The following is a 56,515-nucleotide window of genomic DNA, read 5'->3' as shown; positions in this document are numbered from 1 at the left end:
CGAGCTGCTGCCTGATCGGGAGGGAGGCACAGATGAACACACTTCCGAAGCTGGGCCGCCGGCTGGCGGCCGGCGTGCTGGCGCAGATCGCCCTTGGCCTCGGCAGCCTCAGCGCCGAACCCGTCGCGGTGGTGCGGTGGGATCGCCTGGCCTGGGACGGCTCCGCTGCCGAGCGTGCGGCATTCGACGCAGCCGAGACGTGGCGGCGTGCCGCCATCGCTGGCGTCGAGACCGACGCCGACGGGAACTTACTGGTGACGGTGCCGCGATGGCTCGATGCGCGTGTGCCTGCGACGCTGAACCGCGTCGTCATGGTGAATGGGCAGCCCTTGCTTCAGCCCTTTCCGCCACAGCCCGAAGCGCATGATCCGGCGCGTACGGATGCGCTCCGCAGCATCCTCGGGGTGCGGCGTGACACGGCCGGCCGGCTCTGGGCGCTCGATCTTGGCTGGGTCGCCGGCGAAACCGGGCCGACGCCCGATGGCGCCCAGAAGTTGGTAGAGCTCGATCCGCGCAGCGGCAGGATCATGCGCCGGATCGTCTTCGCTCGCGGCGTGGCGGGCGATGGCTCCTTCCTGAACGACATCGCCGTGGATGCGCGGCGGGAGGTTGCCTTCGTCAGCGACAGCGGCGTGCGCGGGGCGCCCGACAACCCGACCGGGATCATCGTCGTCGACCTCGCGACGGGCGCCTCCCGTCGGGTCCTGGACCGGCATCCCTCGACGGCGAACGACCGCACGCGGCCGCTCGTCGCCTCGGGCGAAGCCGTCTTCCCGGGCAATCCGCTGCAGGTCGGCATCAACGGCATCGCGCTCTCGCCCGATGGCGAGACGCTCTACTGGGGACTGACCACGGGGGACGGCGTGTTCGCCGCGCCGACGGCCCTGATCCGCGATGCCGGCGTTCCGGCCGAGCGTCTCGCCGCCGCTGTGCGCCGTGTCGCGACGCCGGGTGGCATCGACGGGCTTGCTGTCGATGATCGCGGTCGGCTCCTCATCGCCGGCCTGACGGCGGGCGCCGTGCTGCGGGTCGATCCGGCAAGTGGGGCTACCGAACGTCTGCTCGACGGCGCGTCCATCGTTTGGCCGGACAGCCTCGCGCGCACGGCGTCGGGTGAGCTCCTGGTGACGGTGAACCATCTGAACCGCGTCTTCGGCGGCACGGCCAGCTTCGCGCCGGGCAGTGGCACCTTCGCCATCTACCGGCTGCCTGGCATCGCGGCTGGGCGGTAATGCAAGGGCCAGCCCCGGCATGATCGCCGGGGCTGGCCGTTCAGACAGTCTGGTGCGGCATCCGACGCACCTGCAGCTTCGACCTTACCCGTCGTCGCCGCTGGAGCCGAGATCCGTTTGGCCTTCGGCAGAGGGCAGCTCGATCGAGACCTCGCGCAGCAGCGTCGGCCCCTTCGACAGGCGGCGGCCGAGCGCTTCGAGAAAGCGCTCGTATCGCTCGCGACCCTTGGCCTGCGCAGCGGCATAGTGCGCCTCGGACGGCGCCGGCACGGCCACCAGCCAATGCCGGATGAACAGGGCGAGCGTCTCGAGGCTGATGCCGGTGTCGCGATTGAGGCGTTCGATCTGACGGCTCATCCTGTCGAGACGCTTCGCCATCACCGCCTCCATCCGGTCCGGACCATCGGGCGACAGGAAGGACGCGATCGAGGCTTGGGCGACCACGGAGAGCGATCGGCGGCGTTCGTTCGCATAGGCTTCGAGCTGCTTCGCGAGCTTCGGGTCCAGATAGACGGAGAGCCTCACCTTTTTCACGACGGGGCCTTAGAGCGCGATGCCGTCATCAGGGTCCAGTGCGGCCTGGCGTGCAATGCGGCGGGTGTTGGCAGCAAGGGTACGGGTGCGCGCGGCATCGTCGTCCTGCTCGTCCTCCGCGAAGACGAACTCCTTCTCGGGCGGCGGCCCGGGCTCCGGCGCGATCTGCTCGTGCTGGGGCAGCGTGGGTTCCCGGCGGATGCCACCGTCGGCATCGTCCGTCGGAGCGGCGGCTGCCCTCCCGTCGTTGCGGGCAACGGGTTTGACGGAGGTCCAATCATCCAGAACGCCCGCCTGCGACCCAGCCGTCGGGGGGTCAGGCGGCGTCACCACACGTTCACGAAGCTGCCGGTCCTCGTAGTAGCGTGCCTTCCGCGCGCGAATCGGCGGGCAGCCCGACACCAGGACGATCTCGTCCGTCGGCGGGAGCTGCATCACCTCGCCGGGCGTCAGCAGCGGCCGTGCCGTCTCCTGGCGGCTGACCATGAGGTGGCCGAGCCATGGCGACAGGCGGTGACCCGCATAGTTCCGGCTGTCGCGGATCTCGGTCGCCGTGCCGAGCGCGTCGGAGACGCGCTTGGCCGTGCGTTCGTCATTCGTCGCAAAGGCAACGCGGACATGACAATTGTCGAGGATCGCGTTGTTCGGCCCGTAGGCGCGCTCGATCTGGTTCAACGACTGCGCGATCAGGAAGGACCGGATGCCGTAGCCCGCCATAAAGGCGAGCTGGCTCTCGAAGAAGTCGAGGCGTCCGAGGGCAGGAAACTCGTCGAGCATCAGCAGGAGGCGGTGGCGGCGTCGCTCGTTCTCGAGCGCTTCCGTCAGCCGGCGGCCGATCTGGTTCAGCACGAGCCGCACCAGCGGCTTCGTCCGCACGATGTCCGAGGGTGGGACGACGAGGTAGAGTGTGAACGGCTCGCGGGCCTCGACCAGGTCGGCGATCCGCCAATCGCATCGGCGGGTGACCTGCGCGACGACCGGATCGCGGTAAAGGCCGAGGAAGCTCATCGCGGTCGAGAGCACGCCGGATCGTTCGTTGTCCGACTTGTTGAGCAGCTCGCGCGCGGCGGAGGCCACGACGGGGTGGGGCCGGTCGCCCAGATGCGGCGTCGTCATCATCGCGGCCAGTGTGCGCTCGATCGGGCGGCGGGGATCGGAGAGGAAGCCCGCGACGCCGGCGAGTGTCTTGTCGTCCTCGGCGTAGAGCACGTGCAGGATGGCGCCGACCAGGAGGGAGTGGCTGGTCTTCTCCCAATGATTCCGCCGTTCCAGGGCGCCCTCGGGGTCGACCAGGATATCGGCGATGTTCTGGACGTCGCGGACCTCGCTGTCGCCGCGGCGGACCTCGAGCAGCGGGTTGTAGGCCGCGCTCGCCGGGTTGGTGGGGTCGAACAGCAGCACGCGACCGAAGCGCGCCCGCCAGCCGGCGGTGAGCTGCCAGTTCTCACCCTTGATGTCGTGGACGATGGCCGAGCCCGGCCAGGTCAGTAGCGTCGGCACCACGAGGCCCACGCCCTTGCCCGAGCGCGTCGGTGCGAAGCACAGCACGTGCTCCGGCCCGTCATGGCGGAGATAGCACTGCGCGAACCAGCCGAGTACGACGCCGTCCGGGGCGAGCAGCCCGGCCTCGCGGACTTCCCTCTCCGTCGCCCAGCGCGCCGAGCCGTAGGTGGTCACGTCCCGCGCTTCGCGGGCGCGCCAGACGGACATGCCGATGGCAACGCCGATCGCCGCGAAGCCACCGGCCGCGGAGATGATGGCGCCCTCGTAGAAAACCCGCGGCGCGTAGGCGTCGTACCAGTACCACCACAGGAAGAAGGCGGGCGGCGGGTAGACCGGCACGCCCGCCCAGACATCCATCGGCTGCCCGAGCTGCGCCTGGTAGCCGAGGCGCCAGGCGACCCACTGCGTCGCGCCCCAGACCGCGGCGAGCACGATCAGCATGACGACCAGCACCTGGCCCCAGAGGATCTTCGTCGCGGTCATGGCGGCGCATGCTGAACGCCATCCAGGCAGCAAGCCGCAACAGCGATCTCGGGGGCGGCGTAGGATGGAGGGGTCCGGCGCGCAAAGCGGCGGGGTGGCCACGCCGGCTTCACGTCAGCGCCTTTGTTGACGTCGTACCGTTGGCACCGGCGCAGCTGCCGGCTGCCACACCAGATCCGCGCGCTGCGCGAAAGCATCGGCCAGCGCCTGCACGAACAGCGAGAGCCGTCGCGGCACGAAGCGGCGCGAGGGATAGACGGCGTAGATGCCGCGTGAGCGCACGGCGTGCTCGGTCAACGCCAGCACCAGCCGTCCGGTGGTGACCAGCGGCAGCACGACGTTGCTGCCGACCTGGCCGAGCCCGATGCCGGCCGCCGCGGCCAGCGCCACGCCCTCGGGGTCGTTCACCGCCAGCGCCGGCGCGATCTCGATGCGCTGCACGCCGCCGCCGGGCGCGGCGAACTCCCACCCCAGCACCTGCTGCGAGGGATTGCTGCGCATGCCGATCAGGCGGTGCGTGGCGATCTCCGGCAGCGTGCGTGGCAGCCCGTGCGCCTCGGCATAGGCGGGTGAGGCGCAGACCAGCGGCGTCACCGGCAGGATGAGGCGGGAGATGTACTCGTTCTCCGGCAGGATCCCGCCGCGGATCGCGAGATCGAAACCCTCGGCGACCAAGTCCACGAACTGGTCGGACAGCGACAGCTCCACCTCGATGCCCGGATGCGCCTGCATGAAGCCGGCGATCACCGGCAGCAGCTGCGCCCGCCCGAAGGCGGTGGTGGAGGTGACGCGGAGCCGCCCAGTGAGCCGCTCGCGTTCCTCCCGCACGGCCGTTTCCGCCTCGACCAGCGCCTCCAGCGCCGGGGCGCATCGGGCGAGGTAGCGGGCACCTTCGGTCGTCAGCCGCACCTGGCGCGTGGTGCGCGTCAGTAGCCGCACGCCGAGCTGCTCCTCCAGGTTACGGATGTTCTGGCTGACCGAGCCGGGGGTCAGCCCCAGCGCTTTCGCGGCACCAGTGAAGGACAGGCGGCGGGCGGTCTCGACGAAGGTCGTGACCAGGCGGAGGTCGGTCGGCATGGGTGTATTGTTTAGTGTTGACGATAAGTGGTGTCGATAAGACGGCCATTCCGAATGACCGGCGAAAGGATCAGGTTCCGCGGCGTCAACAGACCACGGAGATCCTGCCATGAACCCCGCCCTGCCAATCCACGGCATCCCGAAGATCCCCCGCCGCTACGCCCCCGTGCTGTTCGCCTTCCTGATGTCGGTGAGCCTGTCCGGCGTGCTCTCGGCCGCGATCACCGCGGTCAACACCGGCTTCGACGCCGGCTTCGTCGGCCGCTGGCTGCGTGCCTACGCGCTGGCCTGGTCCTTCGCCTTCCCCGCCGTGACCCTGGTGGCACCCCGCGTGCGCGCCCTGGTCGAGCGCATCACCGTCTGAGCCCTGGCAAGGAGCCCCGGATCATGACATCGACCTTCGCGATCGGCGGCGACCTCGTCGTCCCCCGCCTCGGCTTCGGCGCCATGCGCCTGACGGGCCAGCCCGGCAATTTCGGCCCCTATGCCGACTGGGAGGGCGGCAAGGCCCTGCTGCGCCGCGCCGTCGAGCTCGGTGTGCGCTTCTTCGACACCGCCCGCGCCTATGGCCCCGGGCACAACGAGGCGCTGATCGCCGACGCGCTGCACCCCTACGCCGACGGGATCGTCGTCGCCACCAAGGGCGGCATCGACAAGCTCTCGCCGACGCAGCTGGTGCGCGACGCCTCGCCCGCGACGCTGACCCGCCAGGTGGACGAAGCGCTGGCGCGGCTGCGCGTGGAGCGCATCGACCTGTTCCAGCTGCACTGGATCGACCCCGCCGTGCCGATCGAGGAGAGCGTGGGCGCGCTGGAGGCAGCGCGGCTTGCCGGCAAGATCCGCCACATCGGCCTGTCCAACGTGGATCGCACGGCGCTGGACCGCGCGCTGGCGGTGGCGCCCATCGCGAGCGTGCAGAACCGGCTCAACACCGAGGAGCGCGAGAGCGAGGCGCTGGTGGACTACACCGCGTCGAAGGGCATCGCCTTCATCCCCTACGGTCCGCTGGGCGCGCACCCGATGCAGCAGGGCGCGCGGCTCGATCCGGCGGCGGCACTGCGCTGGCTGCTCGCCCGCTCGCCCAACATCGTCATCATCCCCGGCACCACCCGCGTCGCGCACCTGGAAGCGAACATGCGCGCGCTGGAAGCCCACTGACCAACCCGAAAACCTCGAACGGAGACCATTCCCATGGACCGCAGGACCCTCATGGCCGCCGCCACTTCCTTCGTCGCCCTGACCGTTGCCGACACTGCCACGGCCGCGCCTGAGCCGGCGGCGGCGCTACGCTTCGACCACGTCTCGCTGAACGTCCGCGACTTCGATGCCGCGCTCGCCTGGTACCAGGAGAAGCTCGCCTTTCGCGTCGAGGTCGCCTGGCGCGTCAGCGCCCTGAACGGCAAGCGCCTCGCCTATCTCCGGCTGAACGACACCGTGCTGGAGCTGGTCGAGGCCGACGCGGGCGGCATCGGCCTGCCGGAGGCGATGAGCTTCCCCGAGCACTTCGCCCGCACCGGCTACGGCCACCTTTGCTTCCGCACCGACGACGCGGACGCGGTGCTGGCCGGCCTCGCCGCGGAAGGCGTACCCACCTTCGTGCGCGCCGAGACCTACGATCTCGACGGCACGCCCTTCCGCCGCCGGGTGGGTTTCGTGAAGGACCTGGAAGGGAATGTGCTGGAGTTCGGCGAGCCGCTCACGCGCGCTTGAATGGCTCATGGGTGACACGCCTCGTCCCTACATGGCGAGGCCCCGCTTGCGGTCTGGACTTCGGTCCAGCCCGCCATCGGGCGCGATGCTGCCCGCGACGGCCAGTCCGCGCTGCCGCTCCAGCGACGGCTTCCAGGGCACCAGCTGGAAGCCAAGCCCGTCGTCGATCATCGCGAAGCGGCCGGAGGCCAAGTCGAGCCGCCGGCTGAATACTCCGGCGATGGGCTCTCCTTCGCGCGCGGGCCGCCAGACCTTCCCCGTCTCGGCCGTCACCCGCGCCGCGACGGTTTCCACCTCACGCCGGCGCAGCGTGTCCAGGAGGTCGCGCGCGAAGATCACGCGCTGTCCCTGTCGGCGGGCGAAGCCCTCCGAGACGAGGTGGTCGGTCCGTGCGGCCATCGCGGTGCGGGCTTCCCCACCAAAGCCATCTCCGCCGAGGGTGCTGGGCGCCCGGTCGACCAGCCGGCGGTCGAGCCAGGTCGCTCCGTCCGCGGTGACCTGCGCCTCGATCGGCAGGTCGGACCGCACCGCCAGCGCGGACCGCTCCCGTCCCTTGGCGTCGGTGTAGTACCGGAGTTCGACAATGGCGCCGGGTGCCGCGTCGCTGGTGGCCTCGAGGTCACGGAAGCGGAGATGATGCGCGCGGCCGTCGATCCCATCAACGATCGCGAAGGCGCTACCCGCGAGCTCGTCGTCCAGGCCCCGCGCGACGAACCGCCCGATGACGGCGCTGCGCTCGCCATCTAGGACATAGCGTTCCGCGCCGCAATCCCAGCCTTTGCCAGTCAGCTCCCGGTGCATGCGCTTGATGATGTCGCCGCGCTCGGCGAGGGCGCGAAGCCGTGGCTCGAAATCTTCGGCCAAGCGCCACTGCGCCGGGCCACGCGGTTCAGCGAGGCCGAGCCGCTCCAGGGTCCGAAGCCGCCCGATCCGCAGGGCTGCGTCACCTCGATCCGCGGCCTCAGCCGCGGGGCGCATGTCGACGATCCCGCCGGTGGCGCGGCGCACGAGGTCACGGTCGAGGCCGGTCCAGCGCTCGGCCTGTGTTTCGCGCTCGACGGCACGGCGGATGTCCTGCTCCGTCCGCGGCCCAAGTTCCAGGGTCGCGCGTTCCGCCGCGCGGGCGCGCAGGCCGTCGCTGATGTAGTCGCGCGACATGACCAGGTTCTCGCCATCGTCGGCCCGGCCGCGGACGAGGACGTGGATGTGCGGATGCTCGGTGTTCCAGTGATCGACGGCGACCCAGTCGAGACGCGTGAAGAGGTCGCGCTCAGCGGTCGCCATGAGGTCGCGCGTGTAGGCGCGCAGGTCGGCGAGCTCTGCGGCGTCCTCCGGCGAGACGATGAAGCGGAAGTGGTGGCGGTCGCCCTCGCAGCGCTCGGCGAAGGCGCGGGGGTCGGCGCCGCCGGCCGCGTCGAACATCTTCCCAGGAGCGCCGTCGCGGGTAACACCGTCCCGCCGCAGGTAGGACAGGTGCGCCGCCAGCGGCGCGGCGCGGGCGCCGTGGCGGACGACGCGCGCCTTGATCGCAACGACGCGGCTGTCGGGTCGCAGCCGCGAACGTGCCTGCACGGCGGCGGCGCGGCCGCGGCCGAAGGTGCTGCGGCTCGAGGGACGCCTGCGGCCGCCGCGCTGGAAGCCGCCGGCCTTCTCGGTGGCGGCCAGCGCCTGGGCGAGGAAGGTGCGCGCTCGGCGTGGCGCCTTGACGTCGCGGATGCGGCCAGGTCGGACATGCAGGTCATCGTCGCGGGTCATGGGCTGCCTGCCCGCACCTCGCGCGATGCGGTGCTGGTGGAGTGGGTTGCTGCGTCGCGCAGGCTGCGCGCGTGGGACGCACCTCGCGCGAGGATGTTGATGTGCCTGCCTGCTCCGCCCCGACCGAGCCCGCGCACATCGCGGCCTTTATCTTGCGATCTGCGGTCGGGGTTCCTGGGACCTCCGCCTCCATCGCTTTGGTGGTTGGTCCCGGGGTAGCCGGCAGCACGACAGAAGCACCTGAGCATGCGCGCACGTGCGACATAGGTGAGACTGCAGGGCCGCGCGATGCCCTGCGTCCCAACGCCATCGCTCATGGTGCACCGCCCGAGCTGCGACGGATGGCGAAGATGGAGCCGCGATGGCCCGGTGGACCGTCGGCCTCGTGCGGCTCCGCTGCTCGGGATCGGCCGACGAATGGCTGCTCGGCTGGTGTACCGGCTGCGGTTGTCGCACCAGCAACCGGCACGAAGATTGACCGTGTCGGTACCGCATCGTCACCGCCCAGCCGCACGACGATGCCGTCAGCGTTGCGCGCAGCACGCACCGCAAGCTGGCCAGGTGCAGAGGTGCCGGCGTCACCGGTGAGCAGTGGTGCGAGGGCTGCGACGTAGGCTCGCGTCTCCGCAGGCAGCGGCTGGCCTGTGGCAAGATGCGCCTCCACCCGACGTGGCCCCGCGTTGTAGGCCGCCAGCATCAGCGGCACCAATCCGAAGCGGTCCAGCATCTCGCGCAGATACGCCGTGCCCGCCAGGATGTTGTCCTGCGGCGCGAAGGGATCGGCGCCGAGGCCGTGCTGCGCGCGCAGGCCTGCCCAGGTCGCCGGCATCACCTGCATCAGCCCCATGGCCCCGCGGTGCGACACGGCGTGCCGATCGCCGGCACTCTCCGCGCGCATCACCGCCCTGATCCAGGCTTCCGGAATGCCGAAGCGCTGCGAGGCAGCCGCGATCTCGGCAGCATGGATCGTCTGCGCTGCCACCCCAGACACCGGCAGGCTGACCAGCAGCAGCACGGCGGCGATGCAGGGCCACGACCGTGACGGGAGGGCGGAAGCGAGCGGTGCAGTGCGCCCTGCCAGAGCGCCGCGCGTCGCCAATGGGCGCTCATGGAAAGGGGGTTTCTTGCTCATGGCCCGCGCCCCGTGATCCAGACAGGACGCAGCCGGGCGGCGATGGTCGTGCGTGGCAAAGGCCCGAAGCAGCGACCGTCGAGGCTGTCCGGCTCGGCCGGGTTGAGGAGGAACACCTCGCCGGATTCGAGCCTGTGGCAGCCGTGCCAGGTCGGCAGCGGGCGGCCTAGGCGGTCAGTCATGCGGCGGTGTGCCACCGTCTCGCCGTCGACCATGATCGCGGTGCCCTCTGCGCACACCACCTGCGGCGGCAGGGCGGCGACGTGCTTCAGTAGCGGCACGCCGCGCGCGACATAGCCTCGCTCGGCGAGGAACGCCGCCAGCGTCTCGGGCGGGCGGACGAGCACCAGATCGCCGTGCGCGATGCGGTCGGCCGGCACCGCAACATATAGGCCGAGCGACACGCTCGCCGATGCGTTCCAGATGATGCGCGGCTGCCAACCCACAACCGTCGGGACGGCGATCAGCCCAAGCCCGGCGAGCATCGCGACGACGGGCGCCGCGCGCCGTCTCCACCGCGCCGTCATCCGTCGACCCTCCGCCGCAGCAGCGAAGCGCGGTGGCGCTCACGCGTGTAGGCGCGCGGCTGCTCGCCGGCCGCGAGGCGGTTCATCACGTGCCGCCAGTGGTCCGGGCAGGCCTCCTCCGGCGCGACACCCGTCTGCTCGACCGCGTCGATCGCGCGCAGCACCTCGTTGACCTTCGGCCAGCCGGAGATGCGCAGCAGGATTTCCGCGCCCGGCGCCACGAAGCCGATCGTGCTGTAGGCCTCGCCGGGTCCGACCGCGCGCAGGACATCGATACGGCTGACCACGGTGCCGTAGCCGTTGGACGCCCACCTCACGAAGGCGAAGACCTCGCCCGCGGCGAAGGCGACGACGCGGCGGCGGCGGTCGAGGATCGTCTCCTCGGCGATCCGCCCGAAGCGGATCCAGCGCTCGACGCGGCCCTCGAGCCACAGCAGCTCGACGCGGGTCAGCGTCGTCATGGCGCCGCCCCCCGCTCCCCGTCCCGGTCGTGTTTTCCACCGACCGGACTGGGCCTACCTCCATTAGAATTAGACTCAATTAGAGTCTTTACGGGCCAGAATTCCGCTTGCGCTGCAACGGCTTGCGGGTGGTTCGTGCGCCTGATCTGCCGTGTCGGTTGCGCCTGATCTGCCGAATCTCCTGCGCCTGATCTGCCGTGCGGTTCCACAGGCCTGCACAAGTTATCCACAGAGATTGGAGGGTGACCGATCGGGACGATCCGCAGCAGTTCGGTGCCTCCGGCGTCGCGGCGGATGGCGAGCCGATAGCCGGGCAGGCTCTGGCGCACGGCAATCTGGCGGAGGTCGAGCGCGAAGTCGGCGAAGCGCGCCAGGCTGCCGGACTTGGCGTGCAGGTGCCGGAACTCGAACGCCCAGCCGGACGGCTGGTGGCCGGCGTGCTTGCGCGCGACGCGGTAGAGCCAGCGCTCGATGCCGCCAGTAAGGCGGAAATAGGCCGGGTCTATGGTCAGCAGGAGTTGGCGGTCGAGGACGCCGCGGTAGAACCAGTCCGGCAGCACGAACTCCATGCCGTCGGCGCGGCCAGAGGCGGTGACCCGCTCCTCCCACTCGTTGATCCAGGAGAATTGCTGGCGCCGCCAGTGCGCCCCGTGGCGGATGCTGGTGCGCACCACCGTCGACTGGAGCCTGGCGAGCGCCGCCTTGAGCAGGAGGTACTGCTGCTGGCCGGTGCCGCGCCCGATGGCGGTCAGCAGCTGGTGCGGCGCGAAGCGCATGAAGCGCGAGGGTGCGAGGCCTCGGTCTGCGGCCTCGACGATCTGTGAGCCGGCCCAGATCAGTACGTCGGCGTCCCAGATGGTCGCCATGCCGTGCTCGGGAACGGCATGGACCTGCACCTCGACATCGCCAGCGCGGTAGAGGATCGGCGCGACGCGACGACCTTTTGCCAGCGAGAAGAACGGCCGCTCCATGAGGTCGCGCTGGTCGCGGCGCGGCGGTCCCTCGTCCGGAATGGCGTCGAAAGGGCTCAGCCTGAGCCGCTCGCTGGGGGCTCGCTCGCCGTGCATCGTCGGGTCAGCGGCGTGCTGCGCCGGCGTAGGCCGGCGAGACGGCGACATGGCGCTTGGCGGGCAGCACGGTCTCGCCCGTGTCATCGCTGGTCGAGGCCTTGGTGCCGCGGTTCACCCAGGCCTGGAGATCGGTGACGGCGTAGACAACCCGACCGCCGAGCTTCGAGTAGCGCGGCCCCGTGCCGTAGGTGCGGTGCTTCTCGAGGGTGCGGCCGGACAGGCCGAGGAAGCGCGCGGCCTCGGGCGTGCGCAGATAGCGCGGCGGCAGGCCGGCATTGGGGTCGGGCATAGGGAACCTCCGGTGATGCTGTCGGATGCCGCGCATGGGGCGCGGCGGTCAGGTCGGAGGCTGGCGAAGCAGGGTCGCGGCGGGGGAGTCCGAAGACTGCGCAGCGGAAAGCGGCCCCCCCCTCGATCAGAGGCGAACGCTGGGACCGGCTGTCAGCAGTTTCCGGTATCCGCCGTCACGGATCGCGTGGGCGGTGGCGAGGAGGCGCAGCGTGCGGCTGCGCAGATCGTGGGTTTTCCAGGCAGGGCCGTCGGGGACGTGATCGGCGCCGAACAGGCCGCGCGCCAGGTCGCGGAGGGCTGCGTCGTCGGCGTGTCCATCCAGCGCGCGAAGCCGGAGGATCAACTGCCGCCGCTGGTCACGCGTGATGCCGCGCTCTCGTCCGGGACGACCATGCAACGCGTGCCAGAGGCGCAGCGCGGCAGCCATCCTCCTGGGCGTCAGGTCATCGAGCGGGATGAGGACGCCGAGCGGCGCGGCGGGCGGCGGATCGCCGAGCAGCCATACCGGCAGCAATGGGGTCCCGACGACGCCGTGCAGGCCGTCACTCGCCTGGCGCGGCGAGTTCATAGGCGGCAGGGCAGCCCGAAAGGGTGGCGAGAAGGACGGCGGCAAGGCCGAGAGCGCCACGGTGGCGGTGCAGAGCGCCGGCATCCAGACGACGCCCGCGGTGCGCGCGTTGAGCGCCGGGTCGGCGGGGAAATCGCAACCCCCAGCGCTCGGCGACGGCGTCGGCCATGTCGTCGGGCCGCGTGTCGTCGAGCTGTTCCCAGTCCCGCACATAGCGCGGGTTGCGCCGGAGGAACTCCCAGGCGAGATCGCGCGCCGAGGCGTTCTCCAGCTCTGCGTAGGCGGCCGCCGACCGCCAGTCTCGCGACGGCATGGCAAGGCTCCAGCTCAGGGCGGAGCGCACGCTCCGCGCGCAGCATGCCGAGAGATGCGACTATCCGGTGTGTTGTGGAGGCGCGCGCCGGGCAACGCGTGTTGCCAAGGGCGCAACGCCGGTCAGTTGGTCGAGCCCTGCCGCAGCAGGTCGCGGTAGCCGGCCTCGGTGATCCAGCGGGCGCGGGCGAGATGGCTGCCGTGGATTCGCCGCGCCTGGTCGGGGTCATGATCAGGGTCGAGGCCGAGGACGATGCGCGCGACATCCCGCCAGTCGGCGTCCTGGGCGGCGGCATCAAGCAGGCGGAGGTAGAGAATCTTGTGGGCCAGGTCATAGGCCGTGACGCGCGGCTCATCGGGTGGGGTCTCGAGGATCCTCGCGGCGGTCATACGGGCACCCCCTCTGCCGGCGTCTCATCGCGCTGTCGCCGCAGAGTCACCCATCCGAGCCGCGAGCGCCAGACGGGGCGTTACATGGGAGCGCGGGCGCGCAATTTACACACTATGGAAGATAAACTCAAAGTATGTAACGCCCCGACCGTGCCGGCATGGATATGCGCCGGCTGGTGGGGAGGAACGTGCGTCGGATCAGGCTGGAGAAGGGCCTGACGCAGGAGGCGTTCGCCGAGCGGTCCGGGTTCAGCCAGCAGTACCTCAGCAGCCTGGAACGCGGCACGCGCAATCCGACCGTGGTGACGCTGTTCGAACTCGCGTCCGCGCTCGGCGTCAGCCACGTCGCGCTGGTTGAGCCCGATGGCGAGGATGAGCCGGCAAAGCCGATGCGGCGCGGGGGAGTGCGGAAAGGCCCCATTCCGCGCGGCTCCGATGGTCGGTAACGGCCGCTCTATTCACTTATCGAACTCCGGAACAACCTTCGCGAGCTCGCCTCGGAGTTGCGCGCGCGCTTCAGGTGGCAGCCCGGCAGCCTCGACTGACACCCTGAAGACGAGCGTCGTACCATAGGCCGCCACCACCGCCTGGACGTCGGCAAGCGCATCAGCCAGCGCGGCAATTCCAGCGCTATCGATGCGGGCTACACCGATTGCCGGCTCAAAACCGGTTGGTCGAGCCTCGGCGAAACCGGGCACACCCTCGTTTGGTGCGTTCGATCCAGGATTGTCCCTCGCTTCACCGACCACGGGCAGACGCACTTCGACGAGCGCGGCAGCTTGGGCCTCGCACGGCCACGCAACAGCGCCGCCCGGCACGAGTTCCAGGTAGCGCGCATTGAGCGCGTCATTGACAGCTTTCGACACGACCGACCAAGGCAGCACTGCTCCCGCCGGCGCAAAACTCGCCGATGCTGCGTTGTGAAGTCCAAGGACGGTAGCCTTGTCTCCGCTCCACGCATCGGGCAGTGCTTCGGGGGTCAGCGCCGTCAGCGGGATTGGCGATGGTGGAACGCGGAGAACAGCAGTCTTTCCGACAGCGCCAGCAGGCGGTTCCTCGCCGCAGAACGACATCGGGCCATTGGTCACCCACAGATAGCCCGCCTGAACAGCAGGAGCGACGGCCCCGAGAACCTTGGCTTCGGTGCATTTTGGTATCGCTACGATCTCGTCGTACTCGACGCCGCCAACCGTCTGTTTCACCGACAGCGAGTGGCCGCCACCGAAATACGCCAACAGGTCCGCCACCTTCACGCCCGCAGAAAAATCGAGAGCCGGGAGCACGCCAGGGCGCAGCAGCCTTGCAGGAAGCTCAGCGAGCTCGGCGTGGACTGCCTGAACCGCCTCGAGACCTGCTTCGGCAAGGACAGCGTCCTCCGGGCGTTCACGCCACCAGGTGCGCACACTGCCATCTGGCCGTGGCAGGCGGAGCACGAAGCGGCCCTGCTCGGCACCATTCGCCACCGTGTCGAGCAATTCCTTCCGGCGTAGCATCTTCGGCAACTTAGACCGTTCGAAAAACGCGCCAACCAGCGTCTTCACGCGCTGCGACGGCTCCTCTTCACGCCAGAGGTCGTAGGTGCTGCCCGGCAGGATGAGATCCGGATCGAGCGCTGTCTCCTGGATGCGTGCGTCCTTGTCCTCCTTGATCGACTGGAACAGCGTCTTGTTCTCGTCGAGGGTGACCTTGAACGCCTTTACCGTGTCGTCCGCGGCAGTGGCGACACCGATGCACCATGCCTGCCGCACGCCGCGCCGCATCTCGTCCTCTGACGTCTTCAGGCCGGCCTGAAGCTTGGCCGAACGCAACGCGTCCGCCGGCTGCCCCGCGAGCAATTTCCTGACCTCTAGCCAAGCCAAATGGTCGCGGACCCGGTCACGAGCAGCAGTGAGGCCGATGGCCGAAGGAACAGCGAGCACCAGCGCGTTCCGCGAAACGCGAGGCTTATCGGCGCCCGTCGTCTGGTCGATGAAGCGCACGGCCTCCGCCGACGGCTTGCCGGATTCGCAAGCTGCACTCGGGCCAAGCACCGCGAAGTGGAATTCGCCATCGTCGGTTACGTCGCCGGGCCCAGCCGGCAGCATGTGCGACTTCGTGCCGGGCCCCGCGCCCGCCTTCAGCTTCGCGTCGGCACGTACAAGCTCAAGCAGCTTCTCCTCGACGGCGGGATCGGAGACGCGGAACTGCCGTGCGTCATCGTGCATCTGCTTCAGGTTGGGCTGATCGCCCATTCGCCAGGTGCGCGGAAGCTCGCGCGTGCCGTCTGGTCGTTCGGCGCCGCTGGCGAGGTCCTCCTCGTCCAGATACCAGGAGCGTCCGGCCCATTCCCCAAGCGCCTTGCCGAGCGTGATCGCATCCGGCTTTCCGGCACCCACCATCGCTCTCAGGTCGGACAGCGCCGCCCGCTTCCCGGGCGGCTGGGAGTGCAGGAAGGTTGCCAACACCGAAGCTTCGAGCTCCCGATTGGCGAGGTTGCCGTGCGCGTCCTGCACAGCGCGCGCGAAGTCCAACTCCTTCTCGATGATGCTGGTCCAAGTCTGTGGCTCGCCTTCGGTCTGGCTCGTCCGTGCCACGCCGGCGAGCTCGCGCAAGGCCGTGCCCAACGCGGCCTGCCCAGGTGGCGGCAACAGCACCGAGACCCCGGCGATCGGCGAAGTGTCCCAAGTTTCCGCTTCCTTCAGGGCAACCGCGAAGGTGCGCAGCACGCCGCGCGTGCGCTGGAACAGGGGCAGACCGCTCGTCCACTTGCTGTAGAACACGTCCATCAGGGCGGGGTCGAAGGGAAACGCCTCCAGGTACGCCTTCTCCTTCTCGGCGCGCAGCGCAGGCGTCTTGGCGAAGTCCGGATCCAATGCGGCCAGCGCCCGCACCGCCGCGACGACGTTCGCGCGGAACGCCTCCTTGTTCTGCACCGTGTCGGGATCAAGCAGGCGGCGACGCAGCACTTCCGCCACATCATCGCGGCCGACCGGCAGGAAGGCCTCGTCCTCGGTGCGCTTCAGGATGGCAGACATGCGCGCCAGCAGCTCCCGTCCGCGCGTATCGTCCTTCTTGGGGTCGGAGGCGAGCAGCGACACCACCAGCGCGCAGTGCGGTACCTTCGCCACGGCCTGAGTCAGCGACTGCAGAAAATTCTCGAACTGCGTGAAGAAGTAGTCGCCGGACTGCGGGTGCTTGGCGCGGTCCGAGACCCACATCATCACCTCGTCCATGAGCAGCAGCACGCCGAGCCCCACCTTCGCGGGTACGTTGAGCAGATCCTCCAGCACGAGGTCGGATGGCGGCGTGTCGCGTTCCTCATCCTTGCCGTCGGCTCGCATCATGCGCAGCCCGTCCGCGCCGGCGAGTTGCCACGCAATGAGGCTCCAGGGCTGGAAGAGTGAGCGCTTCGTTCCGTCCGGCGCGATGACCGGACAGCCAAGCTCCGCGTCGATTTTGTCGAAGCACACGGCGGCGACGCGTGCGCGCGGCGCTTTGCCGCCCATGCTGCTTTCGAATTCCTGCACTGCCGGCAGGGCGGGCAGTGCCGCCGGATCACGGACAAGATGCGTCAGCGTGACCATGGTGTGGGTCTTGCCACCACCATAAGTCATCTCGAGTTGGCGGATACCCTTCGCGCTCGCTCCGCGGAGGCGCTCGGCGACAGCGGCCGCGATTTCGCGCAGCGCCGGCGTGGCGTAGGTGAGCGAGAAGAAGCGCGCGGGATCTTCGTAGAGCGGCCGCTGCCCCGTCTGCGCCATCACGTCGTAGAGGTTCGCCGCGAACTCCTCCATCGAGAGGGCGCCGTCGCGGACCTCGGGGCGGAGGCGGACGAGTTCAGGCCAGGGCTTGATCGTGCTGGGAGCCATCGTTGGTTTTCCTTGCCCCGCGCTCAGAACAATGCCGATTGCCGGGCGGCGGCGATGCCCTGGCGCGACTGGATGTGATTGCTGATGGCTTCCAGCAGCGTGAGCTCATCAGCCTTGGCGTCGCGCCGCGCCAGCTCGATCACGGCCTGCACGAGTTCGGCGAAGAGCGGGTCGCGCGCGAGGGAGGATTGCGCCAGGTAGGCATCCACTTTCCCAACGTCGCCGGCCTTCCACAGCCACATGATGCGGTGCAGCCGATCGATCAGCGGCACAGGGCGGTCGCCGATGCCTTCCAGGCCAAGCGCCTTGCGGGTGCGGGCGGACCAAGGGCGCAGGCGCACGGTGCTGCCGCCGCCGCTGCTTTCGTCGGCTTCCTCGGCATCATCAGCATCATTGTCGTCGGTGCCCTCCGCATCGTCGGTGTCGTCCTCACCAACATCGTCGCCGCTTTCGCCGCCGTTTCCTGATGGGGCCTTCGCCTTGCCGCGGGCCAAGATCTCCCAGCGGTCGGCAAGCTCGGCGTCCGAAAGGCCGCAAGACATGGCGTAGAGAATGGCCGCGCCGACGGGCGTGTCCGCCATGCCGAAGGACTGGCGGTGCAGCAGGTAGTAGCTGGTGATGTCGTCCAGCGCGGCGGCGTCTTCATCGGCACTGCCGTCCTCGCGGAGGACGCGGCCAACGGCGAATTCGACGACCAGGCGCCGCACCTCGCGCAGGAATTCGTCCACTGGCATGGCCTGCTTCTCGCCGGAGGTGGTGGCCTCGCGGAGCACCACCGGATGGCGGCTGTAGGCTTCGAGCGCAGGGCCGGTGGCGGCCCAGAGGAAGTCGGGGCCGCGGATGTGTGCGTCCCAGAAGCGGCGCATCTGCTCGGTGATGTTGGCCCGCATGGCGGCGAGCACCGGTCGATCGTAGCCGGGCTTCGCGGTTGCAAGCCGCTTGCGGCAAACGAGCCAGACGGAAGACGAAAGCGCCGCCGAGTTGATTGAACGGTTTCGGGCGCTCCGCTCAGTTTGGATCGGCAGGCTGCCATCCACGACGAACCCGGCCCGGATAATCGCGCCGACCAGGGTTTCCCAGGCATCCGGGCTCTTGTTGGCGAAGACGATCACAAGCACACCGTCCGGCTTCAACGCAGCATGGCAGCGCCGAAACACGGCCGCCATGCCGTCCTCGAAGTTGCGCTTGCTGGCCGCGCGGTCGCCGCCAAACCGACTGCTGTCATCGATCAGTTCGCCATCCTTCGCGGCGTGGTCCCATTTGGGCCCGAGTGGCTCGTTGAAGGCGGCATCCGTCTCCGCCGACATGCCGTGCAGTGCGCGGCGCAGCCAGATGTAGAAGAAGTCCATCAGGTCGGAATACGGAATCGCGTCGTAGTAGGGCGGATCGGTGACGACGGCGTCGAACTGTCCTTCGATGGCCATGGCGCTGCCCCGCGTGACGGCCGGACGGGTCCCGTCAGCGGGAATAGCGGCGAGGTGCGAGCAGACCTTGCCTACCCATTCGACCGCACCGCCGTAGTCGCCGGTGACGCCGGAGAAGGGGTTGACCTCGGTGAAGTCCCAGACCATCGGCAGCGCGAAGCGGCCAAATGTGCCCCGGATCGTCTCGCGAAGCAGCGTCCAAGTCGCAAGCGCGCTACCAAAGTCCGCCTGCCGGTCATTGGCGAGCGCGAGGTAGGCCCACAGCGCCTCGGCCCAGGTCTCCGGGTACCCCGCCTCGAGAGCGGCTTCCTTCACGGTGCGGACGATGCGCGTCAGCGTAGCCAGCGCGAGCAGCTGGCGCGGCACGAACAGGTCGGACCATTTCGTAAGGCCATAGAGAGGCACACGAATACCCGGCGCTTCCTTGCCGGGCAGCGGCTCATTCGGCATCCCGAACGGGATCAACGCGAAGGCCTCGGCCAATTCCGCGTCGGTCACCGCCGCCATCGCAAGCTCGTGTGGGGTCGGGTCGCGGTATTCCTTGCTCCTCGTGCCATCGACGACGACGGCCGTCATGACGGCGCCGAGCCGCTTCGCCTGCCCCTCGAAGCGGATTTCTTCCATTGTCATCTGCGCCGGGCAGCACGGGCACTTCGCGCCGGCGCGGGACATGGTGCCGCCGCCCAGCGCCCTGTCTGCCGCGCGCCGGGCGGCGGCGCTGTTCCCCTGCAGCGGCACGTCGGACTCGACGCGGAAGGTCACGCCGTCGCGCGCGGCGTTCGGCTCCATAGCCAGCCGTACCCGCTTGCCCTCCCTCTTGCACAGCCATCGCGTCTTGAGCAGCGGAATGCTGGCGCGGCAGGATTTGCAGCGCACCGTGCGTGCCCAGAGATAGGCCACCGTCGGCGTGGCCAACCAGCGGGGATTGCGCGCGTCAGCCAGATCGGCAGGCGACATCCCGGCGTTCAAGGCCGCCGCGCTGACCTGGCCAGCCGTATCCGGCGTCAGCAGCACCGGCGGTCGGGCGCAGATCCGCCCCGCCGCGCCCGGGACGGTCCATTCGGCATAGGTCGGGTAGCGCGCGGCCAGCGCGCGACGCGCCTGATCCAGCACCCAGCCGCCCCAGGCGCGCACATGCCAGCCAAGATCGGCCCGCAACCAGGGCCGTGCCGGGTCCTGGAACATGTCGGTTGTCGGGTCCTCGCCGGCAGCGCGCGCGATCGCCGAGGCCAGGCGCGCACCGGTGAAGCCGTGAGCCTTGAGGAAGGCGTCCATCAACGCGCGGTCCTTCAGCGCGAAGGAGGGCAAGGGCCGCCGCTCGCCGCCGATGCGCTGCGGGTAGTCCAGCGTGCATTTCAGGATGAACCACGCGACCGGGTTCAGGTCGCGCGCCTCCACCTCACAGCCCAGACGCAACGCCTCCAGCGGAATCGCCCCTCCGCCGGCGAAGGGGTCCAGCACGCGTGGCGCGCGGCCGCCATGCGCCGCGCGGATGCGGTCGCGGAACCATGCGAGGTCGGGACCGGATTCGCTGCCCCACCACAGAATGCCGCCTTGGGCCTCCAGCTTCGCCTGTTCCTTGCCGGCACCGGCGGCCTTGGTCTTCTTCACGAGGCGGCCGCCGAGTTTGCGCACCAGCTCGTTGCGCGCCTCGTCATTCCCCGGATCAGGCAGCAGCGCCGCGGCTATGGCAGCACGGCTGGCAGCCAGCGGCCGGCGCGCTGGCCACAGGTGCAGCGTCGAGATATGGCCGTGCCGCATGTTCTTCTCGTGCAGCGACGCGGCCGAGGCTTCGGCGAGGGGGAAGGCGGTCTCGATCAGGCGCTTGGTCATGGCGGGTTCAATCCTGTTCTGCGGCGGCGCGCAGATCGCCGAGGCGAAGCGTCATGTCGCCCCTGTGTGCACCGGTGAGACGGCCGAAGGGGTCCTGGATGCGGAGCAGTGTCGGCGAGGCCGAGGCGCAGCCGAGCACGACATAGAGCCAGTAGCGGTCGCGCAGGTTGGCGGCCTTTGCCCATTCGTTCGCCTGGAGCGCGACGTCGCCGGCGCCGGCCCGGCCCTTCACCTCGATGCAGCGGTTGCCTTCGGCATCACGCTGAGAGAGGACATCGAAGCCTGGCCAGTCGCCGAGGCCGGCCAACCGTGCGAGTGCGGGCTTCGACACATCGCGCACTGCCGCGCCGAAGGACTTCTCGTAGGCCATGGCGAAGCGCATCGCCGCGGTCTCGATTCGCTCCTCGTGCTGCTCCTTCTCCGCGGTATCGAAGGAGGGGACTACCAGGGCGTGGGCGAGGAAACGGATGTCGCCAAGCGCAATGGCGTCCGGCTCGGCGTCGATGTAGGCAAGCTTCGCCTCGCGCGCGGCCTTCAGCGCCGCGAGTTGGCCCTTCACCGCCTCGAACTCCATCGTCGCCTGCGCGCGGCCAGCCTCGACGGCCTCCTTCAGGCTCTTGCGCCGGCGAAGGAGCTCGACCTCATGTTGGCCGAAGCCAACCGCGATCAGGCGGCGCCGTTCGGGCAGATCGGTGAGCAGCCGATCGCGATGCTCGCCGATCACCCGCACAGCCTCGATCTCGCGCAGGTAGCGCGCGGCATCCTCGGCCAGCATCCGGGAGGCGCGCGCGGCTTGGTAGGCACCCGGCGCCAAACCGGGCGCTGGGCGTAGCAGCAGCAGATGCTCCACGGCGCAAGGCTCGATGGCACCGCTCGCCGCCTGCCTGAGTGCCACGAGGCGGAGGTCGATCACGCGCCGGTCCGGCCCGCCGAGGATCGGCACCGTCGCGAGATGGAAGAGCCAGTCCTCGGTCGCCGTCGGATCAACAAAGACACCGCCGCGCAGCGCCTCGTTGCCAAAGCGCTCGGCGATCCGCTCGGCGAGCGCGTCGAAGACAGGCTCGCCAGGATGCAGCCAGATGGCCGCCTCACCGGGACCGGGACGGATGAAGGTCATGCGGTCCTGGACCTCGGCCGGATAGCTTTCCAGCGCCGACGTCAGAGGGTCGAGCGCGCCCCGAGCGGAGGCTGCGAGGTGGAAGGTGGCGCCTGCCGCGTCGGGCACCATCCGCAGATCAAGCAGCGGCGCGGCCCGCTCCACCAGCGACTGCATGTAGCCCGGCATGAGGCGCAGGTAGCGCTCGCGCTCGATATCCTCCTGCATGCGGGGCAGCAGCGACTTCACGTCGCCGCCCGGACCATAGACGGCTCGCTCGCGGGCCAGCAGCGCGCGCGCTTGCTCAGACGTGAGCTGACCGCCAAGCGTCTCGGTGACGTCCTCGCCCTCCATCGAGCGTTCGAGGTAGGTTCGCAGGGGCACGTTCTCGAACAGGCGCCCGATGACGTCGAACACCTTGTCGGAGCCGAGCGCCTGGCGGATTTCCTCAAGCTTGCGCAGCAGCGTGCCCATCACCCGCCCCTCGCGCGTGTCGGACGCGACGAGGTTGGCGATGAACACTTGCTCCTTCTTCTGGCCGTAGCGGTGGATCCGGCCCATTCGCTGCTCGAGCCGGGCCGGGTTCCACGGGATGTCGTAGTTGACCATCAGCCAACAGAACTGAAGGTTCACGCCCTCGCCCGCGGCATCGGTGCCGACAAGGTATTTCGCCCCGCCATCGGCATGCGGTGTGCGGAACGACGCGACTTGGCGGTCTCGCTCAACGTAGTCCATCCCGCCATGGAGCTGGGCCACCTGGCCGGTGTAGCCGATCGCCTCCAGCCGGTCGGACAGGTAGTTCGCCGTGTCGCGGTGTTCGGTGAAGATGAGCAGCTTCTCGTCCCGGAAGCGTGGATCACGCATCGTTTCGAGGAGCTTGTCGAACTTCGCTTCGTTGCCGCGCTTGAGGATCGCGTCGGCCTGCTGGACGAGATCGTCCACCGTGTCTCGCTCGACGATCAGTTCGGCGAGTGTCGTTGCGGTGGTCGCGTCGAGCGCGGTCGCCTCTGCGGCTTCGTGCGCCTCGCCGCCGTCGGCCGCGTCTTCGTCGGCCGTCGTGCGGTCGAGCAGATCGCCTTGGTCCGTCGCGCGCCGCGCGGCAATGTCCTGCGCGCGCTGGAGAGCCTCGGGGCCGTCGGCCTCAACCAGCGCGATCATGGCAGACAGGCGCTCGGACCGCCGACGAAGCGACGCGCGAAGTGCAGCGGTGGAGCTGGCCAGGCGACGCTGGAACACCGCCATCGCGAGCCGCGCTGCGGAGCGGTTGAGGCCGGAGGCGCTGTTGTAGAGTGTCCGGATGTAACTGGTCGCGCCGTCGTACAGATCGCGTTCCGGCGGCGAGAGATCGAAGCCGAGCGTGTCGCACCGGCGTGCCGGATATAGCGGTCGGCCATCGAGGGTGACCATCTCCTCCTTGGTGCGCCGGATGAAGTGGCGCGCGCGCCGCTCGGGCGGGAACGCCCGGAGGGCTTCTGGCGTGGTGAAGGAGTCCGGATCGAGCAGGCGCCACAGCGCGAAGTAGGGGTATTCCTTGCCCATGTGTGGGGTGGCCGTCAGGAGGAGCAGCGACGGGGCCTTCCAACCGAGGTCCCACTCGGGCTTGCTGGGCGTCCCAGCCAGCGCCTCGCCCAGCAAGTAGCGTTCGCGCTTGATGACGCGCATATCGGGGTCGCGGTCGGCCGCGAGCTTGTGTGCCTCGTCCACCACGACGAGGTCGTAGGGGTGTCCGCCGGCACCGGCCTGACGCAGCGCGTCGAACATCCGTGGCGACCGCAGCGTGTCGATGCTGACGACGATGAAATCTGACTCGGGTCCGAGGAATGGATTGCCACGCGCGAGGTCTGCGCTGCGGATCGCTTTGGCGCGGATGCGGAAGAGAGACCGCATCTCTCGCTCCCAGTTGCCGAGAAGTCCGGCCGGCGCGACGACGAGGACGCGTCGTGCAAGGCGACGCGTTCGAAGCTCCTGCACCGCGAGACCGGTCATGATCGTCTTGCCAGCCCCGGCGTCGTCGGCGAGCAGGAACCGAAGCGGCCACTGCGCCAGAAGATGCTCGTAGACCGCGACCCGCTGGTGAGGCAGCGGGTCGATCAGCGAGACCTCGGTGGCGAAGGTAGGGCTGGCGAGGTGCCCAAAAGACAGGCGCGCGGCCTCAGCGACGGCTGCTACTGCGTTGGGGTCGGCGGTAAAATCGAGCTCCGGCGTACGGGCTGGGCCAGGCGGGATTTCGGGCTTGACGCGGTTCTGGTCGGCGAGGGCTTTGATCCCGGTGATGGCCCGTTTGTCGGGGACGAACGCTCCGGACTCCCAGCGGCTGACGGTAACATTGGTAACGCCAAGCAAGGCCGCGAACGCCGCCTGGGTCAGGCCAAGGCTCTTTCTGAGCTGCCGGATGTCGTCTGGATAGTTGTCTGCGGTCGCCATATAACACATGTTAAAATCGACCGCCTGGACGCGTCAAGGGTCAATCTTAACAGGTGATAACAACTCGAGGCGGGCGCGCCCCGCCCTCCCGGGCGGGGCGCCGTTGGCCGTTCACTCCCTGCTGCGGTTGCCGTTAGGGCGGGACCAGATCAGCTCGAACTCGCCGCCCTCCATCTCGAAGAGGTTCGCCAGGATCGGCGCCGGCAGGGACGGGTCGTCGAGCTTGACCGAGAGGTAGTCGCGGCCCTCGTTCGAGGTCTTCTTCCACGCCGCCCCGATCTCGGCGCGGCCGGCGAAGATGCGGAAGTCGGGGGCCTTGTCGCTGCTCTTCTCGGCCGGCCGGACCTGGACCTTGGCGTCGAGGGTGAGCGTTGAGACCGTGCCGGTGAAGCCGTCGCCGGTGCGGGTGAAGGTGCCGATGGTCGCCATGACTGTCTCCTGTCTGTCGATCGGGCCGCGCCCATCGCGGCCTCACATGAGGGTTTCAGGTCAAGGTGCTTGTGGGATCCGGAGGGCTGTAGCGCGCAGATCGGACGCTCCGCCGGCGGCGGAGCGTCCGTGGCCGCGGTCAGCGCGACCAGATCAGGCGGTGCTCGCCGTTCTCGCCCGCCACCAGACTGGCGTAGACCGGGGCGTTGAAGGACGGATCGTCGAGCTTGACCGACACGTATTCGGTGCCGGTGTCCTTCGCCGCCTTGCTCCAGCCGGCGCCGAGTTCGACGCCGCCGACGGTGACCCGGTAGTCGGGGCTGCGCTCGCCGTCCTTGGCGACCGGGCGGATGGTTGCCTTGACGTTGATGTTCAGCGTGCGGATCGTGCCGTTGAAGCTGCCGTCCTCGCCGCGGGTGAAGCTGCCGATCTGAGCCATCGTCGTATCTCCTGACTGCTGTGCGAAGCCGCCCGATGCGGCCTCGACGGCGGTCGAGAGGCGTCGGCCGGCCGGCTTGCACCCGCAGGGCCGCAGCGCAGCGGAGGACGGCGGCAGCCGAGCTTCTTGCCTCGCGAGGAATGCGCGGAAAACCGGGGCCCCCACGCGGCTTGCCGCGTGGGGTGGTGGCGCAGGGGAAGAAGGTCGGCGAAGCCGTTGCTGGCCATAGGCCGGACGACGCCAGACCAGCCGACAGAGAGGCCGCACGGCGGCTGCCCGGCATGTCTGCCGAGAAGACGATGGCAGCCAGTGCAGCCCGAAACCGTGGCTGGCCTGCGCCGGCCCGCATCCCGCCCTGAACCTCAGGTCTGAGCCCATCTGCTGATCCGCGCCCGTGCACGTATCAACCTCACATCCGGTCGCCGCGCCTGCGGCTGCACCAACATCCCGCCTGCGGCGGCAAGGGCTCAGGAGGACGAGACCATTCTCGATGACGGCGTGTTGGCCATGCCGCGATGCGGTCGTCCACCTGGTTCCGGCGGGCTGATCAGGCCCAGGCCGAACGGTGAGTCAGCGTGTCATGCGCGCACGACCGCGCCCTCGATGACGACGCCGGCGGTGACGTATTTCCAGAGCGCCACGACCAGCTTGCGCGCCAGTGCCGTGATCATGACCTTCTTGAAGCGGCCGCCGTTCTGGGCGACGCGCGTGTTGAACCAGCGACTGAGCGCGGATGCGGGCTGATGGCGCAGCCATAGCCAGGACATCTCCAGCAGCGTGGCGCGCAGCCGGGGATTGCCCGACTTCCCGATGCCCTGCTCCCGGTCAATGGATCCGCTCTGCCAGGGTGTCGGCGCGAGGCCCGCATAGGCTGCGACTTGGCGACGGTTGTCGAAGTGGCGGTAGAGGCCCTCGCTCCAGAGGACGGCGGCGAACTCCGGGCCGACGCCGACGACGTTCGACAGTACGGCCACCTCGCGCGACGACTGCCGCTCCTCGGCGAGCATGGTATCGCGCTCGCCCTCGACGGCCTTGATCTGGTCGAGCAGAAGCTCCAGGCGGTCGAGCTCGCGCTCGACCTGGCGTTTCAGGTGATGAGGGAGATCGCACCCATCGCCGGTTCGCAGCGCCTCGAGGCGCTCGCGGCGATCGCGCTTGAGGGGATCGTACCCGGTGATGCCCTGCGAAAAGAGCAGGCCCTTGATCCGGTTGCTGTGCTGGATGCGCTCCTGCATGAGCACCTTGCGTTCGCGCGCGATGCGGCGGCGGTCCTCCTCGGCGGGAGACGGCACGCGCAGCATCGAGCAGACGCGCGGCTCACCGCGCTTGAAGGCGAGCAGCGCGCGGATCAGGCTCTCGCCGTCGAGCCGATCCGTCTTGATCCGCCGGAGCCGGCGCGACGTGGCGATCGAGGCGGCGTCAACGACGTGGCTTTCGTGTCCCTCCGCCTGCAGGACCCGGTGCACCCAGAAGCCGTCGAGCCCGGCCTCCTGGATGACAGTGATAGGGAACTCCTGGCCGGTTCGCGCACGTGCCTTTTGCCGCAGTCGACCGAGGCGTTCCAGCAGGCCGGCGAGATCGCCGCCAGGGACTGTGTGACGCGACAGCTTCTCGCCCGCGCCGGGCGACAGCGAGGTGATCAGCCATGTCTTTCGGCTGAGTTCTACGGAGACGACGACCTCAGCGAGCTCGCCATCACCTGTTCTGCGTGCATGGTTCTGCGACATCGACTTCCCGCTCCTTTCCTTCACGGCCAATGACACCCGCCGCACCTGAGCAGGTTGCCGGTCCGCCCTCATAGGATCTCGATGGCGATCGTCCGGCCGGGGGCGGGCGCCGACGCACCCGCTTGCGGGCCGCAGCGCAGCGGAGGACGGGGCTGGGAGACTTTCTTGCCTCGCGAGGAATGGCCCACCCGGGGTCCCCATGCGGCTTGCCGCGTGGGGTGGGTTGCCAGGGGAAGAAAGTTGCACCGGCGCCGTTGCGGCCGAGGCGCCCGAGGCGTCAGCCGTCCCTCGGCCAGATCAGGCCATCCGAGGCAGCGTGGTAGCGCGACACCGGACGGACCATGGAGACAGCAGGCGATGGTCGCCGCGCCCGGCACAAGCGCGATGAACCAGTCATCGCAGTCTCGGCGCCGATGGCGTGCACAAGGGAGGATCCGGCCGGAATGGAGAAGGCGAAACGCTGACCCTGTTGCGGATCATCCCAGCTGTACGGGTCGCGGCGCGGATGCTCCCGACGAGGGCCGCCCTGCTTCGGTTCAGCCGCGCGATCCCGATGACGGCGCGGGCAGACGTGCCGTGGAAGGGGATGGCAGGCGAGGCTGATTCGGTCCCGCCGCTTCGGCGAACTCTGCGTCAGGGCGGCCAATGGTGACCTGCCTCGGCTGGGCGCCGGCGCCCGCGAACGCAGCCAGCTGCACGGCCGCGGAGACACCCACCACGAGGCCGCCGATCGCCGCAAACACGTGCCGCCAGGCTTCCGACGGCACGAGCAGCGCCGAGATCCCGAGCACCGCGTGGTAACCGGCCACGGCAGCCGGTGCGGCAAACAGCAGCGCGATGACGGCCCGCAGGGCGAGCGAGCGCACGGAGGCGAAGAGCAGCTGCGCGGCGAACAGCGCGACCACGCCCGCGACGAAGCCGACCAGCACGGCGCCGATCACGCCCGCGCCCGTCTCGAACGCCCACATGCCGACCGTCAGCCCGACGAAGAACGGCACGGCGTAGATGGCGAGCGTGAACAACAGCACGAGCATCGTACCGAGGCCGAACAGGCTGACGATGACACCCAGCGTCATGCGACCCTCCCCGGTCGAGGCGCGATGATGCCCCCCGATTGTAGCGGATGGCGGGCGCCCAGCGGATCGCCTTTGCGCGAGCGCATCATCGTGCGGGCGGCACTACCCGCCGCCCCCGCGGAAGTCGAAGAGCGGGATGCCGAGGCGCTTCGCCTTGTCAGCCAGGTTGTCGGTGACGCCCGAGCCGGGGAAGACGATGACGCCGATTGGCAGCGTCTCGAGCAGCGCGTCGTTGCGCTTGAAGGGGGCCGCCTTCGCGTGCCGGTGCCAGTCCGGCTTGAAGACGATCTGCGGCACCTTGCGCTGGTCGGCCCAGCAGGCGGCGATGCGCTCGGCGCCCTTCGGCGTGCCGCCATGCAGCAGCACCATCTCCGGGTGCTTCGCGTGCACGCGGTCGAGCGCGGCCCAGATGCGCTGGTGGTCGTTGCAATCGACCCCGCCGGCAAAGGCGATGCGCGCGCCGGGGGGCAGCAGCGGCTCGGTCTCGGCGCGGCGCCTGGCGGCAAGGAAGTCGCGGCTGTCGATCATCGCTGCGGTCATCGTGCGGCGGCTGACTATCGACCCCGCGCGCGGGCGCCAAGCGGAACCGGTGTGGTGCTCGAAGTGCTCGGCTGCGGCATCGCGGAGGAACTCGAAGGCGTTGCGGCGCTCGATGAGCGTGAGGCCCTGGGCGAGGAGGCGTTCCAGCTCGACGGAGCGGACCTCGGAGCCGTCCTGCTCTTGCTGGGAACGCTGCTGCGCGGCCTCGTTGGTGTCGAGCTCGCGGCCGATGCGGTCGATGCCGCGATGGAAGAGGTTGACCAGCGACCAGAGCAGGTCTGGCAGGTCGGGCTCGAGGCGCGTCTCGCCGAGGCTGGCGACGAGTGCGTCGAAGATGTCGGCGATGGCGCCGGAGAGGCGGTCGGGATCTGGCAGTGGCCGCGGATCGGGCTCGTCGGCGAAGGGGCGGTAGCCGTGGAGCTGGAGCTCGTCGAGCAGATGCGCGGTGGCGGAGGCGGCGTGGGTTGGTTCGGCGTCGTCGAAGCGGTCGGTCATGGCCGGGTCCTCGCTGTCACGGGCCGCGCCCATCGCGGCCTTCGTGGCGATCACCCGGCCGGGGGCGGGCCGGACCGGCACCCGCAGGCGAAGCCGGAGGGCCGCAGCGCAGCGAAGGACGGCGGCGCACGGCTTTCTTGCCTCGCGAGGAAGCGGCCCGTCAGGGCCGCGGGGAAGAAAGTTGCGCGACGGCGTTGCGGGGAGGGCGCGGCTCCGGCCTGATCGCCGGAGAGAAGGACGTGGGTGCGGTGACGTGCATACCGGTGCGGTTGACCGTGAGCGTTGAGCAGGACGCCTTGTACACGGGCGTCAAAGCACTCGGCCTGCTTGCTCGAAGTCCATTCTTGGGCCAACAGCCGCTGGACCAATAACTGGGTCCGACATCGCCAAACAGGAATTGGTGCCTGCGACTGGACACCTCGAATAACCCGGTCTTTGGGCGCGGCTGAGCGCCGCTGATGGCCCCGATGCGCGGGGAGCGGCCGCTTCGGATCGCCAGTTCCGCCTCTGGGCGGCGGGCGGCATGGCGTTTTCGGCGCGCAGAGCTGTCAGGCGGGCACAGCTCGTCCCTCGATCCAGACCAGGCGGCGCATGTTGTAGGCGAGATTGGCCAGCGTGATCCGCGCGGTGGCGCGAAGCAGGCCGACGCACCGCACGACGAGACCCATGCGCCGCTTCTCGGTGGCGAAGACGTGCTCGACGAGGCTGCGCACGCGGGCCCTGGTCGCGTTGCCGCGGGCGATGTGGGCGGGCATCGGCCGCCCGCGCGGCTTGGCGCGCTGGAACTCGGGCCGCAGGCCACGCCGGTCCAGCAACTCGAGATTCGCCTTGCTGCGGTAGGCTGTGTCGGCCCAGACGCCGCCGCCCGTATTGCCCGGATCGAGCACGGCACCGAGTTGGGCGCCGTCATGCCGCGCCGCGTCGGTCACCACGAAGCGGCGGATGAACCCATGGGCGCGGTCGACGCCGAGGTGGTTCTTGTAGCCGAACATCGGCACCGCGATCTCGGCCGTAGCTTGGCGCGGCGCGCCCTCAGACGGCCTGGCCTTGCGACCGCGCTTGATCGTCCAGCGACCGTCGCGGTCGATCTGTCGGGTGCGCGCCTTTGACCAGCCATCGGGCGTGCCGCCGTCACGCAGCACCGCCTTCTCCTCCCGGGTCAGCCGCGGCCGCCGGGCCTCGACCACCGTGGCGTCGACGATCTGCCCGCCCATGGCCAGGAATCCGCGCTCAGCGAGCATCGCATCGAAGCGCGCGAACAGCCTCGCCAACGCGCCCGCGCGCGTCAGCTGCTCGCGGTAGAGCCAGATCGTCTTGGCGTCAGGCACCGCGTCCTGCAGCGCCAGGCCCACGAAGCGCATGAAGCTCAGCCGGTCGCGCAGCTGGTACTCGGCCTGGTCGTCCGACAGCGTATAGAGCGCCTGCAGCACGAGGACGCGAAACATCAGCACCGCGTCCCAGGGCGGGCGCCCGCCGCGGCTGCGGTCCGCCCGCGGCAGTGCCGCCTCCAGATCCGCACGGAACGCCTCGAAGTCCACCACGGCCCGCAGCCGTTCCAACGGATCGCCCGACGCCGACAGCCAGCGCAGACGCTCCTCTGCATCGAAGAACCCAGGCTGTCCCGCCATCCGCCGCTCCCGCCCTCAACAGCAGCAGCGAATCAGATCAGCCCCCGCCAGGGCTAGGGTTTTTCGAGGCGTCCGACTGGCTACGAAAGGGAACTAGTGCTGGCCACCTGCTTCTGACCAGCGCAGACTGAAATGCTCTTCTCTTGCAGCTGTCAGCGAATCGTCGTTGCAGTCATGGCGATTACGCAACCGCGAATTTGGACTTCCTTGGACTCAAAAAGAAGCGTACGGGCGGCGCAAAATCGTCGCGCGATTGCGCATGATCCGGGTCATATTGCAGGACGTCGTTCGCAAAGTGCATTGCATCCGCCTCGACGAGAAGATCGGTCGCGCCTTTAACGTTCTGGCGGCGTGCATCGAAGATGACAAGATAGCCGCGGGTCGCGGTGCTAGCGCTGTGCCGCACCTCACGATCGAGATAGTCGGCTAACTGGTTGGCCCCCTCCTGCGCGCGTGGCAGCCCATAGTCGGTATAGGTGGGCACCGGCGTAGGCTTGCGGGACCGCGCAGTAGACCGTCCGAGCCATTTGACCTCGATCAGCGCGGCAGCGCCCGAGGCAAACCATTCGACACGGATATCGACCGGCTTGGTCTCGTCGGTGTTGTGCTCGGGCCGAGCGTTGGCGTCACGCAGGACCAGTTGCAGTGCCTGGATCAGCGAATCCCGCATGATCGCTTCGGGTCGGTTGACCAGGACCAGCCGTGGGCCATCAACACCGCCCTCCCAGACTTCCGCCAGGATGCGGCATTTCGTTTCCCGCACGAACTCGGTGTAACGTGAAAGCGCCTCTTCGAGGCTGCTCAGCGTCGCATTTGCGAAATTGCTGGCCAGGATCGGCGAGACCTTCTGGACATAATCGTCGTGATGCTTGGCGAGAATGCGGTCGACGCCGTTGTCGTAGCGATAGACCAGCGCATCGGCGGCGGCTGCCTTGAGGTCGATATCGGATCCAAGCAGGAGGAAACGGAAGGTGCGGTCGGGGACGAGTTCGATCAGGCAATGCGTGCCGGTCTCCGCGCCGGCAAGTGCGATACCAAGTTCCTCGTAAGTCTGGAAAGCCGACGGTGCGCCCCAGGCGGTGATCATCGGCGCCGCCGGCGTCGCATTCATGCCGATCGTCACCGTCAGCGTTCCGCGCAGGCTTTCGGGCGGAAAGCGTTGATAGATGAGCTTGACGGTATCAAGGAGCGTCGTGATCGCGCGCGCCCCCCGCTCGCCGAACGCGTCGCTCGCGTGCGGGAGATAGGCCATGCGCACCAGCGCCTGCACACTTTCGAGGTTAATCAACCGCCGCATCCTCCGTCCGTAGGATCCTGGCGGAGAGCCATATGACCGCTGGCGACAGCAGATCCTTCACGTCGACACCGAGCACCGAACTGACGATTCCGTACTCCTTGTAGAGAAGCTCGATGTCGTCGGCTTGGAGCAGGAGGCGCCTCTGGCCAAGCCGTACCGAGGCGAAGAGGCCCGGTGACTGGCCGATTGCATGGCGGATCGATCCGACCGGAAGCGCGAGCGCGCACTGCGTCGCCGCGCGCAACCAGTGACGCCGATCTACCCAGGAACCCAGGGTCAGAAGGCTATCCATTTCCGCCACCAGCTCATCGTGGCGCGCGCTCATCAGGCCCGCTCCATCCTCATCGACTAGGCCTCTCGCGACTACCATCGATCGGGCCGTCTCGAACTGAACGCTGAATGGGAATCCTTCAGATGTGACCGCGAAAGGATAGCCCCAATCGCCGACCGCCTGGCCTTTGAAGAGGCCGAGGATGCAGCCGAGATAGGCATACAGATGAGCCTCGATGACCGTCATCGGCATGACCGATGCTGGCGCGTCGGCCGCGATTGCCACGGCGTCAAAATACGCTTCGGGAACGATGTCCGCCGCGCTGGTCACGTGAGCGCCGCGTCGATCGCGTCATAAGCCTGGGTGAACAACGCTTCCTCGCTCTGCTGCACCTCGCTCAGGTCGGTCCAGTCAGTCATGCGCACGATCTGCATTCCCGCGCTCTTCTGAAGCCGCGCAAGGCGCAGCACGAGTTGCGAGCTGCGCAGGTTGGCCGTCATCAGCAAGCGATTGCCTTTGGCGACGAACTTCGAGAACATCGAGCCAGCGCGCGCCTCATACGCGATGTCGAGCGATCCTTCGGGCGTGTCGATCAAAAGCGTCGCGGAGCTGTCCGCCATGTATTCCGACAGCGCCATGCGCAGCGCGATGTCGATGAAGAAGCGCTGGCTTTCGGACACAGCGTCGGGCCGTGCGCGCAACTGATCGTCCATCCGCATGCGCAGCCCGAAGCCGGAATCGTTGGCGCCCTGGCGATGCTCTAGCTCGACATCAATCGGCAGGCCAATGAAGTCCTCGGCCAGCTCACGAAATCGCGGCACGAAGCGTTCGGATCCGGCCTCATACTGCGCCTTGAGTGCCTTTTCGTAGGCTCGAAGCTGATCGCGCAGCTCATCGCGCTTCCTATAGTGTGCCTCGCTCTGGGCCAGGAACTCCAGGCGCTCCTTCTCGAGCTTGTCGATTTCCTGCTGGATCGCGGAGAAGCTGGAGCCACTCTGCACTTTGGCGAGGCCCGCGGCCTCCTTTTCCTCGAATTCCCTAAGCGCCTGTGCAGCGGCCTCGTCGCTCGCCTGAGCAGCGGCGAATTCGTCGCTGATCCGCGCGCGGCTGTCCAAGATCGTGGCGAGGCCATCGCGGATGCGGGCGATCTCGCGGTCGAGGCGCTGCAACTGAGCGACGGCGCCCGCATCGGCGCCCGATCGGTCGAGAACGCTGTCGCACAACGGGCAATCGCCCTTGTCGAGAGCGGCCTGGATCCTGGTCGCGACATGGACAGTGCCGCAGAGCGCGCAGCGGTCCTCCGACAGGGTGGCGCGGACGATGGGATGGTGGTCGACCGACGAGGTTTGCCGGAGCCGGCTCGAGAACAGGCGGCGATATTCAAGCTGGGTTTCAGTGAGCGAGGCGCTCAGGTCGGTCCATTTGAGGTCCGCGTCGCGTAGCTCGGCCTGCTTGCGGCGCATGCGCTGCTCGGCCTCGGCCTGCCGGGCGACGAGCGCGTCGTGCTGGGTCTGAAGCTCAGCGCTGGTCGCATGGTCGTCAGTTTCCGCGCCCTTCAGCAGGTCAACGAGCTGCTTGATGCGGTCAGCGACATGACGCGCGGAAAAGCGGACGTTGCGGCCGCGCGAGCTTTCCCTGTCCATATCGCGTTGGAGCTTGTCTGCCGCCTTGGCCGCGACCGGATCGGCGCCGAAGGCGAGATACAGCGCATTGGTGAGCGCCGCATCGTCCCACATGAGGAGATGCCGGCCTTCGTCAAAGGTGGCGACAAAATGCATGAGGAAGACGAACTGCGCGAAATCCTCGAGGCCGGACAGCGCGAGAACTTTGGCCCGATAGAGGGCAGACAGATCGCCGCCGTCATCGTCGCTAGCTTCGTGGATGTCGGTCGCGCCCGAGGCCAAGCCGATCGCCAGGCGGGTGACGCCGGCGGTCCCGAATAGGTCGCGGGTGACGCTCACGGTGGCCGTGGGCCATGCGAGGTCGACGGTTACGCTCGCGATCGGGCGGGCATGCTCGCTGATGCGGCCGCTGAAATAGTCGTCGGAGCGATCCGCGCGCCCGGCGTTGCGAAGATAATCCTGTGCCGATTGGAACTTGCGGCCGGGATCAGGGATCGCGCCGGTGATCGCAAAATTGATGGTGTTCAAGAAAGTGGACTTGCCGAGGCCATTCGCGCCGATCAGGCAGAAGACGGGACGTTCGATAACGGCGCAGGCATTCGGCTCGTTGGAATAGAGGTCGAAGTTCGCAAGCGCGACCCGCGCGATCGTTGGCAGGGAGATCTTGCGATCGGCACCGTTAGACACAGGGTATCTCCCGCATTCTGCGTCAACTGCGCTCAAATACTAGGCAGTGTTCGGACAACTCAAATCCCCCTCCGTGCTGCGAGCTGTTGCGCATGGAGCGGATAGCGCCGCGCTCGGTCAGGCGAAAGCCCAAAGGCTGCACGCATTCGACGAGAATAGAGGCAACATCGACGTGAACACCACCATACTGACTGTCGCCGATCGCGACGACGGCGTGCCGGCCGGACGGGAGAATCCGGCGGAACTGCGCGAAGATTAAGGCGAGATCGTCGAAATAGAAACCAATCATCTCGGGAATATGTGGATTCCACAAGTCGCTTCTGGCGCGGCGGAGCGCGTCTAGCGTTTCTTGGAGCGACTTTGAAGCCGCGACGGGTTGCGTCGCCCGCCATTTCATCTGCACATGCGAGCGCAGGGTTTGATGGCGTAAAGTACGATTGTCGGGGCTGGATTTCAGATAGCCAAGCATCCACAATTCGAGATTGTAGACGTCAGTATAGTCGAAGGAGTTGGGGTAAGGCGGGGAGAAGACCACGACGTCCGCCTGCTCGACGCGCGTCAGCGCGGTCCGAGCATCGCCGCGATGGACGACATGGCGGGCCCGACGCGGCCCGGAATAGGAGGTGAGGTCGGCGGCAGCCAAGTCGACCGCATCATCGAGGCTGGCGATGAGGTCGGCGGCCGAGCGAGGCCGCGTTTCCCAACCGCGGCGGTAGCGCCTGCCCTTGCCGTTGATCGTCACGTTGCTGTTGGAGACCAGCACGGACCCCAGCAGTACTCTGAGCAGACGTGCTTCGTCTGGCGGCAGGGCGGCTGATGCCCGTACGATCGCGCGGATCGTCGCATAGACTTCGGCGGCGAAGACGTAACGACCTTTGACACCGGGTTCGACCATTGTCGGCGGCATACCATCGATGGCGCGACTGTCGCCGAGTTCGATCTCAAGCTCTGACAGCAGGCGGTCATAGGACTCGCAAAAGCGCGCGGCCGGCACCGGCGTAAGCTTGGCTTCGATGAGATCCGCCAGGAAGGGATTGACCTCGATAATCTCGGACGAGATGCCTAGCATGCGGCAGGTTACGGCGGTCGTGCCGCTGCCCCCGAAGGGATCAAGGCATCGGTCGACTTTGTAGGGCAACGACCCCAGCGTATCGGCGACGAACTTTGGCGAAAACGCTTCCTTGAAGTGGAACCACCGCTGGAACGGAATTTTGGCTGCGCCCTGGTTTGAGGAGGTCGGCGCGGCTTCGGCATAGCATTCAAGCCAGTTGCAAACGTCGGTCAGCGCGACCCGGCGGCGCGCCAGACGCTGTGAGGTGCGAACGGTCTCCGCGAGCGAGGCGCGCCAGAATTCCGTCATGCCGCGCGTCCTCGGTCTCGATCAGCAAGCAGGCGCTCGGCGTCGCCGGGATCGATGTCCGAAGACTGGATAAGCGCGGCAAGCACAGCGCGGCGTTCGAGGTCCGGCAGTTGGGCAAGCTTTTGCACCCATCGGCTGGTTTTGCGGCGAATACGTTCGCGCTCGCGGAAGCTGCCGCCGATCGGTGCATAGTCGTGAAGGTCCGGCGAGAATGCGAAGTTCGCCCAAAGCCGTTCGCTGCGCGGTCCAGCGTGGCTCACGTTTACGAGTTCCTTGACCTCCCATCCCTGAAGCGCCTGCTCGTATAGCGCCGAGGGGTAGCCGGAGATCATGATCCGGCAATCCAGCTTCAGGAGGGCGCCTAGAAGCCTGCGATGATCCTCGTCGGTGTATTCGTGCCGATAATAGCGGCGGTTCTTTTTGGTGGCCGCGACGTAGGGCGGGTCGACGTAGAGAAGCTCCCGGCCGCCGAAAGCGTAGCCGGTGAGAAATGCGAGCGCATCAGCGGCGTGCAGCACGAGCCCCGGCACGTCCCAGGAGCTCGCCTCGCGGATTACGTCGGCATCGATGTCCACGCCGATGCTGACCCGCGCCGGGCGCTTGTTTCGCATGACCGCGCCGCCTCCGAGGTGCGTTTCGATATAAGTGTCATGCGGCGGCATCAGCGAAACGATGTCCTGCCAAAGCCGTCCTTTTCCGCCCGCATATCCCATAAGTTTAATCATCGCCATTTTTGACGATGCAGTCAAGCGCGGTGAAATCAAGGTTACAGCGGTCCGTGCACGCGATCTGGGGCTAAGGAAGTAGATCGTGGAGCGACGTAGAGCGGACGACAGGCGTCTGCTTTCAGCCTCGCGAGCCGAGGTCATGCAGAGCCATTTGACGAATGGATGCCACGTCCTCAGGTGCGAGCTGGATGCGCACCCACGCGGCCAAATCGACTGGACTGATCTGTCGTAGATCGGCGTTGAAGTCGGCCGAACGTGGGCGCAGTGCCAGGGGCTCGATGCCCGCTCGCCCTGCCCATTCGGTCAGCGTCGCTGCGGCGCCGATGCCCGCATGGTCGTTGTCTTGTGCGAGGTAGAGGCGTCGAATACAAGCTGGTAGGACAAGCGCGGCGAGATGACTCGCCGACAGCGCCGCGATCATCGGCAGCGACGGCAAGACGCACCGAAGCGCCAGCATCGTCTCGATCCCCTCGCCGACCACGACGACATGGTTCACCACGCCGAACCGTACGCCATTCCCAAGCAGCCGCCCCATCGCGCGCCGAGGCGTCGCGACCTGCGCCTTGCCGCTCCCGTCGCGCGCGAGCCAGGTGCGGTGCACGCCGGTGATGGTGCCCTCGAGATCCGTCACCGCGGCGAGCATCGCGGGCCAGGTCTCGACCGGCGCGTTCTCGTCCGCGCGGTAGTAGCAGCGCGGGTGGAAGCGCAGCGCGAGCAGATCGTCCAGGTAGGTGATGCCGCGCGCGCGCAGATAGGTCTCGGCCAGCGTGCCCTTGATTGGCTGTCCGGCGTGGAACAGCCGACGCGCGGCATCCGGCGAGCCGGCCGCGACCGGCGCGCGCGGTTCGGGCTGCTGCGCTGTCGGCAGGCTCAGGAACCGCCGCGCCTCCTCCAGCACGTCGCGCAGGCTTTCGAGGCCGCGCGCCCTGCCGATCAGGTCCAGCAGGTCACCATGCTCGCCCGTCGCCGCGTCGGTCCACTTCCCGGCGGCGCCGCGCCCCGCCTCCGGCCCCTGCAGCCGCACGAACAGGCTGCGCCCCGGCGTGTTCGCGACATCGCCCACGGTCCACCAGCCGCCCTCGCGCCGGCCGTTGGAGAGGTAGTGGCGGCAGACCGCCTCGGCGTTGCGGGCCAGGCGGCGCGCGAGCGCGGCGGCATCCTCGCGCATTGGTTCCTCCATGAAGATGCGGGCCCGCCTTGCGACGGGCCCGCGAGGTGCAGGGAGGCCGGTTACTCGGCGGCGATCGCGGCGGTGGGGATCGCCGCGGCCTCAGTGTCCTCGGCCGGCGGCGCCGAGGCGATGGCCGGTTCGCCGCCCTCCGCCGCCGATTCCGCTTCGCCCTCCGGCGCCGCCTCGGTCTCCGGCTCCACCGCCGCGAAGACTTGGCCCGGCGTGCGCAGCGGCTCGGGCAGCCAGCCGGTGCCGGCGAGCAGTTCCTCGGCGGCCGTCGCCATCTCCGCCTTCTTCAGGCCGGCGAGGCGCTCCGCCGCCCGCCCGCCGCGCGCCTCCCGCACGGCGGCGAGGATGCGGCCCTTGGTGACGCGGCCGAGGTAGGCCTCCGCCGTCGGCCGCCAGCCCACCGCGGCCATGTCGAGGCTGACGGCCTCGGCAATGCGGTCGGCATGCGCGATCGCCTTGGGCCGGCGGTTGTAGGCCTCGTGCACCGCGTTGACCGTGAGCCCGACGCAGTGCGCGAACAGCGCCTCGCGGCTGTCGGCGTCGAAGCCGCCGAGGACCGGCCAGAGATCCCCCGGCTCCGTCGGCATCTGCGCCCGCCAGCGCGCGTGACGGGCCTCGATGGCGCGCGCCGAGGCGGTGTCGGCGAGGCCGGGCGCCTGGGCGGAGAACAGCGCGCTCTTCGGCTCGATCTCCAGGCAGGAGTCGAGGCCGTAGCGGTAGAACAAGCGCAAGCAGAGCGCGTGCAGCACCGCCAGATACGCCACCTGCGGATCGCCGGCGAGCGCATCCCGGAGCGCCAGCGTGCGGTGCGCGGTGAGCTCGGTCAGCAGCCGGTCGGGCAGCGGGCGGATGCCCTCGTCCTCCTCCGGGGGCTCGGCGGCCGGGGCGGCTGTGGCGGTGTCGGGCTCGGTCGTGGTGTCGCCCTCCGTCTCCGGGTCCGCCGAGGGCTGCTCAGTCTCGACCTGCTCCTCCTCCGGCTTGGCCGCGACCGGCGGTTCGTCCTCTGGCCGGACATAGCCGCGCTCGACGCGCAGCGCGCCCGAGCCGTCGATGCTGACGAAGACGCCGGCGCGCGCCACCTCCTCGGCATCGTAGGCGACGGGCCGGTCCTCGAAGGCGGCGAGCGCCTCCTCGATCTCGGCCAGGCGCCGGTCGGTCTCCTCCGGCACCTCGTCGGCCTCGGCGGATTCCTGCTCCAGACGGTCGAACTCGGCCTGGAGCGCCTCGCGCCGCGCCGTCTCGTCCTCGCTCAGCGGCTGCGCCTCGCCGACGACGCGACGCAGGCCGTAGCTGTGGCCGTAGGGGAAGTCGGGCGCGGCCTCGACCCAGCGCCAGCCCTCGGCGCGGATCGCCTCGGCCTCGCGCTCCAGCCGCTCGCGCGCGAGGCGGTCGAGCAACCCGGCATCCTGCCACCAGCCGCCATCGTCGGGCTGGAACAGGTCGCGCAGGATCAGCCCGCCCGCCGCCTCGTAGGCCTCGGTGCCGACGAAGCGGGCGCGCTTGTCGGACGCACGCACGGCGCCCTCGGTCAGCAGGCGGCGGATCTGGTAGGGCTCCTTCGTGTAGGAGCGCTGCAGCGCCTCCCAGACCTGCTCCTGGCGCTCGTAGTCGGGGCTGACGGTGAAGGCCATCAGCTGCTCGAGCGTCATGCCATCCTCGGCGTAGAGGTCGAGGAGGCGTGGCGAGACGGCGGCGAGGCGGAGCCGCTGCCGGACCACGCCGACCGAGACAAAGAAGGCCGCGGCGATCTCCTCCTCCGAGCGGCCGCGCTCGCGCAGCGCCTGGAAGGCGCGGAACTGGTCGAGCGGGTGCAGCGGAGCGCGCTGCACGTTCTCGGCCAGGCTGTCCTCCTCGGCGATGCCCTCGGTGCGGATGATGCAGGGGATCGGCGCGGTGCGGGCGAGGCGCTTCTGCTTCACGAGCAGCTCGAGCGCGCGGAAGCGCCGGCCGCCCGAGGGCACCTCGAACATGCCGGTCTCGCGGCCGTCCTCGTCCAGCACGGGGCGGACGGTGAGGCTCTGGAGCAGGGTGCGCCGGGCGATGTCCTCGGCCAGCTCCTCGACGGCAATGCCGGCCTTGATCCGACGGACATTCGCCTGGCTGAGCACGAGGCGGTTGAAGGGGATGTCGCGGGACGCGCTGAGCGCGATCTTGGGGACGGACTTCGACATGGGGGTTCTCCATGACGGGCCGGCCGGGAGCCTCTCTCCCGACCCTCAACCCGTCACGAAGACTGCCTCGGCCCTCTCACTCTAACGGCACGTCCGAGGTCGCAGCTTCCCTCTGTGCGGCGCATCCGCGCGGTTATCCCTCCGACCGGTGAAGGGCGACGCCCGCGATGACCAGCCCGATACCAACCACCTCGACCGATGTGGGTACTTGCCCGAGCACGAGCACGCCGATCGCCGCCGCGCTTGCCGGCAGCAACGACAACAAGAGAGCGAAAGAGGCACGCGGCAGCCGGCGCATAGCGAGCTGGTCGCAAACATAGGGGATCACGGAGGACGACACCCCGACGCCGACCGCCGCGGCAAGGAGCCAGAAGTCAGCGAAGGCCGGCGCAGCGTCACGAAAACCGAACGGCAACGCGGCCACGGCGGCGACGAGCATGGAGAGCGCGAGGCGGTCCACGCCCGAAACGCCGCCACCGCCCGCCGACATCCGGTGGCCGAGAAAGATGTAGAGCACGAACAGTGCGCAGTTGGCGAAGGAGAGCACATAGCCGAGCGGCTCGCCCGCGAGCCGTGCATCCGTCAGCAGCCAGACGCCCGCGACAGCGAAGGACAGCGCGGCGAAGTTGCGGCGCGAGCGGAAGCCGAGCGCGGCAAGCGCAATGGGGCCGAGGAACTCGATGGCGCCGACCGTTGCGAGTGGCAGCCGGGCGATCGCCTCGTAGAAGGCGGTGTTCATCAGCGCGAGTACCGCACCCATGGCGATCACCACCCACCGGTCGCGGGCGTTCAACCCCGCCCAGGCCCGCCAGGGCCGTCGCCAGAGGGCAAAGACGAGCCCGGCGCTGGCGATCCGCAGCCAAGCGACGCCCGGTGGCGCGAGGCTGGCGAAGAGCAGCACGGCGAAGCTCGGGCCGAGGTAGTGGAATACGGCGCTGACGATGAAGAAGGCGTGCGGCGGCACGCGATCAGCGAGGGACGGGGTGGGTGTGGCGCGAGTGAACATCGAATCATCGTCGCACCCAATCCGCGCGTGCTACATACAGATACGAAGGTCGATTAGTCTCTGAGCCTTTGAGAAGGAGGATACATGCCCGCAAGCGGCACTGGTTCAGAAGCACTACGCGATGCACGCAACGTCGAGCTTCTGCAGTTGCTATGCCATGACCCGCGGATGGGGATCGCGGACCTCGCGCGCCGCGTTGGCATGTCGGCGCCGGCGGTGCGTGAGCGCGTCCTGCGGCTGGAGGAAGCCGGGGTCATCCGCGGCTGGCGGCTCGATCTCGATCCGGTCGCCCTCGGCTACCCGGTCTGCGCCATCGTCCGTGTTCGGCCGGCGCCGGGGCAGTTGCCGAAGGTGACGGAACTGGCGCGAGCGATCCCGCAAGTCGTGGAGTGCCACCGCGTCACGGGTGAGGATTGCCTCGTGCTGAAGGTGCATCTGCCCTCCATCGAGGGGCTCGATGCGGTACTCGATCGGTTCCTCGCGCACGGCCAAACGACGACAAGCATCATTCAGAGCACGCCCGTGCCGCCGCGAGGATTGCCTCTGGCCCCTAACAGTCCCGATCATCGCCGTGTTGCTCGGCGGGCGAAGTGAACGCCTTGCCAGCCGACGAGGCTGCACGCTCACGCACGTAGGTCAGCAGGTCAGCACCACGCCAGGGCGAGCCGTGCAGGTCGGCGGACCAGGAGAACCACGGGTCCTCGGGGTTCCCCTCCGTATCGCGAGCCACGTCGATGACCCGCCACCCATCGCCGGATTGTGCCTTGAGCCAAGCGCGGCAGGCTTTGGCGTCGACGGCTTCCAGCTCAAGCCCTGACCAGTCATTGTTCACCAGAGCCGTGGCCCACGATGCCGGTGCGACGATCGTCTCGATCTCCCAGATTGCGCCGCTTCCATCGCGCACCGTGCTACTTCGCTCGTCTCCGGTCACGACACCGCCTCCACCGCCTCGGCGTCACCGCCTGCGGGTTCGCCATCGGGCGCGAAGGCGAGCAGGAAGTCAGCTGCCTTCGATGCGGCGCTCGCCGCGCGGACGATCGCGCGATTGTCCTCGCGCAGCACCCCCAGCCAGGAGCCGATGTAGTCGGCGTGGCGCACCGTCGGCACGATCCCAAGCGCGGCGCAGGTGAAGGCCGCCGTCATCTCGGCGACCAGCTCCTCCTGCGCGTACTTCGTCGAGCCGAAGCTGTTGGCGATCTCGCGGCCGAGGCGCGACGCGTGCCCGGTCCAGTGGCCGAGCTCATGCAGAGCGGTCCGGTGCCAGTCGATCGGCTGGAAATAGGCCTGCGGCGGCGGCACGCGGATGAAGTCGCCGAGCACGTCGTAGTAGGCGCGCTCCCCACCGATGCGAAGGTCGGCGCCGGAGGTGGCGATCAGCGCCTGGACCCGCGGCTCGATGAGCGAGGTATCCGCAGGCGGCGCCGCCGCCACCAGTTCGGGCGGCAGGCCATCGCACTGCTCGACATTGAAGACGGTGAAGCGCTTGAGGAAGTGAATCGCGCGGGCGTCCTTGCCTGTCTCCTGCGCGCGCTGACGCTCCTCGCCAGGAATGAAGCGGTCGGCGTAGACGACGGTGGTGCCACGCTCGCCCTTGCGCACGCTGCCGCCCAGCGCGAGCGCCTGGCGGAAGGTGAGCCAGCTCTGGCCGGCGTAGCCGCGCTCGACGACAGCACCCCACAGGATCAGCACGTTGATCCCGGAGTAGCGCCGGCTGGTCGCAGCATTCTTCGGCAGGGCGAGCGGCGCGGCCACGCCCGAGGTTCCCCAGGGCTGCACCCAGGGCAGGCGCCCGGCCTCAAGTTCGGCGATGATTTTCCCGGTGATCTCGTCGTAGAGGTTTGCGCGGTCACCCGAGGCTCGGCCGCTCGGGGCCGGCCGCGTCGCGGAGCGGGTCATGGCGGTTCTCCATGACGGGCCGGCCGCGAGCCTCTCTCTCGGCCCCGAAACCCGTCACGGCGACAGCCGCCGAACTCTCACTCTGCGTTCGAATCGCTACCGCGGGATGTCAACCATCCCGGCACCGAGATCCTGACTACTGTTCGCGCCCGATCGTCCGTTCAGCCGGCGCGGGCGCTCGCGCGCGGTTTGGTCTGCCGCTTTGCGGTGACCTTGCTGGGGCCAGCGGAAACACTCGGGGCGACGTCGCCCAAGTGCTCGATCCGCACTGGCGCGCGTGAAGGCAGGCGGACGACGAGCTCCAGCTTTCCGCCGATGGCCTCGACATAGCTGCGGAGCGTCGAGAGATACATGTCCGCCTGCTTCTCGATCTTCGATATCGAGGGCTGCTTGACCCGCAAGGCAGATGCGATGTCCACCTGCGCCTTGCCTGCCATGCGTCGCAACTCGCTCAGGCTCTCAACCTCCTCGATGAGCTCCCGGGCGCGCGCCTCGACACGTGCTCGCCGCGCTTCGGGAAGCGCGGCAACGACATCACTCAGTGTTCGTCCCATCACGTGTTTCCCTTCTTCGTGGCCTTGAGCCCATCGAGATGCGCCCTGAAGCGCCTGTCGGCTTTCGCGATGAGCGACTTGTAGAAACGCTTTTCGCTGCCACCCGATTTGTCGCCGGCGACGAGCAGGATGGCCTTGCGCTCGGGATCGAACGCGAACGCGACACGCCAGACGCCACCATCAGCCTCGAACCGCAGTTCCTTCATGTTGGAGAACGCCGAATCCTTGAGCGTGTCCGCATGTGGGCGACTCAGCTTCGGGCCGAACACCGCAAGGATCTTGGCGGAAGCGAGCAGCTCATCCTGCACGGCTTCCCGTAGCTCTCCGAACTCCGCATCGAACTCATCGTCAAAAACCACCTGCCAGTCCATATATAGCTCCTGGGCTATATCGTCAAGGTGTCAGGCCGTGAGGCCCCGGGGTCTGATCGGCAGCGCTGGCTTCGGCCAGGTGGCTCACGCCGGGCGGCAAGGGTTTCCCGAGGTGCCGCGAGAGCGCCATCTCCCTCGACGCGCGATCCAGCGCGTAGCCTCGACGCTGGAACTGCGCGCCCTCCATCAGCGCCTGGATGTATCCGGCGACCGTATCGGCCGCCATGATCAGCGATGTGTCGACCGCGTGGATGTACCGACTGGTCACCGATCCCTGCGCATGTCCCAGCAACGCGGCGACTGTCGACTCAGTGAAGCCGAGATCGTTCGCGATGCTGGCGAAGCTGTGGCGCAGGACATGGGGGGTGACGTCGGCGAGCGGTGTCTTCGCGAAGATCTTGTCCCAGTGCTTCGGATAGCCGATCAACGGCTTGCCATCGAGGAAGCCGCGGAACACCGGGCCGACCGCTTCACGCGGCCGATCCGCCTCCAGCATGTCGACGGCGGGAAGTCCGATCGGGCGCACGGACGCGCCCTCCTTTGTATCGTGAAGCCGAAGACAGCTGTTGCCGGTGTCCACCTCGGACCAGGTCAGATTCAGGATCTCCCCGCGCCGGCAGCCCGTCAGGGCGAGCAGCCGTGTGATCTTCGCCGAAGTGCGGAGCTGATCGTCCGCGAGCGCCTTCGCCAGCAGCCTACCGAGCAGCCGATACTCGTCCTCCGAGAGACGCCGAGTCCTCTTCTGGTCGGCGGCTTTCCGGATGCCATGTGCCGGGTTGGTGTCGATGATGCCGGCCTCACGCGCATAGGTCAGCAGCGCGCCGAGGAAGCCAACCGTGCGGCGACCCGTTCCCAGGCCGCCGCGGACGATGGCGCGCCCGCGCCTCCGTGTTTTCACGTCGGCTTTCGTCTTGCCGGACGCGATGTCACGCATGAACTGCGTCACGTCGGTGCTCGTGAGGTCCTTCACACGCCGCGTGCCGAGAAGCGGGACGATATGGCGCTTGATGCGCCCCTCGTCGGTGTAGATCGTCGAGGCCTTCTTCGGCCGTTGCTTCTTGCCGAGGATCAGGCCTGCCTTCGCGTCGGCCATATAGCGCTCGCAGAGTTCCTTGACCGTGATCGCGCGGTGGTCGAGTTCCCGCTGCTCTGCGGGGTTGTCGCCTTGCGCGATGCGGCCGAGGATTACGCGGGCTTCCCGCCTCGCCGTCTCCGGCGCCCACACGCCATGCACACCGATCGTGAATCGCCGGGTGCGCCCCTTGGCGCGATACTGCACGACGTAGCTTCGCCGTCCCGAGGTGAACACCCGGAGGCCGAACCCGGGCAGTTCGTCATCCCAGATGAAGTAGTCCGCGTCCCGGGGCGTTGCCTGATCGACGGTGCGCTTGCTGAGCTTTCCCACGTCCTGTGCTCCTGGTCCGAGTTGGGACCCGTGGGCTCCATTCTCGGAAGCACCACGGCAGCACCCGGGCCGAAACTTCGACGTGCAGACGGATACGCGATGCGGCGGACAATGCCAGAAAAACTCAATCTACGTAGTGGGTTAGAGGGTCATAGCGTAGAACGAGAAAGCCTGGCGAAATCGTTCCGGATACGCTCCGAAGGCAGAGGTCGAAGGTTCGAATCCTTTCGGGTCCGCCAGTTTTCAGAGACTTAGCTCATTAGGAACACCAAATCTGCTGCGAGCTAGGTAGCGCATGAGTAGCGACGTGGCGGTGCGTGACCCGCAAAAGGGTCGTCCGTCGGCACGGATCCGTTAGCCGCATCGTCCGGCCGGAGTGACGCTGGGGCACCCCGGCGAGCATCACGTTCAGCGCCCAGTGCTCAAGCCATTTCTCCGCCCTGTCCCGCCCCCTGCTCGAAAAGGCGGCTTCCGCCATCCCACCGCGAGCAGCAGAACGGGAGCCCTGCTAGGGTGAGGCAGCGGTGAAGTCGACCGGCATTGTCTGATCGGAATCGTTAGACTGAAGTAGTCCCGCAGAGGCAAAGAACGGCGCGGGCTTTGCATGGCGCTGGAAAGCATCGGCGGCGCGAGCGGCGATCCTCCGGCGGGACCCAGCCCTACGACGCTGGTTCCGCCCGACAGTTCCAACAGATCCAAGTCCCGCCCGTATTGCGACTAGGAATAGAGACGAATGCCTGCGTTTAATTGGGACGATCTGCAGGTTCTTTTGGCAATCGACCGGGCAGGCTCCCTGCTTGCTGCAGCGCGTACGCTCGGCCTCAGTCACAGCACGGTTGCGCGCCGCCTTGCCGCAGCCGAAGCTTCGCTGCAAGCGACCGTTTTCGTGCGCCGCGGCAAGAAACTGGTGCGCAGCGATACGGCAGAGCACGTGCTCGCCCACGCACAGAGGATTGAAGCGGAGATCGCTGCGTTCACGCGGATAGCCGGCGGAAGTGACGCAAGGCTGTCGGGCGAAGTCAGACTGGCGGCGCCGATGGCGTTGCTCAGTGATTTGCTGATCGACCGCCTGGCAGCGTTCCGCGCAGCCTTTCCTGAAATCGTCCTAACTTTGCTGGCGGATCTGTCGCTCGACTCGATGCTCAACGGCGACATCGATATCGGACTGCGGATCAGCAAGCCTGTCGCCGATCGGCTTGACATTCGTCGACTGAGCGACTGCACCTTCGCGCTGTATGGCGCACCCGCCATGGCGGCGTTGGCACGCAATGCGATCAAGGCCGGCGCAACGCGCGATGTTCCCTTTGCCCTGCTGACCGACGAGCGGCCTCACTTGCCTGAGAGCATTTGGATGCGACAGCTTTTTGCGGGGGCGGAGCCCGTCCTGCGTGCGAGCACGAGCCTGTTGCTGCGCACCACTGCCCAATCCGGCCTTGCTGTAGTGGCGCTGCCAGCGTTCCTCGGCGATCAGTCGGCCGGTCTGGAACGCATCGCGACGACCCCTCCTGGCCCGCGAGAGCAACTCTACATCGTCACCAACCGCGCACAGCGGGGAGTGGCGCGCGTGCGGGCCGTCGTTGATTTTCTCGTTCAGAGCCTGGCTGCCGAGCGGCCACTTCTGAGCGGCGCGCAGCCAAACGAATGACGGCTAGGCATCCTCCAGCACCGGCGCCATGGCACATGTCGACCAACCCAATCGCAGCTGATCGCCCTGTAAAGGCAACATCGAACGCTGCGCGGCCGCGACGCTGACGCGAAGCGCGCCGACTGGCGTGTCGACCAGGACGTCGCACACGGCGCCAAAATAGGTTGTCGAGACGCACCGCCCAGGCAGCGCAATCTGCTCCGCTTCATCTACGGCCAGCAACCGGATACGTTCCGGCCGCACCGAGAACACGACGCTACCCATAGGCCAGTGGGGCATTGTCGGCAGACGCACGTCGCCGATCTGCAAGACCCTGTCTGCGTCGATCGTCCCCTCGAGGAAATTCGCGCGGCCTAGGAACCCGGCGACGAAGCGAGACGCCGGCCGGTCATACAGCACGGCAGGCCGATCAAGCTGCACCAGACGGCCATGGTTTAAGATTGCGATCCGATCGGAAAGTGATAGTGCTTCTTCTTGATCGTGAGTGACGTTAACGAATGTCCGTCCCACGCGCGCATGGAGCGCTTTGAGCTCCTCCTGCATCTCCGCGCGCAACTTCTTGTCCAACGCTGAGAGTGGCTCATCGAGCAGCAGGACCGCCGGGTCGAAGGCCAGGGCCCGGGCCAGTGCCACGCGCTGCTGCTGACCGCCGGAGAGCTGTGCGGGCAGCTTGCCGCCATGCCGGTCGAGCTGCACCAGGTCGATGGTTCGCCGAACCCGGTCTTCCCGTTCCGCCCGGCCCCAGCCGCGGATCCGGAGCGGGAAGGCAATGTTCTCGGCGACGGTCAAATGCGGAAAAAGCGCGTATCCCTGGAACACCATGCCGAAGTCGCGCCGCTCGGGCGGCAGGGCTGTGATATCGCGGTCATCGAGGAGAATCTCGCCGCCGCTCGGTTGCACGAAGCCGGCGATCATCATGAGGATCGTCGTCTTGCCGGAGCCGGACGGGCCGAGCAGGGTCACGAACTCGCCCCTGTTGATCGACAGCGACACCTTCTGCACCGCGTCCACTGTCCCGTAACGGCAGCTGACCTCACGCAGCGTGAGCGTGTCGCCGGCCACGACAGTTCGGGGTGCCTCGATCGGACGCGGCATCAGGCGGGTTCAACCCGACAGCGCTGCATGGGGCACATCAGCAGCGCCATTCCGGCTGCCCCTCCAGCAGGCGCAAGGCGCTGCGCCAGGCGAAGGCGTCGCGCGCCTCGGCGCCGGGACGGTTGGATTGCGCGGCGGTGCGTTGCCGCACGCTTTCAGGTGGCAGGACCAACCGGCCGCCGCCAGCCTGCGCATCAACCTGGGCAGCGCAGGCACGCTCGAGGTAGTAGATCTCGAGGAAGGCCTGCGCGACGCTGGAACCTGCCGCCAGCAGCCCATGGTTGCGCAGGATCATCACTCGGTTCTGGCCGAGGTCTGCGACCAGCCGGTCGCGCTCGTCCAGGTCCAGCGCCACGCCCTCGTAGCCGTGGTAGGATAACCTGCCGTAGAAGCGCAGGGCATGCTGGCTGATCGGCAGCAGCCCATCCTCCTGCGCGCTGACGGCGATGCCGGCGCTGGTATGGGTGTGGATCACGCAGGTCAGGTCCTCGCGGGCTGCGTGGATCGCCGAATGGATGATGAAGCCCGCGGAGTTCACGGGCCGCGGAACCGCATGCGGTCCGACGATATTGCCGTCGAGGTCGATCTTCACCAGATCGCTCGCGCGCATCTCGTGGAACAGCACGCCGTACTCGTTGATCAGGAAGTGATGCTCGGGACCGGGAACGCGCAGGCTGATGTGTGTGTAGATCAGGTCGGTCCACCGATGGAAGGCGATCAGCCGATAGAGCGCGGCCAGGTCGCAGCGCGCTTGCCACTCCGCTTCGCTGATGCCGTGGTCCATGGTCATGGAGGCATGGGGCCTCATTATCGTCTCCCGTTCTGTTGGATGGTCACGTCGTGCGCTCGTGCCCAGTCAGCGTCGCGCACTCCCGGCGTAAAAGGGCGATGGCCCCTCGGGCGGGAGGTAGTCGCGATAGAAGTCGCGGACGAACGGCTCGACCTGCCGCGACACGGCGCGCCGCCGCTCGTCGTCGGGCGTCAGCGGGCGGCCGAGATGTTCGGCCAGGTCGGCCAGCGCGGCCTCCTTGTCGACGCGGGTGAAGCGCCGGTCGGCATAAATGACCTCGCCCGCGACCATCACCGTATGCACGGCGCCGGTCTTCCCGCGCTGCACCAGCGCGTCGATCAGCGGGGTGTCGCGATCCATGTAGGGATAGGTGAAGTGGCGCCGATCCATCAGGATCAGGTCCGCGGCACAGCCCGGCACCAATCGGCCGATCGTCCGGCCGAACAGCGTCGTCGCTGCACCGTCCTCCGTCGCCATGCGGAACACCTGCGCCGGGGTCGGCACGTCCATCGGCTCCATGCCGGGGACGCGGTGCTGGCGCAGCACCATGCGCATCTCCTGCAGCATGTCGCGGTCGTCGTTGATGCCCGCCTCATCGAGGCCGATTGCCACGCGCACACCGCGCTTCTCCCAAGCATTAAGCGGGGCCACGCCGCTGCGCAGCCGGAGATTGGACGAGCAGTTGTGGCAGATGCACGTGCCGGTTTCGGCGACCAGCTCGATGTCGGCTTCTGTCAGCCAGATGCCATGACCGAGCGTGGCATGTGGCCCCAGCAGCCCGGCCCGATTCAGCACCTGGAGCGCGCTCATACCGGCGCGCTTGCTTGCGTAGGCCTTTTGGTACTGCGTCTCCAGCAGGTGCATGTGGAAGGGTGTGGCGGTGCTCTCGCAGGTCGCGCGAACACGTTCCAGCGCCGTGTCGGAACACCAGTGCAGGTTGCCCGGGGCCAGCTGGATCGCGATACGCGGATCGTCGCCGAAGGCCTCGCGCAGGTGATGAAACAGCGAGAAATGATCTTCCAACGGCAGCACGCCGCGTTCGATCATCGGGGCCAACTCCGCAGCCAGCGCCGACGGCAGCCTGGCCAGGAAGGCGGCATCGGCCTCGTAGACGAGGTGATTCTGGTCGCGCAGCATGTAGCCATACGACGCCCGCATGCCGATCGACTGATAGGCTCGCAGCGTGTCCGTCGCCCCGCGGATCACGTTGTCCAGTGGCGCTGGAATCCGCCCTGCCAGGTGCTGGACCGTGGTGATCCCGCTCTCGACCATCTCGAAGGCGGAATATAGCGTGTCGAGGCGCAGGTCGACGGCGCGCGACTTCAGCCGGCTGGCAAACCACAGTTCCAACGGCAGGTCCGGCGAACCGAGCTGCAACGGCGTGAGTCCGACATGATGATGGCCGTTGATGAAGCCTGGCAGCACGACGTCGGCAGGTGAGCCGAGCACCTGATCCACGGTGCCGGCGTGCCTCATCTCTAGCTCGGCCCACGGCCCGACTTCGACGATGTTGCCATCGCGCTGCAGGACGGCGCCGTCCTCGACGACCTCGACGGCGCTGCGATCGACGGCGCGGCAGATGACCGCGCCGCCACGAATCAACGAGGAGGGCATGCGGCTCGGACCCTCACGCCGCTGCGGCGCTGGACGGCCAGACACGGCTGTAAAGGTAGAGCAGCGCATCGCCGGCGACCATCGAATCGAAGCGCGGTGGATTGGCCGCATCGACGCAGGTCGGCAAGGGGCTGATCACCGTGTCGTAGTCCGGATTGGCGAAGACACCGATCGAGAAGCGTTCCTTGCCGTAGCGGTTCACGACACGGTGCAGCGTCGACGCGAAGCGATGGTTGGTCCACATCTTCATGCTGTCGCCGATATTGACGACGAAGGCATTCTCCACCGGCGGCACCACGATCCATTCGCCGCTGCGGCTCTGCACCTCGAGCCCGCCGGTCTGGTCCTGCTGCAGCATGGTGAAGCCGCCGGCGTCGCAATGCGCGCGAGATGCGCCGCCTTCCATTGCCGCCTGGTCGTCGGCATGCGGCAGGTAATGCAGCAGGCGCAGCTGGATCAGCGGCTTGCGATAGAACTGTGCGAAGTAGTCTGGGGACAGGTCCAGCCCGCGCGCGAAGACACTGGCCAGTAGGGCGGCGAAGTCGCGCATTGCGTCGTAGTAGCCAAGCACATCCTCGCGAAAGCCCGGCAGCCCGTCCGGCCACAGGTTGCGCCCGTGCAGGGGCTTTCCGGCCAGCAGGTCGGGATCGTCCGCCGGCAGTTCGGCCGCGATCTGGAAGACCTCGTTACGGTTCGGCTTGCGCGCCTTGAGCGTCTCCTCGGCCAGGTGGTTCTGAAAGCCCGCGACCGCCTTGCCTTTTGTGCCGGTGCCGCTGGCACCCTGGTCCATCGGTAGGAAGCCGCGAAACGTATTCGATCGGCCCATCCATACCTGCATCTTCGCCTCCTCCGGCAGTGCGAAAAAGCGTTCTGCCTGCCGGAAGATGTTGCGGATTAGCGGCGCCGGCACCGGATGGTTGACGATGGTAAAGAAGCCGATCTGTTCGCAGGCGTCGCGTACCTCGCGCGCCACCCGCTCGGCCGCCTCGGCATTACCGGACGAGAGCGGCGCGAAGTCGATGACCGGGATTTCGTTGGCGTTCGCCCAGCGACTGAGCGCCGGTGCCGCGGGGGCAGTGATGCTCGTCATGTCTGACATGTCCTGTCCTTCCTTCAGCTCGAGATGGCGTCGAGAAACTGCTGCGTCGCGGTGGTCGCGTGCTCCGCGTACCACTCCACGCCACCGGGGATCATGCGGGCGTAGTTGTCGGGCTGGCCGGGGTCGTGCGGCTTCAGCTCATCAGGCACCAGTGCGCTCGCCGCGGGATTGACCGGGCCATTGCCGTTGGTCTGCAGCAGGGAGACCTGGCCTGCAGGGTCCTGGGTCGATGCGATGAATTCCCAGATCGCCCGCCCCCCCGGCGCACCCTTCGGAACCATCCACGCGCCAACCCAGAGGATGCCGTCGTTGAAGGTGTAGGTGCAGACGCCGTTGGTATCGCGCATCAGCGGCAGTGCTCGTGTGTTGAGCATAGCGCCGAGATGCGCCTCATTGTCGCGGAACATCGCCTGTCCCTCGGCCAGCGTATTGAAATAGAGGCTGTGCGAGGAAATCTTCCGGAACGCCTCGAGCGCGCGCCGCATGTCGATCGGATAGATCCTGTCCCTTGGCACCCCGTCGGCCATCAGCGCGGCCTCGAGGTTGCCATCGATGGTACGTCGGAAGGCGCGCTTCCCGGGAAACGCGGCGACGTCCCAAACATCCTTCCAGGTCTGCGGTACGCGACCGCCCCAGCGCCTGGTGTTGTAGGTCAGCACATGCGCGTAGGTGTAGTTGCCCACGCCCCATCGATTGGCGTGCTCGGGCCGCACCTTGCTGCGGTCGACGATGCTGTAGTCGATCTCCTCCAGCATGCCGTCCGGGCCGATTTCCAGCGCCGTGTGCAGGTTGCGGTCCATCACGTCCCAGGTGACGTTCCTGCTTTGCACCATGAGTCGGATGCGACCAGTGGCCGGCCCGGTGCCGTCGATCGCGACGCGCCGGCCCGGATACCGCCGCTGGTATGGCTCCACGAAGGCGCGCCGCATGTTGGGAACAGCATCCCCGCCCCAGTTGACCAGCACCAGTTCCCGCGCGGTGCCCTGCGCTGCGGCGGGTGTCAGTCGCGCTGCGCCGGCGGGTATGCCCAGGACGGCGCAGATGGCGAGAAATCCACGCCGATCATGTGTGCGGCCCTCGGTGCGTTCCTGGAAGTGCTCGATGGCTTCCTGGTAGCGACGTTCGTCCATTGATGCAGCTCCTTCGTGTCAGCTGTTGGCGTCGCGCCGGGCCCGGATAGCCATGTCCAGCAGGAGGGCGACGAGGGTGATGAGGATCATCGCGCTGGCGACAGCGGCGATGGTGGGGTCGAGGTTCTCGTTGATGCCGTCCCACATCAGCCGCGGCAGCGTGAAAAGGTTGCGACCGCCGACGAAGATGACGATCAGCAGCTCATCCCAGGAATGGATGAAGGCGAAGACCGCGCCAGATGCGATACCGAGCTTAAGATTGGGCAGGATCACTCGCCAGAGAGTCTGCGAGGTCGAGGCGCCTAGGCCCCGCGCGGCCTGCTCGAGCCGCGGGTCCAGATTCGCCAATGCCGCCGTTACGGTCAGCGCGACGTAGGGCAGCGCCGTCACCGTATGCGCCATCACCACGCCGATCGTCGAACCGACCAGGCGGAATTCGACATAGAGGCGATAGAGACCGAGCGCATAAGCGATGGTCGGCACCATCAGCGGCACGATCATCGCGGCGCGCACCACCTTCGTCGCGCCGGATCCCAGGCGCCAGCAGCCGATCGAACAGAGCGTGCCGGCCGCCACCGCGAGCCCCGTGGAGGTGAGCGCGATGAACAGGCTGAGCCAGATGCCCTCCCGCCAGATGGGATTCGTCAGCAGGCTTTCCCAATGCTGCAGCGATATGCCGTCGGTCGGCAGGGAGAGGTAGCGGTTCGGCGTCAGCGAGATCGGGATGACGATGAACGCCGGCAGCACGAGCAGCGCCAGCACGCACCACGCCAGGGCCTGCATGAGCGGTGAGCGTCGCATGGTTTCCATGGGTCAGCGCGGCCCCAGCACGCCGCGCACATCGACGATGCGCGACAGGGTCCACATAGCGCCCAGCACGGCCGCGGTTAGTGTTGTCGCGAGCATGGTGCCGAGGCCCCAGCGTACGGTTTCGTTGATCTGAACGGCGACGTACTCTGCGATCATCAGCGTGCGGCCGCCACCGAGTATGGCGGGCGTGATGTAGAACCCCAGCGATAGGACGAAGACCAGGACAGTCGCCGCGTAGATCCCTGGCCGCGTCAACGGCAGGAATACCCGGATGAAGGCCTGGAAAGGGCTGGCGCCCAGGCCACGCGCCGCATTCGGCAGCGCCGCGCTGATGCCGCGCATGCTGGCGTATAGCGTGAGGACTGCGTAGGGCAGCATGACGTGCACCATGCCGATGACGACGCCGACCTCATTGCGCACGAGGGCGAGCGGCGTGTCGATTATGCCGGCGCCGATCAGCGCAGTATTGATCACTCCGTTCGGCCGCAGCAGCGTGATCCACGCGAAGCTGCGGACCAGCACCGAGATCCAGAAGGGGAACAGGACGCAGAACAGCATCCAGCGCGCCTGGCGGCTGCCGGCCGTGCGCATGGCATAGGCAATGACGAAGCCCAGCACTAAGGTAATGCTGACGGTGATCGCGGAGATGCGCAGCGTGGTCACCAGCGCGCGCTGCACCGAGCTGCTCGTGAACAGCAGCGCATAGTTGTCGAGTCCAACCCTTGGCTCTGTCAGGCTGATGATAACGACACCGGCTAGCGGCGCAGCAAAGAACCCGAGCAGCATGACCACCGCAGGAAGCAACATCAGATAGTATCCAAAATTGCTGGATACGAAAATTTTCGAACCGCTGATGTTCAGCACGCCAGCACTCCAATCGCAAAGCCCCTATTGAAGGGTCGAACCCGAATACGACACTGGAAAACTCGATGCGATCGTCAGCAGCGATCGGCGGCGATCAGGCCCTGAATTCGGTCGATGCGCCGGATCTCTGGCTGCATCGTCGCGCACGATCGTGCAGGTTGGGTTCTTGTTTGAGCGATGGTCCGTGTGACGGGATGACGTTAGCAACGCCGATGACGATCAAGCATTGACCAATTTTGGGCGCCTTCATTTTCAGTTGACCGGAACTCGGCACCTGAGGGCGTTTGGCCCGGCCGTACCCTAGCTCTCGCTCAACGCGTGGGCCGCGTCCAAAAGTGAACCGCCCCGGGTTCGTCGGAGCCTCCAACTCCGGAGAGGCTTGAGCGATAACGAGCAAGACGACGAGCAAGTTTCCGCCTGAGGTTCGTGAGCGGGCGGTGCGGATGGTTCTGGAGCATGAGCCGCAGCACCCGTCGTGCTGGGCGACGGTCCTGTCGATCGCGGCCAAGATCGGCTGCACGGGCCCGACGCTGAACGAGTGGGTGAAGCAGGCGGAGCGCGACACTGGCCGCCGACCCGGGCCGACGACGGAGATAGCGGCCCCGCTCAAGGCGCTGGAGCGCGAGAACCGCAAACTGCGGCCAGCGAACGAGATCCTGCGCAAGGTGTCGGCGTGTTTTGCCCAGGCCGAGCTCGACCGCCGGTTCAAGCCATGATCGGCTTTTCGATGATCATTGCGGGGCGCACCGGGTCGAGCCGATCTGCAAGGTCTTGCCGATCGCCCGGTCGACCTAGTGCGCGCAGGCGGCCCGGCGGCGGGATCCGGCCCAGCGGCCGGCAGGGGTGCAGCGCGATGCTGCGCTGATGCCGGAGAGCGCGCGCGTGTTTGAGGAGAACTTCCGCGTCTACGGCTTGCGCAAGGTCGGGCGGCAGCTGAACCGCGAAGGCCATGACCTGGCGCGATGCACTGTGGCGCGCCTGATGCGCGGCATGGGTCCGCAGGGCGTGATCCGCGGCAAGCCAGTCAGGACGTCGATCAGCCAAAAGGCAGCGCCTTGCCCGCTTGATGACGTCAACCGGCAGTTCAGAGCACACGCCCGAACGCGCTGTGGGTCTTCGACTTCGTCCCTGTTACGACTTGTTCAGGGTTTGCCTACGTCGCCTTCATCATCGATGCCTATGCGCGGCAGATCGTCGGATGGCGCGTGTCCCGTCGGTGACGAGGCCGCGTCGACTATGGTCGAAGTTGCTGCATATTGGGACCCAAGGCGCGACACCCCAGTTCTACGACGGTTCTTGTCGCTGCTATGCGCGCGCCATGTAGCGGGATCAAGCGATGGTGGAGTCGCCTGAGACGCCGGCCCGCGCGGCTGACTCGCAGGCCGGCGTGCAGAGCGAAACCCCGATCGCTGGCGAGGCGACGCGCCAGCATCGGCGTTACCAGTTCCGTAGGCTCGATCTGCTACCCCATCTTGCGCAATAGCGTTTCCGCGTGGGCGCCCAAGTCGCGGTGGAGATCCGCCGGCAGTTCCACGCGAAGCCGCCCGAAGTCACGTGTCGCCTTCCTCGAATCTGCCGAACGGCGCGCGCATCGGCGCGCAGCGCGGGGGTCGTTGTATGCACTTCCGCCTGCGTGACACCGCCAGCGAGCCTGCCCAGCATCATCGCGCCCTTGCGCAACCCAACGGAACGCGACGCACCATCGGATGTAGCCGGTCACCCCAAAGTATGGCGTGGCGATGCTTGCTGTTGATTCTGTGGGTGAACGCGGCGGCCTACGACTCAAGGCACGGGAGCATCGACTGCCGACCATGCTTCAAGCGCCGTCGGTATCCCGGAAGCCGTCCCCTTTCGGGTGATGTCAAACCACGGAGAGCCACCATGACCGATCTCAGCTTGAAGACCCGCCTCACGGCGCCGCTTCGCACGCCCACCGACCTCGGCCAGGACGCCACGCAGGACATCGCCGGGGCGCTGACCGGTGTGCTGGCCGACATGTTCGCGCTCTACCTGAAGACCAAGAACTTCCATTGGCACCTGTCGGGGCCGCACTTCCGCGACTACCACCTGATGCTCGACGAACAGGGTGACCAGATCTTCGCGACCACCGACGCGATCGCCGAGCGCGCCCGCAAGGTCGGCGGCACCACGCTGCGCTCCATCGGCCACATCGCGCGCCTGCAGCGCCTTTCCGACAACGATGCCGACTACGTCACGCCGTCGGACATGCTGGCGGAGCTCGCCGACGACAACCGGCGGCTGACCGGCTTCCTGCGCGCGGCGCACGGGGTCTGCGAGGCGCATGGCGACGTCGCGTCGACCAGCCTGATCGAAGTCTGGATCGACGAGGCCGAGCGCCGCGCGTGGTTTCTCTTTGAATCGACGCGTGCGCCGCGGTGAGCGAACCCGGCCTGGAACGAGAGGGCACGTCGATGACCACCATCTATCCCACCGCGGCGCTCAGCGCGGGTACGACCGCACCGGGCTTCAGCCTGCCGGCCACGCCGGATCAGACCGTCTCGCTCCACGACCTGCGCGGCGCACCAGCCATCCTCGCTTTCTACCCCGCGGATTGGAGCCCGGTCTGCGGCGACCAGATGGCGCTCTACAACGAGATCCTCGGCGAGTTCCGCCAGCTTGGCGCGCAACTCGTCGGCATCTCGGTCGATGGGGTTTGGTGCCACGCCGCCTTCGGCGCTGACCGGAAGCTGCATTTCCCGCTCCTCTCGGATTTCGAGCCGAAGGGAGAGGTCGCGCGGCGCTACGGCGTCTATCGTCGCAAGGAGGGCGTCACCGAACGCGCCCTGTTCGTGATCGACGCGCAGGGCACGATCCGCTGGTCCCATGTCTCGCCGCTCGGAATCAACCCGGGCGCCGATGGGATCTTCGAGGCATTGCAGGGTCTCGCGTCGCCTG

At 67.9% G+C, this 56,515-nt stretch carries 51 protein-coding genes, 1 pseudogene and 1 other annotated feature (2 of these 53 cut by a window edge); of the genes and pseudogenes, 11 read left to right on the top strand and 41 right to left on the bottom strand.

The window, feature by feature from the left end; translation table 11 throughout:
- Together MWM08_RS21700 and MWM08_RS21695 are read left to right on the top strand one after the other, a co-directional pair.
- Positions 1-15, top strand: the 3' end of a protein-coding gene (locus tag MWM08_RS21700) for a type 1 glutamine amidotransferase domain-containing protein (RefSeq protein ID WP_244408591.1). The gene continues 699 nt to the left of window position 1, outside the view; 15 of the gene's 714 nt are visible here — the last part of the coding sequence; its start codon lies off the left edge, out of view; it ends in the stop codon at positions 13-15.
- A 17-nt stretch (positions 16-32) separates the two neighbouring features.
- Positions 33-1,232: a major royal jelly family protein gene (locus tag MWM08_RS21695; protein WP_244408590.1), complete on the top strand. Its 1,200-nt coding sequence runs from the start codon at positions 33-35 to the stop codon at positions 1,230-1,232.
- A gap of 84 nt (positions 1,233-1,316) precedes the next feature.
- Here the strand turns inward: MWM08_RS21695 and MWM08_RS21690 are convergent, their stop codons facing one another.
- The 3 genes from MWM08_RS21690 to MWM08_RS21680 all read right to left on the bottom strand — a co-directional run bounded on the left by MWM08_RS21690 (position 1,317) and on the right by MWM08_RS21680 (position 4,829).
- The gene (locus MWM08_RS21690) at positions 1,317-1,757 is read right to left on the bottom strand and encodes a CopG family transcriptional regulator (protein ID WP_480460624.1); all 441 of its coding nucleotides are present in this window, start codon (positions 1,755-1,757) and stop codon (positions 1,317-1,319) included.
- Positions 1,758-1,775: 18 nt separating this feature from the next.
- Positions 1,776-3,752, bottom strand: a complete 1,977-nt coding sequence (locus tag MWM08_RS21685; RefSeq protein WP_244460004.1) for a conjugal transfer protein TraG — start codon at positions 3,750-3,752, stop codon at positions 1,776-1,778.
- A gap of 114 nt (positions 3,753-3,866) precedes the next feature.
- Complete coding sequence (locus MWM08_RS21680; protein ID WP_244408588.1) at positions 3,867-4,829, bottom strand: LysR family transcriptional regulator; 963 nt, start codon at positions 4,827-4,829, stop codon at positions 3,867-3,869.
- Between the two features lie 109 nt (positions 4,830-4,938).
- Between MWM08_RS21680 and MWM08_RS21675 the strand changes: the two genes are divergently transcribed.
- From MWM08_RS21675 to MWM08_RS21665, 3 genes are read left to right on the top strand one after another with little or no spacing between them, the layout of a single operon-like run.
- A complete protein-coding gene (locus MWM08_RS21675; protein WP_244408587.1) occupies positions 4,939-5,193 on the top strand; it encodes a DUF2798 domain-containing protein in 255 nt (84 codons plus the stop codon).
- Between the two features lie 23 nt (positions 5,194-5,216).
- Positions 5,217-5,987 (top strand): aldo/keto reductase, encoded by a 771-nt coding sequence (locus MWM08_RS21670; protein WP_244408586.1) that lies wholly within the window; start codon positions 5,217-5,219, stop codon positions 5,985-5,987.
- 33 nt (positions 5,988-6,020) lie between these two features.
- A complete protein-coding gene (locus MWM08_RS21665; protein WP_244408585.1) occupies positions 6,021-6,539 on the top strand; it encodes a VOC family protein in 519 nt (172 codons plus the stop codon).
- 27 nt (positions 6,540-6,566) lie between these two features.
- Here MWM08_RS21665 and MWM08_RS21660 read toward each other — a convergent pair whose 3' ends face one another.
- From MWM08_RS21660 to MWM08_RS21620, 9 genes are all read right to left on the bottom strand, one after another.
- Positions 6,567-8,294, bottom strand: a complete 1,728-nt coding sequence (locus tag MWM08_RS21660) for a relaxase/mobilization nuclease domain-containing protein (protein ID WP_244408584.1) — start codon at positions 8,292-8,294, stop codon at positions 6,567-6,569.
- A gap of 313 nt (positions 8,295-8,607) precedes the next feature.
- Entirely contained in the window at positions 8,608-9,309 is a 702-nt protein-coding gene (locus tag MWM08_RS21655) for a lytic transglycosylase domain-containing protein (RefSeq protein WP_244408583.1), read from the bottom strand.
- A gap of 113 nt (positions 9,310-9,422) precedes the next feature.
- A complete protein-coding gene (locus MWM08_RS21650; protein WP_244408582.1) occupies positions 9,423-9,953 on the bottom strand; it encodes a S26 family signal peptidase in 531 nt (176 codons plus the stop codon).
- Entirely contained in the window at positions 9,950-10,414 is a 465-nt protein-coding gene (locus tag MWM08_RS21645) for a DUF2840 domain-containing protein (RefSeq protein ID WP_244408581.1), read from the bottom strand. The genes MWM08_RS21650 and MWM08_RS21645 overlap by 4 nt, the downstream gene beginning before the upstream one ends.
- Entirely contained in the window at positions 10,411-11,481 is a 1,071-nt protein-coding gene (locus MWM08_RS21640) for a replication initiator protein A (protein WP_341482835.1), read from the bottom strand. The genes MWM08_RS21645 and MWM08_RS21640 overlap by 4 nt, the downstream gene beginning before the upstream one ends.
- A 7-nt stretch (positions 11,482-11,488) precedes the next feature.
- Complete coding sequence (locus MWM08_RS21635) at positions 11,489-11,773, bottom strand: helix-turn-helix transcriptional regulator (RefSeq protein WP_244408580.1); 285 nt, start codon at positions 11,771-11,773, stop codon at positions 11,489-11,491.
- Between the two features lie 126 nt (positions 11,774-11,899).
- The gene (locus MWM08_RS21630) at positions 11,900-12,343 is read right to left on the bottom strand and encodes a DUF2285 domain-containing protein (protein ID WP_244408579.1); all 444 of its coding nucleotides are present in this window, start codon (positions 12,341-12,343) and stop codon (positions 11,900-11,902) included.
- Positions 12,318-12,686: a transcriptional regulator domain-containing protein gene (locus MWM08_RS21625; protein WP_244408578.1), complete on the bottom strand. Its 369-nt coding sequence runs from the start codon at positions 12,684-12,686 to the stop codon at positions 12,318-12,320. Before MWM08_RS21625 ends, MWM08_RS21630 begins: the two co-directional genes overlap by 26 nt.
- A 92-nt stretch (positions 12,687-12,778) precedes the next feature.
- Complete coding sequence (locus MWM08_RS21620; protein ID WP_244408577.1) at positions 12,779-13,045, bottom strand: DNA -binding domain-containing protein; 267 nt, start codon at positions 13,043-13,045, stop codon at positions 12,779-12,781.
- A 158-nt stretch (positions 13,046-13,203) separates the two neighbouring features.
- Between MWM08_RS21620 and MWM08_RS21615 the strand changes: the two genes are divergently transcribed.
- Positions 13,204-13,491 carry a helix-turn-helix domain-containing protein gene (locus MWM08_RS21615; RefSeq protein WP_341482833.1) on the top strand — a complete coding sequence of 96 codons (288 nt, stop codon included), beginning with the start codon at positions 13,204-13,206 and terminating at the stop codon, positions 13,489-13,491.
- A 12-nt stretch (positions 13,492-13,503) separates the two neighbouring features.
- Here MWM08_RS21615 and MWM08_RS21610 read toward each other — a convergent pair whose 3' ends face one another.
- The 17 genes from MWM08_RS21610 to MWM08_RS21530 all read right to left on the bottom strand — a co-directional run bounded on the left by MWM08_RS21610 (position 13,504) and on the right by MWM08_RS21530 (position 40,326).
- Positions 13,504-16,893, bottom strand: coding sequence for a hypothetical protein (locus MWM08_RS21610; RefSeq protein WP_244408576.1), 3,390 nt, complete (start codon positions 16,891-16,893; stop codon positions 13,504-13,506).
- 23 nt (positions 16,894-16,916) lie between these two features.
- Positions 16,917-20,150 (bottom strand): DUF1156 domain-containing protein, encoded by a 3,234-nt coding sequence (locus MWM08_RS21605; protein WP_244408575.1) that lies wholly within the window; start codon positions 20,148-20,150, stop codon positions 16,917-16,919.
- Between the two features lie 7 nt (positions 20,151-20,157).
- Positions 20,158-23,670 (bottom strand): helicase-related protein, encoded by a 3,513-nt coding sequence (locus MWM08_RS21600; RefSeq protein ID WP_244408574.1) that lies wholly within the window; start codon positions 23,668-23,670, stop codon positions 20,158-20,160.
- A gap of 111 nt (positions 23,671-23,781) precedes the next feature.
- Entirely contained in the window at positions 23,782-24,099 is a 318-nt protein-coding gene (locus tag MWM08_RS21595; protein WP_149536470.1) for a DUF736 domain-containing protein, read from the bottom strand.
- A 139-nt stretch (positions 24,100-24,238) separates the two neighbouring features.
- Positions 24,239-24,538 carry a DUF736 domain-containing protein gene (locus MWM08_RS21590; protein WP_244408573.1) on the bottom strand — a complete coding sequence of 100 codons (300 nt, stop codon included), beginning with the start codon at positions 24,536-24,538 and terminating at the stop codon, positions 24,239-24,241.
- Positions 24,539-25,116: 578 nt separating this feature from the next.
- On the bottom strand, positions 25,117-26,265 hold the full coding sequence (locus tag MWM08_RS21585; protein ID WP_244408572.1) for an IS110 family RNA-guided transposase: 1,149 nt from the start codon (positions 26,263-26,265) through the stop codon (positions 25,117-25,119).
- Between the two features lie 536 nt (positions 26,266-26,801).
- Positions 26,802-27,341: a hypothetical protein gene (locus tag MWM08_RS21580; RefSeq protein WP_244408571.1), complete on the bottom strand. Its 540-nt coding sequence runs from the start codon at positions 27,339-27,341 to the stop codon at positions 26,802-26,804.
- 102 nt (positions 27,342-27,443) lie between these two features.
- A complete protein-coding gene (locus MWM08_RS21575) occupies positions 27,444-28,376 on the bottom strand; it encodes a DUF2493 domain-containing protein (RefSeq protein ID WP_244408570.1) in 933 nt (310 codons plus the stop codon).
- Positions 28,377-28,924: 548 nt separating this feature from the next.
- Positions 28,925-30,004 (bottom strand): IS5 family transposase, encoded by a 1,080-nt coding sequence (locus MWM08_RS21570; RefSeq protein ID WP_244408569.1) that lies wholly within the window; start codon positions 30,002-30,004, stop codon positions 28,925-28,927.
- Positions 30,005-30,185: 181 nt separating this feature from the next.
- Positions 30,186-31,292, bottom strand: a complete 1,107-nt coding sequence (locus MWM08_RS21565) for a hypothetical protein (RefSeq protein WP_244408568.1) — start codon at positions 31,290-31,292, stop codon at positions 30,186-30,188.
- A complete protein-coding gene (locus tag MWM08_RS21560; RefSeq protein WP_244408567.1) occupies positions 31,285-31,902 on the bottom strand; it encodes a hypothetical protein in 618 nt (205 codons plus the stop codon). Before MWM08_RS21560 ends, MWM08_RS21565 begins: the two co-directional genes overlap by 8 nt.
- A complete protein-coding gene (locus MWM08_RS21555; RefSeq protein WP_244408566.1) occupies positions 31,899-33,881 on the bottom strand; it encodes an ATP-binding protein in 1,983 nt (660 codons plus the stop codon). The genes MWM08_RS21560 and MWM08_RS21555 overlap by 4 nt, the downstream gene beginning before the upstream one ends.
- Before the next feature lie 22 nt (positions 33,882-33,903).
- Positions 33,904-35,241, bottom strand: coding sequence for a class I SAM-dependent methyltransferase (locus tag MWM08_RS21550; RefSeq protein ID WP_244408565.1), 1,338 nt, complete (start codon positions 35,239-35,241; stop codon positions 33,904-33,906).
- Positions 35,238-35,972, bottom strand: coding sequence for a DNA adenine methylase (locus MWM08_RS21545; RefSeq protein WP_244408564.1), 735 nt, complete (start codon positions 35,970-35,972; stop codon positions 35,238-35,240). Before MWM08_RS21545 ends, MWM08_RS21550 begins: the two co-directional genes overlap by 4 nt.
- 115 nt (positions 35,973-36,087) lie before the next feature.
- Complete coding sequence (locus tag MWM08_RS21540; protein WP_244408563.1) at positions 36,088-37,137, bottom strand: DUF7146 domain-containing protein; 1,050 nt, start codon at positions 37,135-37,137, stop codon at positions 36,088-36,090.
- Positions 37,138-37,199: 62 nt separating this feature from the next.
- On the bottom strand, positions 37,200-39,320 hold the full coding sequence (locus MWM08_RS21535; protein ID WP_244408562.1) for a ParB/RepB/Spo0J family partition protein: 2,121 nt from the start codon (positions 39,318-39,320) through the stop codon (positions 37,200-37,202).
- Positions 39,321-39,453: 133 nt separating this feature from the next.
- Positions 39,454-40,326 carry an EamA family transporter gene (locus tag MWM08_RS21530; protein ID WP_244408561.1) on the bottom strand — a complete coding sequence of 291 codons (873 nt, stop codon included), beginning with the start codon at positions 40,324-40,326 and terminating at the stop codon, positions 39,454-39,456.
- Positions 40,327-40,410: 84 nt separating this feature from the next.
- On the opposite strand from MWM08_RS21530, the gene MWM08_RS21525 reads away from it, so the two are divergent.
- Positions 40,411-40,920 carry an Lrp/AsnC family transcriptional regulator gene (locus tag MWM08_RS21525; RefSeq protein ID WP_244408560.1) on the top strand — a complete coding sequence of 170 codons (510 nt, stop codon included), beginning with the start codon at positions 40,411-40,413 and terminating at the stop codon, positions 40,918-40,920.
- Here MWM08_RS21525 and MWM08_RS21520 read toward each other — a convergent pair.
- The 5 genes from MWM08_RS21520 to MWM08_RS21500 all read right to left on the bottom strand — a co-directional run bounded on the left by MWM08_RS21520 (position 40,877) and on the right by MWM08_RS21500 (position 44,552).
- Entirely contained in the window at positions 40,877-41,257 is a 381-nt protein-coding gene (locus MWM08_RS21520; protein WP_244408559.1) for a hypothetical protein, read from the bottom strand. The two genes, MWM08_RS21525 and MWM08_RS21520, sit on opposite strands and share 44 nt — an antisense overlap.
- Positions 41,254-42,222: an ArdC family protein gene (locus MWM08_RS21515; RefSeq protein ID WP_244408558.1), complete on the bottom strand. Its 969-nt coding sequence runs from the start codon at positions 42,220-42,222 to the stop codon at positions 41,254-41,256. Before MWM08_RS21515 ends, MWM08_RS21520 begins: the two co-directional genes overlap by 4 nt.
- A 161-nt stretch (positions 42,223-42,383) precedes the next feature.
- Positions 42,384-42,776: an XRE family transcriptional regulator gene (locus tag MWM08_RS21510; RefSeq protein WP_244408557.1), complete on the bottom strand. Its 393-nt coding sequence runs from the start codon at positions 42,774-42,776 to the stop codon at positions 42,384-42,386.
- A complete protein-coding gene (locus MWM08_RS21505) occupies positions 42,776-43,147 on the bottom strand; it encodes a type II toxin-antitoxin system RelE/ParE family toxin (RefSeq protein ID WP_244408556.1) in 372 nt (123 codons plus the stop codon). The genes MWM08_RS21510 and MWM08_RS21505 overlap by 1 nt, the downstream gene beginning before the upstream one ends.
- Before the next feature lie 22 nt (positions 43,148-43,169).
- A complete protein-coding gene (locus MWM08_RS21500; RefSeq protein ID WP_244408555.1) occupies positions 43,170-44,552 on the bottom strand; it encodes a tyrosine-type recombinase/integrase in 1,383 nt (460 codons plus the stop codon).
- 733 nt (positions 44,553-45,285) lie between these two features.
- On the opposite strand from MWM08_RS21500, the gene MWM08_RS21495 reads away from it, so the two are divergent.
- Positions 45,286-46,197 (top strand): LysR family transcriptional regulator, encoded by a 912-nt coding sequence (locus MWM08_RS21495; RefSeq protein WP_244408554.1) that lies wholly within the window; start codon positions 45,286-45,288, stop codon positions 46,195-46,197.
- A gap of 3 nt (positions 46,198-46,200) precedes the next feature.
- Here the strand turns inward: MWM08_RS21495 and MWM08_RS21490 are convergent, their stop codons facing one another.
- From MWM08_RS21490 to MWM08_RS21460, 7 genes are read right to left on the bottom strand one after another with little or no spacing between them, the layout of a single operon-like run.
- Positions 46,201-47,292, bottom strand: a complete 1,092-nt coding sequence (locus MWM08_RS21490; protein WP_244408553.1) for an ABC transporter ATP-binding protein — start codon at positions 47,290-47,292, stop codon at positions 46,201-46,203.
- 37 nt (positions 47,293-47,329) lie between these two features.
- On the bottom strand, positions 47,330-48,100 hold the full coding sequence (locus tag MWM08_RS21485; protein ID WP_244408552.1) for a class II aldolase/adducin family protein: 771 nt from the start codon (positions 48,098-48,100) through the stop codon (positions 47,330-47,332).
- Between the two features lie 48 nt (positions 48,101-48,148).
- Entirely contained in the window at positions 48,149-49,684 is a 1,536-nt protein-coding gene (locus tag MWM08_RS21480; RefSeq protein ID WP_244408551.1) for an amidohydrolase family protein, read from the bottom strand.
- Positions 49,685-49,709: 25 nt separating this feature from the next.
- A complete protein-coding gene (locus MWM08_RS21475) occupies positions 49,710-50,786 on the bottom strand; it encodes an isopenicillin N synthase family dioxygenase (RefSeq protein WP_244408550.1) in 1,077 nt (358 codons plus the stop codon).
- A 23-nt stretch (positions 50,787-50,809) separates the two neighbouring features.
- Entirely contained in the window at positions 50,810-51,925 is a 1,116-nt protein-coding gene (locus MWM08_RS21470) for an extracellular solute-binding protein (RefSeq protein ID WP_244408549.1), read from the bottom strand.
- A gap of 18 nt (positions 51,926-51,943) precedes the next feature.
- A complete protein-coding gene (locus MWM08_RS21465; RefSeq protein WP_244408548.1) occupies positions 51,944-52,726 on the bottom strand; it encodes an ABC transporter permease in 783 nt (260 codons plus the stop codon).
- 12 nt (positions 52,727-52,738) lie between these two features.
- Positions 52,739-53,599 carry an ABC transporter permease gene (locus MWM08_RS21460; RefSeq protein ID WP_244408547.1) on the bottom strand — a complete coding sequence of 287 codons (861 nt, stop codon included), beginning with the start codon at positions 53,597-53,599 and terminating at the stop codon, positions 52,739-52,741.
- 386 nt (positions 53,600-53,985) lie between these two features.
- Here MWM08_RS21460 and MWM08_RS21455 point away from each other — a divergent pair.
- The 3 genes and pseudogenes from MWM08_RS21455 to MWM08_RS21445 form a co-directional block, all read left to right on the top strand.
- Positions 53,986-54,813 (top strand): annotated as a pseudogene (locus MWM08_RS21455) (IS3 family transposase); the annotation flags it as partial.
- Positions 54,270-54,385 (top strand) — a sequence feature (AL1L pseudoknot). It overlaps the preceding pseudogene by 116 nt.
- 667 nt (positions 54,814-55,480) lie before the next feature.
- Entirely contained in the window at positions 55,481-55,999 is a 519-nt protein-coding gene (locus MWM08_RS21450; protein WP_244408546.1) for a Dps family protein, read from the top strand.
- Positions 55,996-56,515: the 5' portion of a redoxin domain-containing protein gene (locus MWM08_RS21445; RefSeq protein WP_244408545.1), read on the top strand. It continues 26 nt past the right edge of the window; 520 of the gene's 546 nt are visible here — the first part of the coding sequence; the start codon lies at positions 55,996-55,998; the stop codon falls past the right edge of the window. The genes MWM08_RS21450 and MWM08_RS21445 overlap by 4 nt, the downstream gene beginning before the upstream one ends.

It is taken from the genome of Roseomonas fluvialis, assembly GCF_022846615.1.
Classification (GTDB): domain Bacteria; phylum Pseudomonadota; class Alphaproteobacteria; order Acetobacterales; family Acetobacteraceae; genus Neoroseomonas; species Neoroseomonas fluvialis.
This window is presented reverse-complemented; position numbering and strand designations above follow the sequence as displayed.

What these genes read in the sequence shown, in the direction of transcription:
- MWM08_RS21695 (WP_244408590.1), top strand. Translation starts at nt 33, where the DNA reads ATGAACACACTTCCGAAGCTGGGCCGCCGGCTGGCGGCCGGCGTGCTG.
- MWM08_RS21685 (WP_244460004.1), bottom strand. Translation starts at nt 3,752, where the DNA reads ATGACCGCGACGAAGATCCTCTGGGGCCAGGTGCTGGTCGTCATGCTG.
- MWM08_RS21680 (WP_244408588.1), bottom strand. Translation starts at nt 4,829, where the DNA reads ATGCCGACCGACCTCCGCCTGGTCACGACCTTCGTCGAGACCGCCCGC.
- MWM08_RS21675 (WP_244408587.1), top strand. Translation starts at nt 4,939, where the DNA reads ATGAACCCCGCCCTGCCAATCCACGGCATCCCGAAGATCCCCCGCCGC.
- MWM08_RS21670 (WP_244408586.1), top strand. Translation starts at nt 5,217, where the DNA reads ATGACATCGACCTTCGCGATCGGCGGCGACCTCGTCGTCCCCCGCCTC.
- MWM08_RS21665 (WP_244408585.1), top strand. Translation starts at nt 6,021, where the DNA reads ATGGACCGCAGGACCCTCATGGCCGCCGCCACTTCCTTCGTCGCCCTG.
- MWM08_RS21660 (WP_244408584.1), bottom strand. Translation starts at nt 8,294, where the DNA reads ATGACCCGCGACGATGACCTGCATGTCCGACCTGGCCGCATCCGCGAC.
- MWM08_RS21650 (WP_244408582.1), bottom strand. Translation starts at nt 9,953, where the DNA reads ATGACGGCGCGGTGGAGACGGCGCGCGGCGCCCGTCGTCGCGATGCTC.
- MWM08_RS21645 (WP_244408581.1), bottom strand. Translation starts at nt 10,414, where the DNA reads ATGACGACGCTGACCCGCGTCGAGCTGCTGTGGCTCGAGGGCCGCGTC.
- MWM08_RS21640 (WP_341482835.1), bottom strand. Translation starts at nt 11,481, where the DNA reads ATGCACGGCGAGCGAGCCCCCAGCGAGCGGCTCAGGCTGAGCCCTTTC.
- MWM08_RS21635 (WP_244408580.1), bottom strand. Translation starts at nt 11,773, where the DNA reads ATGCCCGACCCCAATGCCGGCCTGCCGCCGCGCTATCTGCGCACGCCC.
- MWM08_RS21630 (WP_244408579.1), bottom strand. Translation starts at nt 12,343, where the DNA reads ATGAACTCGCCGCGCCAGGCGAGTGACGGCCTGCACGGCGTCGTCGGG.
- MWM08_RS21620 (WP_244408577.1), bottom strand. Translation starts at nt 13,045, where the DNA reads ATGACCGCCGCGAGGATCCTCGAGACCCCACCCGATGAGCCGCGCGTC.
- MWM08_RS21615 (WP_341482833.1), top strand. Translation starts at nt 13,204, where the DNA reads ATGGATATGCGCCGGCTGGTGGGGAGGAACGTGCGTCGGATCAGGCTG.
- MWM08_RS21610 (WP_244408576.1), bottom strand. Translation starts at nt 16,893, where the DNA reads ATGGCTCCCAGCACGATCAAGCCCTGGCCTGAACTCGTCCGCCTCCGC.
- MWM08_RS21605 (WP_244408575.1), bottom strand. Translation starts at nt 20,150, where the DNA reads ATGACCAAGCGCCTGATCGAGACCGCCTTCCCCCTCGCCGAAGCCTCG.
- MWM08_RS21600 (WP_244408574.1), bottom strand. Translation starts at nt 23,670, where the DNA reads ATGGCGACCGCAGACAACTATCCAGACGACATCCGGCAGCTCAGAAAG.
- MWM08_RS21595 (WP_149536470.1), bottom strand. Translation starts at nt 24,099, where the DNA reads ATGGCGACCATCGGCACCTTCACCCGCACCGGCGACGGCTTCACCGGC.
- MWM08_RS21590 (WP_244408573.1), bottom strand. Translation starts at nt 24,538, where the DNA reads ATGGCTCAGATCGGCAGCTTCACCCGCGGCGAGGACGGCAGCTTCAAC.
- MWM08_RS21585 (WP_244408572.1), bottom strand. Translation starts at nt 26,265, where the DNA reads ATGTCGCAGAACCATGCACGCAGAACAGGTGATGGCGAGCTCGCTGAG.
- MWM08_RS21580 (WP_244408571.1), bottom strand. Translation starts at nt 27,341, where the DNA reads ATGACGCTGGGTGTCATCGTCAGCCTGTTCGGCCTCGGTACGATGCTC.
- MWM08_RS21575 (WP_244408570.1), bottom strand. Translation starts at nt 28,376, where the DNA reads ATGACCGACCGCTTCGACGACGCCGAACCAACCCACGCCGCCTCCGCC.
- MWM08_RS21570 (WP_244408569.1), bottom strand. Translation starts at nt 30,004, where the DNA reads ATGGCGGGACAGCCTGGGTTCTTCGATGCAGAGGAGCGTCTGCGCTGG.
- MWM08_RS21550 (WP_244408565.1), bottom strand. Translation starts at nt 35,241, where the DNA reads ATGACGGAATTCTGGCGCGCCTCGCTCGCGGAGACCGTTCGCACCTCA.
- MWM08_RS21545 (WP_244408564.1), bottom strand. Translation starts at nt 35,972, where the DNA reads ATGGCGATGATTAAACTTATGGGATATGCGGGCGGAAAAGGACGGCTT.
- MWM08_RS21540 (WP_244408563.1), bottom strand. Translation starts at nt 37,137, where the DNA reads ATGCGCGAGGATGCCGCCGCGCTCGCGCGCCGCCTGGCCCGCAACGCC.
- MWM08_RS21535 (WP_244408562.1), bottom strand. Translation starts at nt 39,320, where the DNA reads ATGTCGAAGTCCGTCCCCAAGATCGCGCTCAGCGCGTCCCGCGACATC.
- MWM08_RS21530 (WP_244408561.1), bottom strand. Translation starts at nt 40,326, where the DNA reads ATGTTCACTCGCGCCACACCCACCCCGTCCCTCGCTGATCGCGTGCCG.
- MWM08_RS21525 (WP_244408560.1), top strand. Translation starts at nt 40,411, where the DNA reads ATGCCCGCAAGCGGCACTGGTTCAGAAGCACTACGCGATGCACGCAAC.
- MWM08_RS21515 (WP_244408558.1), bottom strand. Translation starts at nt 42,222, where the DNA reads ATGACCCGCTCCGCGACGCGGCCGGCCCCGAGCGGCCGAGCCTCGGGT.
- MWM08_RS21510 (WP_244408557.1), bottom strand. Translation starts at nt 42,776, where the DNA reads ATGGGACGAACACTGAGTGATGTCGTTGCCGCGCTTCCCGAAGCGCGG.
- MWM08_RS21505 (WP_244408556.1), bottom strand. Translation starts at nt 43,147, where the DNA reads ATGGACTGGCAGGTGGTTTTTGACGATGAGTTCGATGCGGAGTTCGGA.
- MWM08_RS21495 (WP_244408554.1), top strand. Translation starts at nt 45,286, where the DNA reads ATGCCTGCGTTTAATTGGGACGATCTGCAGGTTCTTTTGGCAATCGAC.
- MWM08_RS21490 (WP_244408553.1), bottom strand. Translation starts at nt 47,292, where the DNA reads ATGCCGCGTCCGATCGAGGCACCCCGAACTGTCGTGGCCGGCGACACG.
- MWM08_RS21485 (WP_244408552.1), bottom strand. Translation starts at nt 48,100, where the DNA reads ATGAGGCCCCATGCCTCCATGACCATGGACCACGGCATCAGCGAAGCG.
- MWM08_RS21475 (WP_244408550.1), bottom strand. Translation starts at nt 50,786, where the DNA reads ATGACGAGCATCACTGCCCCCGCGGCACCGGCGCTCAGTCGCTGGGCG.
- MWM08_RS21470 (WP_244408549.1), bottom strand. Translation starts at nt 51,925, where the DNA reads ATGGACGAACGTCGCTACCAGGAAGCCATCGAGCACTTCCAGGAACGC.
- MWM08_RS21465 (WP_244408548.1), bottom strand. Translation starts at nt 52,726, where the DNA reads ATGCGACGCTCACCGCTCATGCAGGCCCTGGCGTGGTGCGTGCTGGCG.
- MWM08_RS21450 (WP_244408546.1), top strand. Translation starts at nt 55,481, where the DNA reads ATGACCGATCTCAGCTTGAAGACCCGCCTCACGGCGCCGCTTCGCACG.